Below are 56,962 nucleotides of genomic sequence, written 5' to 3'. Positions count from 1 at the left end.
TTACCTTGCTTATGCTGAACTGGCGGCGGCAGTATCGAATGCAGGAGGACTTGGACAAATTACTGCCGCAACGCTGCGTACACCTGAAAAACTTAGGAATGAAATTCGAAAAGTACGTACACTTACCAATAAGCCATTCGCCGTAAACTTTGCTATTGCAAGGCACGACGGACGATATCAGGAATTGCTTGAAGTTGCCATTGAGGAAAAGGTACCTGCGATTTCTATAACAGGAGCTAATCCTCAACCTATTTTTGAACGCATCAAAGGGGAAAATATTCGAACGCTTGTCCTCGTAGCGGGTGTTAGACAGGCACAGAAAGCCGAACAACTCGGCGCTGACGCTGTGATGGCGGTCGGACAAGAAGGCGGAGGACATTTAGGGCGGGATGATATTGGTACAATGGTACTTATTCCTCGTGTTGTAGATTCCGTGTCGATTCCAGTCTTAGCTAGTGGCGGGATTGGCGATGGACGCGGTTTATTGGCGGCTTTTGCACTTGGGGCGGAAGGAATTGAAATGGGTACTCGCTTTATTGCTACTCAAGAGTGCATTCATGCAAACGAGAAATATAAGCAGGCAATCCTTGATGCAAAAGAGACGGATACAGTGATTATTAAAAGAACATTAGGTTCGCCAGGGCGAGTCCTGAGATCTGGATATACTTTGGACATTATCGAACGTGAACAAAAAGGGGAAACCTATGAAGACCTGCAAGATGTGATTAGCGGAAAAGCGAATTGCAGATACATTTACGATGGGAAAGAAACGGAAGGTTTCGGATGGGCTGGACAGGTAATCGGTCTTATCAGCGACATTCCTACGGTTCAGGAGTTATTTAATGAGATAGTTCTAACGGCAGAAAAAGGATGGAGCCGTATGAGTAATATTATCGGAGAGCGAACCCATAAATAATTTTTCACTATATTTATTGACATTATTCCAAATGTTAAGGGTTTCTGGGCACCCCTTTTTTATTAAAAAATATAAGATTATGAAATAATGTGCTTAAACAGGGGTGTTAGTGAAAAAAGGAACAAACGCTGGGACCAAAGAATGGTCCTTTTTCTTTTGATCAACTATCAACACGATCGTTTAATAGAGCCTTACATTTAATTAAATGGAGTTTATGAGGTGAACTGATCGTTTAATAAACTTTACTTACATTTTTATTTATACTTTAAATTCTTTTCTACATTGATTTGTTAAAAGAAACAATGAATAAGAATAAAAGGATGGAGGTAAATTAACATTGACGTGAAACCAAAAGGTGTTATATTATAAAATACGAAACCAAAAGGTGTTATTTTATGCATAGAGAAAAGGAGAAATCACATGGAAACATTACAAGATATAAAGCAAACGATTATTTTTAATGCACCTATTCAAAAAGTATGGGATAAAGTATCAACTTCAGAAGGGATTGCGGCATGGTTCATGCCAAATGATTTCGAACCTAAAGTGGGACATGAGTTTCATTTACAATCTCCTTTCGGGCCATCTCCTTGCAAGGTATTAGAAATTGATGAACCAAACCGACTTTCTTTTTTATGGGATACAGACGGGTGGATTGTTTCATTTATTTTGAAAGAATTAGGTGACAAAACGGAGTTTACTCTTATTCATGGCGGGTGGAAAGAAACGGACACGATTCTTCCAAAAGCGAACGAGAAAAGTTCCGTTATTCGCGATAGAATGGAAAATGGCTGGGCAGGCATTGTGAATGAACGACTGCGAAAGGTTGTTGAGGGATAAGTGGGGGCAGTAAAGCATGATGTATTTCAAGCTATTGCCGACCCAACTCGTAGAGAAGTTCTACGGTTGCTTGCTCATAATGAATTACCCATTTCGGAAATCACCTCACATTTTTCGATAAGTCGTACAGCCATTGCAAAACATCTTCATATCCTGTCCGAAGCCAAATTAGTCAGCGGACGGAAGGCAGGGAGGGAAAAGCTTTATCGGCTGCAGCCAGAGCCCTTAACAGAGTTGCAGCAGTGGCTTTCTTATTATGAGCAGTTTTGGAATAACAAATTATCGATGCTTAAACATGTTGTAGAAAATGATGAGGAAAACTAAAAAAGAGCCGGAATTGAACTGAACTGCGTCCCGGCTCTTTTTTCATTTTGTATGAATGTATAAGGGAATGTGGATCACGCGTTCAAATTCAAATCTTTTGTTTGAATCGCGATGACTTTTCCGCCGATTTTAATATGGGCAACATTACCGAAAACCGCAGTAACAAGTCCATTGAGCGATACTTTTGCGCCAACATTTACGTCTTTTTTATCCATTTGATTATTTGACATGATCAGCACCATCCCATTCATTTTTTAATTTATCCCGCATTAACAGACAGTCAGATTCCTGCTTCGACATTGAGAGTCCTCAGAGAGTGTTAGCAGGGGGAACTGCCCGTAAAGACCGAGCGAAGGAATACAGACTAACACCGCCGCGTTCTGCAGCAAAGTCTGTGTAACCCGCATCGTGCAGGCCTCCACTGATGGAAGTTTCCTTTATTATATATCTTTTTTTCCCGTATGAGAATCTTTATGTTAACCAATATGCAGGAATTTACAGAAAATATTTAAGTATGCAACTTCCCATTATTTACATCGCCCTATATGTGGAGGAGATTTCATGAAAAAAGCAGGAAAATGATTAGTGAGTACCTCGCTGCTTCAAAAAGGTTCATGAGACGAGGCAATAGAGAAGAGGAATGACATGAGAATTAATAAATATATAAGTGAAACCGGGTTTTGTTCGCGCCGTGAAACCGACCGGCTCATTAAAGCGAAACGAATTACCATCAATGGGCATATTTGTGAGGAAGGTGACACGGTTTATCCGGGAGATGTGGTATTGATCGACGGCCAGCCGATTCCAGATAAAGCAGATCCTATTTATATCGCGTTGAATAAACCGCCGGGAATTACATGTACGGCCGGAAAGCATATAGAAGGAAATATTATCGACTTCGTTAACCATCCCAATCGAATTTTTCCGGTCGGCAGGCTCGATAAAGCGTCAGAAGGGTTGATTTTACTGACAAATGACGGAGATATCGTCAATAAGATTTTGCGTTCAGAAAACAATCACGAAAAAGAGTATGTCGTGACAGTAGATAAGCCTTTTACAGATACTTTTTTGCAAGGAATGGCCGGAGGAGTCGAAATTACTGGCGGAAAAACGAATCCCTGTCAGATTTATCGCATTAGCGATGATGTCTTCCGAATTATTTTGACACAGGGGCTTAACCGCCAAATACGCAGAATGTGCCGGTTTTTTGGCTATACTGTGACACGCCTTGAACGGATCCGAATCATGAATATCGAGCTTGACGGTTTGAAGTCGGGACAGTGGCGCGATTTGACAGAGGAGGAACTCGAAAGACTGCTGACATCTTTATAAGGTTTCAAAAGGGCTGTAACCACTCTTCGGTTACAGCCCTTTTGTATTCAAGAAATTACCCGATTATACACCTGTACGCTTACGTTGGTTATTGCGTTTTTTCGTTTGTTGGCTTTTCATGCTTTGAGTCATTTTAACAGGATTAGACTCATTTCTTCCTGTCGCCTGGTTTTGCTTTTTGCTCGCCAGCTTTTGCTTAATCGCTTCCTCCAAATTCACTTTCTTTTTTTCGGGAGCTTTAAGTTCTTGTTCTTTATCTAAATTAGACATATGACGAATCTCCTTTTCTACTGCACTTATCCATAATACTCGTATCTATATTGCTTAATCATTATAATCGAACTCCAGTGATAAAAACAGCTTCACTTGATGGAGAGACATTCACAATCGGTTTTTTAGGCCGCCTGAATTTGCCTTCAAAGGTTCACCTATGCGGATGGCGCCAACCCAGCAAAGGGAGGGACAGCAGCTTAGGTCTAGAAAATATGACATGGCTGGCCTTTGGTCATGTCATATTTTCTAAATTGATCTATATAGTTCAAAAAAATTTCTTGTAATCGATGAAAGATAATGTTATATTTACATAGCGATGAGCTAATTTGTGTAAGTCGACAGACAAGCCTTCGGGCTAAACGTATGGATGTGGCCGTACGGTCTCTCGCCTCAAAACGCATCAAAGACGCCTGTTTTTACAGGCGTCTTTTTATTTTGTCCGTCCCTATTTTCGGATTTCTCGATTCATATGATCCAGTTCATACAGAAATCGGTTTTTCTCATCAAAAAACTGAACCTTCATGTCCCAATACTGCTTCGTATCCTCCGGAAAGGTTTTGGCAAACTGAAAGTATCCATCCGCCGCTATGTTTACGCTTTCCTCTTCGTCTGGCAGCCAGCGTACTTTTACTTTTTTCGCTTTTGGGTCATTTGAATATCCATAAATAGAATAGAAGGGCTGGTCATCGATTGTGGACATTCCCCAAGAGTAAAAGCTAAGTATGTCTTCTTTTCTCTCATTTCCGTAAGAGCCTCCAAGTGGCATCCAAAATAAACCGAAAGGCTTTTTGAAATCGATTTGGTGAAATAAGGCATATTCTTTATCAGCGAACAATACGGAATATAAATGCTGATCTTCAACGATTGAAATAACATTTCCTTTGGAAGGCATTTCCATCACCCGCAGCTGTTGTTGGACTGTTTTCTCTAAATTGAATGGATGAGGGGAAAATCTGTACAGCATGAACCCGAAAAAAAGGAGGATGATTCCCCAGCGAACGAGACGATATATCATGCTTTTACTCAACGTTTTCACCCCCGCCGACTACATACGTAAAAGAGAACGATTCGCCGTACCGATCGGAGGAAAGAGTGATTCGTTCGATATTTTTCGGTAGATTCTCATAATGGTAGTATCCTGTCGTTTGAAAAAGACCCGATGAACTGCCGCCGCCTTTTGAGAACACTGCCGTTTTTCCCGCAGCTGTTTTCACCGTCAAATTCGGATTGCTCGGAATAAAATCGCGGCCTGCCAATAAAATGATGGCTTCGTTCTTTTGCTTGTCATAAATTAGCCCTTTAGAAGACAATTTCTGACCAAAATACATTTGCTCAGGCTGCCGGGGCTCATAGTATGACCCGTTTTGCTTTGCTTCCTTTATAGCGTCAGGATAGTCATACAGCCTATCAATCGGGAGCAGCAGGACAAGCATTGTATAGGCGATGAAGGCAAGCAGTAAATATTCCACGATCGTCAAGAAAATCTTCAGTCCTTTTTTCATGATGACACTTCCTTTTATTTCCTCTTCAACTATATAGTGTAACATACCGGGGAAACCAAAAATAGAAGAAATGTCCGTTTGAATGTGAATAAGCGCCCTGATTCTTCGTCTTGGGAAGAATCAGGGCGCTTACGGGTGTTTACCACCAGTTACGCATGGCGGTGGCCACGATTATGACTCATTTTTCCTAAAATAAAGCTTACGACTAAAACTAAAAGGATGGCACCGATAATGGCTGGGATAATGGCGAATCCGCCCATTTCAGGTCCGAAATCTCCAAAAATCCATGTTCCGACCCATGCTCCGATAAAACCGGCAATAATGTTTCCGATAACGCCTCCTGGGATATCACGCTTTGTAATCACACCTGCAAGCCATCCGATGAGACCTCCAATAATTAAACTCCATAATAGCCCCATAGTTGACAACCTCCTTTTTGATGTAATATGTTTTGTTTACTTGTTTTTACCCGGAATTAGGAAAGATATGCGCCGATTTTAAAAAAAAATGTTGAATGTTAGTGTTAATTTCCCCCATGTTGAACTGAAATGGAGGAAAACGTCACGATGATCTTTTCGCTTCTAAGCTTGCTCTAACAGGATCCGCAAAATGGGGCCTAATCCCATTTATGGATTTTTGGGCTTATTTACAAACTGCTCAATGAGACGGTTCACTTCCATGGCTGCCTTTGTGGGAAGTTGATGTTTGACGTTTTTTATAAATATCAATTCATTGATAGGAAGTTTTTGATTTAATAAATGGGCATAGTGATGAAACGATGTATCTTTTTCTCCGTAGAGCAATAAAACAGGAATTTTGATTTTATTTAATTGAGCCGTGCAATTATAGGACAAGCTGTATTGATAATATTGTTCAATGTTTTTTGCCTTACCTTTTTTGGCATTAATATATAAATCCTTAAATAGCTTGTTTGTATTTGAATTCCTGAAGCAAATCGATAATGCAAGGGTGTCGATTGCGTTCGATTTGGCTAGCATTACTCCCAGCGAAATTTTATTTTTTAGTGCCCAATCTCCCACTTCCGACATGGCTCCTAAAAGGATGCCTCCGCTAGAACGCTCCGGATATGTCAGCAAAAAATCAAGAACGATGGATCCGCCGGTTGAATATCCGCATAGGAAAGCTTTGTCTATTTCCAGATGGTCTAATAGTAGCTTTATATCATGTGAAATTAAAGGGTAAGTTAATGTTTCTTTTGAAAAAGAACTATTCCCATGACCGCGAATATCAAAAATAATAGTTTGAACATTTCTTGATAGCTCATTCATCTGGTATGTAAAGTTGGTACTTGTAAGCAATGGAGGATGAATAAAAATAATGGGTATTCCTTTACCATGAACCTGATAATAAAGATTGACGCCATCTATATTTATGGTTGGCAACGAATGACACCTCCGAAATATGGTTAGTTATACTCAGCTCTATAGAAATGAATTCTATTTTATATAGATTTCTTTCTAACATGTCCTCTAAATCTTTCCTTATTTTTTACCTATAAGAAGAGAATTATAAATCATTAAAAAGAAAGCCCTGATTTTCAACTAAGGAAAAAATCAGGGCTTTCTTTTTCAGTATAACATCCACATTTTTTCATAAAATATCCAAATAGAAGACTAGGAAGGTCATATCGAGTTTTCTAAATTGATTTATGCATGGTGATGATTACGATTATGACCCATTTTTCCTAAAATAAAGCTTACCACTAAAACTAAAAGGATGGCACCGATAATAGCCGGAATGATTGAAAAACCACCGATTTCAGGTCCGAAATCTCCAAAAATCCATGTTCCGACCCATGCTCCGATAAAACCGGCAATAATGTTTCCGATAACGCCTCCTGGGATATCACGCTTTGTAATCATACCTGCAAGCCATCCGATGAGACCTCCAATAATTAAACTCCATAGTAATTCCATAACTTATAACCTCCTGTTTTGTTAAATGTGTTTACTGGTTTTTACCCAAAGGAGGGATAAGATATTCGTCGAATTTCAAAAAATATATCGAATAATCACGGTAATTTTTGGTAGTATCAATTGCATGAGAAAAATGAAAACACCCGTAAGAAATCGGCATGGATTTTTCACGAGTGCTTCCAGTTCGTTATACGGGTGATACGGTGTTCAACATGAACTGCTCAACCACTTTCGCAACACCGTCATTCATGTTCGTGTCTGTTATATAGTCCGCTTTTGCTTTAATATCATCAGGCGCATTGCCCATTGCGACGCCAAGGCCGGCAAATTCAATCATCGCAAGGTCGTTGTAGCTGTCGCCTACGGCAATGACTTCTTCACGCTTGATGCCGAGCTCCCTGATTAAATGGTTCAAGCTTGTCCCTTTTGTTACGCCCACTTCAGTAAACTCCAAAAAGAATGGTTTCGAGCGCATCACACTGAGTTCACCTTCTAACTCATCTTGCAGCTTTTTCTCGACTACTGCTAATCTTTCCGCTTCTTTGAGCATTAACGCCTTCACCACCGGTTCTTTCACGGCTTCAACGAAGCTGTCTACTTCTTTCACTGCCATGCCCGTCAGGCCGCTTTCGATTTCTGCAAATGGAGCGGCTGTTTCGGTGACAATTTCATCGCCCACATACGTTAAAATGCCGACACCTTCGCGCTGACTGATGTCATACAAACGATGAACCGTTTCGGGAGATAACGTACTGCTGAACAGCTCTTCGTTCGTTTGGCAGTTAATGATTTTCGCCCCGTTAAAAGACAGGATAAAGCTTCCGTATTCCTTTAAACGCAAATCTTCGGCAATCTTTCTCATTCCGTACGTCGGGCGGCCGGACGCCAATACCACTTTCATTCCTGCTTCTTGCGCATCCATCAGCGCTTGTTTGGTACGCTGGGAAATCGTCTGATCATCACGCAGCAGCGTATCATCTAAATCTAGCACAATCATTTTATATATCATGGTTACCATTCCTTTCTTTATTAATTCCACTTATATAGTTCGACATATCTTCATTCCATAGAGGAGTATTCACAATCGGTGATCCAGACAACTTGAATCCCCCTCAAAGGTTCACCTATGCGGATGGCGCCAACCCCGCAAGGGGGGTGACAGCCGCTTAGGTCTAGAAAATTTGACATGGCCGTTCTTTGGTCATGTCGAATTTTCTAAATCGATCTATATATTAAATCCATTCTATTATCCTACTATAAACGAGTGAAATTAGATACCTTCAAAGCCTTTTCGCTATAAGCTAAATGTTAACCATTTAGAAAATGTATCAATTTATATAGAAAAGGTTGTGAAATGCGTCGAAATTAGTTGGTATTTGTACTATTATATTCTGTAAGCAGTATTATAAAAAGATTATCCCGCTCTAATAGGAAGCAATATTTTTAAATAGGGGGGCAAATATGCAGCAATCTAATCAGCTTAAATTCATATTAGTGATAGCACTGATAATCGTGTTCACCTTTTTGTTCATTCTTTTTTTTAAAACAAAAGGAATTTTACATAACGCTACCTCCGTTTCCCAAACTAAAAAAACAAGGGTAACGATTATAACTTCAGATGTGATTGAAGATCAAAGCTGGGGAAGCCTTGCTTATAAAGGGAGACTTAAAATAGAGGAACAGTTTCCAGTCTCTGCCGAATTATTTAGTGAGATCGAAACAGAGAAGCAAATGAAAGAGACTGTTGCAACAGCGATAACAAAAGGTTCAGAAGTCATCATCGGCCATGGTCGAGAATTTTCGGAGGTTTTCACAAAAATGGCGCCTGAGCATCCAGATGTTCACTTTGTAACAATCCACGGAACAGCGAAACATTCGAATCAAGCGGTCTACACGTTTAATCAGCAGAAAATCGAATACGTGGCTGCGTTGGCGGCGGTACTGAAAACCAAAAGCAACAAAATCGGTATAATAGATGCATATGAAGCAAGGATTAAGAACCCTGGATTTGAAAAGGGGCTGCATCATTACAAACCGGAAGTCACCTTTTACTACAGTGTGGTAAATAGCCGGGATGATGGAGAAAAAGCCATAGAGTTGCTGAAAGAGATGACTGATCAAGGCGTAGATGTCATTTTCTCCAAAGGGAATGCCTATAATCGCGATGTTATTGATTGTGCAAAAGAGAAAAACGTTTTTGTCATCGGCTATTTGGACGATCAAGCTTATATGGGGGAAAAGCACGTCCTAACGAGTGTACTAAATGATGTGTCACAGGCCTATGTCGCGATTATGAAAGATTTCTTCAGCAAAGACGGAATACCATCAGGAACAGTCATGCTGAATGAACAGGACGGAGTGTACAAGTTGGCCCCATTAGGAACCATGTACACGGAAGAAGAAAAACACTATATTCGTTCAGAGATAAATAAGATTAATAGAAACGATTTATCCTTTGAACAGTAGGGGATAGGAAATGATGTTATGGAGAAAAACTTTTCGAACGTGTCGTTTCGCAGCAAAATATTAATAATCCTCCTTTTGAATACTATATTGCTAAGCGGTTTCTCACTTATCTTTGTGCAATCCATTGAGGAAATCAATCAAGTGAGCATCAAAATTAAAGACCGAAATATTCCTGAGTTTATGTGGATTTCTCATTGGAAAGAAGAGTTAAGTATAAAAAAATATATGATAGAGAGTTATGATTCGAATAACTTTGGTCAGGAATTTATTGAAACATATAAGTCGCTGGAGCCGGATGATTTTCATTCCATGCAAGCAAAAAAACCGCCCGTCCCGAAATCACTCGAACCATTTAAAAGAAAAATGGATTTACTTGATTTTGCCGTTATGAATAATGTGCAGGGACTGATTCAATACGGAGATAAAGAAGGGGCGAAAAACTATATTGCCGAAAAGTATATCCCGGAACTGGAAGTTCTGCAGCAAGAATTGAGAGATTTGGAAAATGAGACTTTTTTATCAATAAATGATCACTCCAATCAGTTTTCCTCGATCATTAAAAAGTCATTATCGTTATTATTTCTCATGACATTTGGGGTCATTTGTCTATCGATTTATGCATCCTATCGCATTAGCGGCAGCTTAACGAAACCGATCGAGGGAATGGTTGACAAAGTGGACGATATCGCTAATGGGCAATATGGGTTAGTGATAAGCGAAACGAGTCAAATTGAGCTGCAGCATTTAACCCATTCGATTAATCAAATGTCGCTCCGCTTAAAAGAGTCATTCAGCACGATTTTGGCAGATAAAATGTATCGGGAGCAAATTTTGAATTCATTGCCCGTGGGAATTATCACCATAGACGACTACACATCTGCCTTTTCCTTCAATACTGCGGCAAAAAATCTATTGCATATGAATGATGAGAAATTAAGAGCGCTTATTGAGAACAAAGGCGGTGCTCCAAATCAATCTTTTTGGGATATTCTATTATCTAAAGAGATTTGTCAAAATGTAAAAGTTCTGCTGAAAATCGATCAAGAGAATCGTCATTTGTTAGTTTCTCAATCGGAGTTATTCAATCAACAAAAAGAAGTCATTGGAAGAATCTTTTATTTCATCGATATTACGAAAACGGAAGAACTCGAAAATAAAATGCACCAATCAGAGAAGTTAGCTCTTGTCGGGGAATTAGCGGCAGGGGCGGCCCATGAAATTCGAAACCCATTAGCGGTTATACACGGTTTTCTATCCTTAATGAATCAGTCTATCTCAGATGCAGAAAAAGAACGATTCTACCTGCCATTAGTAATGAAAGAAATTGAACGAATCAATTCGATCATAGAGGAAATGCTACTTCTATCTAAGCCGGGGGCGCCTATTTCCCAAAAAGTCTACATAGAGGATATCGTCAAAGACATCCTGCCGTTAATTACTCAAACCTCACCGTCACGGCAGGAAAAGCAAATTGAGTTTCTCGTCGATTTAGAGAAAGTGCCTGTATTCGTTGATGCGAATCAAATGAAACAAGTACTGCACAACTTAATCCGCAATAGTATGGAAGCCATCGCCGTACAAGGACATATATCGATTTATTCAAGTGTTAAGGATGATATGTATCAAATCTACATAAAAGATACAGGAACGGGCATTCCATCAGATATGCAGTCATCACTATACCACCCGTTTTCAACTTCTAAAGAAACCGGAACCGGCTTGGGTTTAACCATCGTTCAAAGAATTCTTCAAAACCACGAAGGGAAAATTGAATTAGTTTCCACCTCAAGCGAAGGAACGACATTTTTAATCCATCTTCCTTTACGTGTATAATGTGTCTCTAGTCGCGACCTGAAGTTTGTCATGAATCCGTGAAATTCGGGTCGTGAGGAGGGCACTTTTTTGTGAAATGGCGGGAGTGTACGAGGTAAAAAAAGATGACCTCCAACTTCCGTAGACGATATGACGTAACAATCTTTATCATTTTCCGACAGAAGACTCCCGTATCAAGGAACGTGAAGGGCGTTAAGCGGTAAGTAGTTCAACAAACAATATCAAAAATAACGGAGGGAAATATGTTTACTAAAGAAGAAAAAGAAGCAGTCTATAAAGCTATTTATAGTAGAAGAGATATTCGAAGTTTTTTACCGAATCCCATTCCTGAAGGCATCATCAATAAAATATTGGATGCTGCTCATCATGCCCCTTCAGTAGGGTTTATGCAGCCTTGGAACTTCATTTTAATTTCGTCTCAGGAAATAAAGGAACGCTTAGCATGGGCAGCCAACAAAGAGAGAAGGGCCCTGGCTGTTCATTATGAAGGGGAAAAAGAAGATAAATTTCTTAGCCTGAAAGTCGAGGGGTTGAAAGAAGCGCCTTTAACCATTTGTGTAACATGTGATCCAACTAGAGGAGGCTCACATGTATTAGGGCGCAATTCAATTCCAGAAACAGACATTCTTTCAACGGCTTGTGCCATTCAAAATATGTGGCTGGCAGCTTGTTCGGAAGGATTGGCAATGGGCTGGGTTAGTTTTTACAAGAAAAATGATGTCCGCGATATTTTGCAAATCCCTCCCCATATTGATCCAATCGCCCTTCTTTCTGTTGGCTATACGGATCAATACCCTGAAAAACCTATTTTAGAATTAGCGAATTGGGAAAAAAGAAGAGAATTAAACAATTTGATTTTTGAAAATAAATGGGGAAACCACTTTTAAAAAGATTCATTCTAGAAGAATGTAAAAGAGTTCAATGCTAAGCTGCTCAATTAATTGGTCCAAGCTATATATTCCACTTAATAACTCGACACATCTCCGTTTAATCAAGAGGCATCATAATCGGTGACCCGGACAACTTGAATTTGCTCTCAAGGTCTTCAAAAATTTGGTATATTCGTCCTTTGGTTATGTGAAATTTTGCAAATCGATCTATATAGTTCAGATGGTGACAAGCAATTTTGTTTGATAGAATATTCCATAACGAAGCTTGAAAGGAGATTCCCATGTTCGAACTCATGCTGACAATGATTGAACGTTTAGGAATTCTTGTCACAATCGCATTCGTGTTGACCCGCTTTCGATTTTTCCGTCAGCTTATCCATTATGGAGAGCTGGGCCAAAAACAGCAATATATGGCGATTTTATTTTTTGGATTTTTTGGCATTATCGGAACCTATTCGGGCTTGACCTTCCATCCCGATTCGTTTCAGTTTAATCGCTGGGCGGTCGATCTCGCCCAAGACGAGGCCATCGCTAATTCGCGAGTGATTGGCATTATTATCGCTGGTTTACTTGGAGGATACAAGGTGGGAGTCGGCGCCGGACTGATTGCAGGTATCCATCGCTTTTCGCTCGGCGGATTTACAGCTTTGGCATGCGGATTATCAGCAGTTGTTGCGGGAATCATCGCCGGGACTTTTCATTTTAAAAATAAACATATCGGGCTGTCTTCCGCCTTGATGATCGGAGCGCTTGCCGAGTCTGTTCAAATGATGATGATCCTTCTGATTTCAAAGCCGTTTGAGCAAGCGTTGGCACTTGTTGAGGGCATTGGAGTACCAATGATTATCGCGAATGGAATCGGTTCGGCGTTATTTCTGGTTATTATTCGAAATGTCTTAAGTGAAGAAGAAAAAATTGGCGCCATGCAAGCGCAAAAAGCTTTGCGGATTGCGGAACTGACCCTTTCTTATTTACGAAAAGGATTGAACAGCGATTCGGCGAGAGGGGCGTGTCTCATTTTATTTCGCGAAGTCGAGGCAAGTGCCATCGCCATTACGGATCATGAGAAAATTCTTGCCCATGTCGGAATTGCGGCCGATCATCATCATGCAAACAATCCCATTCAAACGGACTTAACCCGAAAGGTGCTGCAAAAAGGGCAGCTGATTGTAACATCACGTGAAGGGATTCAATGCATTCATAAGGATTGTCCTTTAAACGCAGTCGTTATTGCCCCGCTCAAACAGCGGGATAAAACGATCGGGACGCTCAAATTTTATTTCCGTTCCGAAAAAGACATCACAAACGTCGTCATCCAATTAGTAAAGGGACTCAGCTCGCTTTTAAGCAACCAGCTCGATGTCGCGGAAGCCGATAAGGCCTATCAGCTCGCAAAAGAAGCGGAAATCAAGGCATTGCAGGCCCAAATAAGCCCTCATTTTTTGTTTAACTCCTTAAATATTATCGTTTCCTTAATTCGGACGGACCCGAATCAAGCTCGAAAACTGCTGATTTCCCTTTCCCATTTTTTACGCCAAAATTTAACGGGAACAACCGCGAAATGGACGTCACTGGAAGAAGAATTAAAGCATGTGAGAGCGTATTTATCGATCGAAGAAGCTCGTTTTGTCGATAAGCTTGAAGTGTTGTTTCACATTGATGAAACGGTGCTGCAACAGCAGGTGCCTCCGCTCATCCTGCAGCCAATTGTGGAAAATGCGGTTAAGCACGGGATTAAGGATAAAGAAAAAAACTGCGAAATTGCTATCTCCATTCAGCGGGAAGGAGATAGCGTCATCGTATCCGTCAAAGACAATGGGATGGGAATGGAAGCGCAGAGACTGGAAAAAGCGGGAAAAGAAATTCTTTCTTCGGAAAACGGGACCGGAATGGGACTGTATAATGTGAATCGCCGTCTCGTCATGATGTTTGGCGAACAATCGGCTTTGGTCATTCAAAGTGAACCGGAGAAGGGGACATGCGTTTCGTTTACATTATCATCTTGGAATGGAAAATAACCCGTTCATGATGTTTCAGCAGGGCGGCGCCGTCCCTCCAATCAAATTTCTACAGAAAGAGTGAGATACAATGAAACGTACAATTAAAGTGCTGATTGTGGATGATGAGCGCTACAGTCGAGACGAGATGAAGCATTTACTAAATGAATACGAACATATTGAAGTGGCAGGGGAGGCGGATTCCGGAGAAAGCTGTGTGACAAAGGCACTGCAGCTTCAGCCTGATGTCGTTTTTCTTGATATTGAAATGCCGAAAATGAACGGCATGGAGGTTGCCGTTATGCTAAAAGAGCTGAAAAAAGTGCCTTTGCTTGTATTTGCGACCGCTTACCCGAATTTTGCGGCGGAAGCCTTTCGTCATGAAGCAGTTGACTATTTAGTCAAGCCGTTCGATGAGGATCAACTAAGAGAAACGGTGTCCCGGCTCGAGAAATTGCTGCTGGCCAGCCAGAGAGAAGAGGAGAGCGTGTCTCCTTCCAAGCTGGCAATCGAAGGAGACGAAGAAATCATTTATATTGAACCGAAGGATGTTTTATACGTTTATCGGGATGAGCGGGTTACCCGGGTTGTATTAAAAGACAAGGAGTATGAAACGAAAACGGCATTAAAGGATTTTGAAGCGAGATTAAAAGAATTTTCTTTTTTCCGGATTCATAAAAGCTATCTTGTCAACTTAGACTATGTAAAAAGGCTCGTTCCTTGGTTCAATGGCGCATACCATCTCGAAATGGAAGGGAAAACGGAAATGCTTTCTGTGAGCCGAAACTATGTCAAAGGACTTAGGACTCGATTGGAACTATAACATGATAGAGTGAGTTTTATGCATGTTATTCACTATATTCAACATGTTAAACATTACAACCTCTTTTTGAAAAGGCTTTCATTTATAATGTGTGTAAGCGAATTCAAAAAAGAGGAGGTTGCCTTATGTTTACATTTATTGGAGGGATCATTCTATTAATCATAGGTTACTTTACGTACGGAAAATTTGTAGAAAAGGTATTTGGAGTCAATAACGGTCGCCAAACACCTGCTTATACTCATAGCGACGGTGTCGATTACTTGCCGATGAATCAAAAGAAAAATTCATTGATTCAGTTATTGAACATAGCAGGAGTCGGCCCAATTTTTGGCCCAATCATGGGAGCTTTATATGGCCCTGTTGCTTTCATTTGGATTGTCATCGGCTGTATTTTTGCCGGAGCGGTTCATGATTATTTGACAGGTATGATTTCAATTCGTAATCGCGGTGCCCATCTTCCTGAACTGGCAGGCCGATTTTTAGGGAAATTCATGAAGCATGTCGTAAACGGATTTGCAATCCTTTTATTGCTGCTGGTCGGTACCGTATTCGTAACCGCGCCTGCTGGGCTATTGAAGGGCATATTAGGTGACTGGGCAACGATGGGAATGATTATTGGAGCGATTTTCGTTTACTATATTTTAGCTACACTATTACCGATTGATAAAATCATTGGCCGTTTTTATCCGATTTTTGGAGCATTGCTATTAATTTCTGCAATTGGCGTCGGGGGAGCTTTAATTTTCACAGGAGCACCGATTCCAGAATTGACGCTTGAAAACATGCATCCGGATAAAGCGCCGATTTTCCCCTTGTTATTCTTGACGATTTCTTGCGGTGCGCTTTCCGGGTTCCATGCCACGCAAACTCCGATTATTTCTCGTACGACTGAGAATGAACGTCAAGGACGCTTCATTTTTTACGGAATGATGATTGCAGAAGGAATCATCGCCATGATTTGGGCGGCAGCAGCGATGAGCTTGTTTGATGGATATGAAGGATTAAGTCAAGTTCTTGCAAACGGCGGACCTGGTGCTGTTGTAAGCGAAGTGTCTACAGCGATGCTTGGAGCAATCGGCGGTACGTTAGCTGTTCTTGGGGTTATTGTTCTTCCAATTACATCAGGTGATACGGCATTCCGCAGTGCCCGTATGATTATTGCGGATTACTTGAACATTTCTCAAAAGAAAATGGCAAGCCGTTTATGGATTGCGGTCCCATTATTCGTGATTTCATTCGCCTTAACGAAAATCGACTTCACATTATTATGGCGTTACTTCTCATGGGCGAACCAATCCACAGCTGTTATCGCGCTTTGGGTGGCAGCGATGTACTTGTTCATCGCCAAGAAAAACTACTGGATCGCGATGATTCCAGGGGTATTCATGACGATGGCGACATTTACGTACATCTTAAATGCTCAAATCGGCTTTGGTTTATCCATGAATGTGTCATATGTAGCTGCAGCTGTCATCACAGCAGCCATCATTGTCATCTTCTTCATGGCAGCAACGAAGTCTCGACAAAACGGTGTACAGCTTGACGAAGATATTTCCTCAAAGGTTGCCTGATCATGGGATGCTGCAACCCAAAATATCGGGAAGTAGTCAATCAGCAGGAAGAAGAAATCAACGCAAAAGGGAAAACGGACATCCCTCTATCTATTAAACTGCTATTGACTATGATCGTCTTGTTCACCATCGCCATTCTAGTATTCGTTTAGCAGTTCATATGTCTTGATAAAAGCGGTTGGCCAGAACCTTGAAAGGGGATTGCCGGCTGCTTTTGCATGAATACATTTTAGAAAAAAAGGCGTTTGCCAGAGACAAGCTTGTAACGAATTCCATAGAATAGAGTATGGATGATGTAATCCGCCGTCCCCTTTCTTGTATACAGCGGCCGGATTTTCCTCTAAGAAAGCAATGCCTTTGTGATGGGGGGCATTGCTTTCTTATGCAAGCAAATGGAGGCCGTTGGCTCTCTATCTTGCTCTTTTGTTTTATTCATGATAAACTTACCTAGGTAATTATTTTTTCGTTATGTACTTACCTAGGTAACTAATAGGAGGAATTCAGCTTGCAGAACCACCAGTTATTTCATTCCATTCATCAGCTGTCCCGCCAATTGACAAAGCACATCAATGAAGCGCTGCAGCCACTCGGATTATACAGTGCACAGTGGTCTGTCATTTACGTCTTGAAAACGAGAGGCTCACTGACACAAACGGAACTATGCGAGTATTTGGCGGTTGAAGCGCCGCCCATGACAAGATCGATTCAACGGCTTGTCAAACAGGGATATGTAAGAAAGGTATCCGGCGAAGACAAACGAACAAAGCTCATTCAATTAACGGATGAAGCATTGACGGAATATCCAAAATGGGAAGAGGCCATCGTGAACATGCATGACAACTTGTTGAAAGGATTCTCCCAGTCTTCACAAAATGCATTGTACATACTGGTTTCCGATTGGCTTCACCAGCTTCATCCTCAAACTTCAATGAGAGAGGAGAAAGACATAAATGAATAAACCGGTATTATGGTCGAAAAATTTTATTAATCTGTCCGTAAGCAGTTTTTTTCTATTTGTCACGTTTTATTTCTTATTGGCCACATTGCCCATCTATGCATTAGAGGATTTACATGCACATGAGTCGCAAGCGGGGCTGATTGTGACTGTTTTTTTAATTTCCGCTATCATTATCCGTCCATTGGCTGGTAAATGGATAGAGACGTTTGGTAGGCAAATCATATTAATCAGTTCACTTCTTATTTTCTTTATCGCATCCATTTTCTATATGATGGCCGATTCCACGATGAGTTTATTAATTCTTCGTTTTTTTCATGGAATTGGATTTGGGATGGCGACAACAGCTGCGGGTGCAATTGTGGCCGACATTATTCCGGATTCCCGCAGGGGTGAGGGAATGGGCTATTATGCAATGGCTATGAATCTCGCGATGGTCATCGGTCCTTTTGTAGGGTTAACGGCCATGCATCAATGGGGAATGAACACGGCACTCATCATCAGCGCACTTTGTGCCTTTATTGCCTTTTCTATAGGAGCCTTCGTTAAGCTGCCGAAAAGTGAACAAATGGAAAAACAAGCAATGCCGCAGCATCAAGCAAGAAATGGTTTGAAGGGTATAGTTGAAGTGTCCGCTATTCGTATTTCACTTGTGGGAGCCTTTTTTGCATTAGCGTATTCAGCGATTCTTTCTTTTATATCCGTATATGCACAAGAGCTTGGTCTTGTGGAAACAGCAAGCTATTTCTTTGTCGTGTATGCCGCTGCATTATTGATGTCCAGACCTTTTACAGGAAAATGGTTTGATTTATATGGGGCCAATAAAATCATCTACCCTTCCATTTTGCTTTTTGCGTCAGGTCTGTTTATTTTGAGCCAGGCAGAAACAGCTATTGTCTTTCTATTCTCCGCTGTCCTTACTGGTATCGGTTGGGGAACGCTTTTTTCCAGCTTCCAAACCATTGTCATACAGGAAGCGCCGGCGAAGCGAAGAGGACTGGCGACGGCTACCTTTTTATCCATCTTTGATACAGGCATAGGAATCGGATCATTTGTGGTCGGTGTCGTCGGGGCCCAGGTCGGATTTAGTTCTTTATATTTCTACAGTTCGATTCTGGTGATGATTGGAATCGCTCTATATTATCTGTTGCATGGAAGAGGATCTGCCCTTCTTATGGGTGAGCAAAAACAGAAGCATGCTTAAACTGTATAGAGTAAACATCTGAACGTTTATTAGAAGGCTGTATGAAAAGCATGTATGTTACGCTTTTCATATAGCCTCTTTTATTTTGACACTGTCTATTTGATTATTATCTCCCATCTTTGCATGCGTGATATAATGAGAAAAAATGAGAAGGTGAACCATGTGAAAAAAGAAACGGAGCATGCGAAGAACTGTCCGATTTGCGGGAAAGACAATACTTGCGGCAATGCAGCGGGTATGCCTCACGGAACGTGCTGGTGCAGCAACGAATTCTTCCCGAAAGAAATCTTTGACCTTATAGCGCCGGAACAGCGGGGAAAGTCATGCATATGTAAAGACTGCCTAAAGGGATTCGTTGGTGGCGAAAATAAATATATAAATGGAAAAGGATGAAAACGATGAAAACGATTTGGTGAAGAAAGGTGTTATTTCGCTCGGAGAAGTGTTTGTCGATTTAATTGCAATAGATAAAGGAAACTTCTATAAGTAGGGTCTTACTCCCATGAAAATAACCATTTTCATCATCATAGTTGGTGAAGGCTGGCATTATGATTGGCTGTCCGTTAATGCAGGATAAATCTTACATATATAACTCAATTATTTCCGAAATTGGAAGGTTGTAGTCTGACAAAGTTAAACTTCATTCAGTTAGGGGGACTTATGGGAGATAAATGAGGGATAAATGCAACATACCCTTTTCTTAGACAAGAGAAAGGGTATGTTTCTATATGTATATGAATCCGATTTTATTTCGCTAATCTTAATTAGACAAAAAGGTCCTCGACAATCCATCAGCTAAACAGGCTCCATTTTGTATGGATTGGCACTAATTCTTGTTCATCTTCGTCCTCTTCATAAAATCCGCGTTCCTTCAAATATTCTTTGAAGTATAAATCCGCTTCCTTGCGCTCATCATACGGTTTGACTGATAACACGAAGCCTAATTTATGTTGGTCTGAACATTCAACACCTGATATGTAGGCTTTCACATGATGCTGCAAAAACAATTCTTTGGCAGGGATGACAAGTTCTTTTACGAATTTGCTGATTAATTTCATTTCAAATTCAAATGTGAATCGTTCAATCTTTTCAAGATCTGCAAATACGACTCCGATAAATCCGGTATTATGGATTTCGTATTCTTTCGTTTTTTCTTCCCAGTCAATATGTCCGATTTCTTTTAAATAATTGATGAAATATCCGATTCCTTCTCGTTGTCTAAAAGAACGGGTAGACAATACAAGGCCCATCTTTTTGTATTTTGGAAGGTACACACAAGAAAGATAGGCAGGAACACCATGTTCTTCAAATACACAATTGACGCCTTGCAGAAGTCCGTCAAGCACATGGTGGGTAATCTGCATGCTCTTTCGGGAAAAATAATATTCATGCTTCATCAATTCATCTTGATCGGCAAAGGTTGCACCGATGAATCCTGTATTTGAAATCGCTATAGGCAATTTTGCCTTACTTTGTCTCTTTCTTGCAGCCATTCCCCAAAACACTCCTTCAAGTCCAGTTTTGCTCTTTTTACCACTTTACGAACATTCGTTCTACTTCTTATATCATACAAAATATGACACGAAAAGTAAATAGGAGCGGATGATAAAAAATATTTTAGGACTCATTGGAAATATTTCTTCAAAAATTTTCCGAAAATGGGTTTAACTATTTTCAATATAGGGGAAAAGATAAATGTGCAACAAACTCCCCTTTTTCTTTATAGAATAGCTTCAGCATGGCTCCCGGTTCCCTTGACCGGGAGCGTTTTTTGGATGTAGAGCCAAAAAATGGCCATTGAAGACACGTTTCGAGAACCTGCTATCCATTCATATTGAATAAAACCATTGGCTGTTCAAAATTCGTCTTTAACTTTTTCCTTGGTAAACAAAAAGAAAAAGATGTTTATTGGTCTATCGTCCAAGAAATGGTTCAAAACGGACAGCTTTCAACCAATAACTGGAAACGGCGTTAAGCGATGAGTAGTTCAACTGTTATTATTTCCTGAAAATAAATTTTCGAATTTTTAGTCAATAATAGTTGTTACATTATTCTATCTAGTTATAAAATAGAGTTAGAGATTTTTATTAAATCGCTCAAACCATAATCGACAAGGAGATATCAAACATGAAAGACCAGACTATCAATGTTACGTTAAGCACAGAGAAAAAACAAAAACCTCAATCCGATCAACTTGGATTTGGACGGATCTTCACAGACCATATGTTCATTATGGATTATACAGAAGGACAAGGATGGCATGATCCTCGAATCGTTCCATATCAACCAATTATATTGGATCCGGCTTGTATGGTCTTTCACTATGGCCAAACCGTGTTTGAAGGATTAAAAGCCTATTTGACAAAAGATGAGAAAGTTCTATTATTTAGACCGGATAAAAATATGCAACGATTGAACAAGTCGAATGAGCGACTATGCATTCCGCAAATTGACGAGGAATTCGCAGTGGAAGCGTTAAAGCAACTGATCACGGTAGATAAAGAGTGGATTCCATCGGCAGAAGGAACGTCCCTTTATATTCGTCCGTTTATCATCGCAACTGAACCGTTTTTAGGCGTAGCTCCTGCGAAAAACTATCAATTTATCATTATCTTATCACCGGTTGGCTCTTACTATAAAGAAGGTATCAGCCCTGTTAAAATTGCCGTGGAAAATGAATTCGCTCGTACGGTAAAAGGCGGAACGGGAACAGCCAAGACTGGAGGAAATTATGCAGCCAGCTTAAAAGCACAGGAAGTTGCAACGGCTAAAGGATATTCTCAAGTTTTATGGCTGGATGGGGTCGAAAAGAAATACATTGAAGAAGTAGGCAGCATGAACGTTTTCTTCAAAATCAACGGTGAAGTTCATACACCTTCCTTGAACGGAAGCATTTTAGAAGGCGTAACGCGCAATTCCATCATCCAATTATTGAAGCATTGGGATATTCCGGTTGTGGAACGCAGAATGACAATGGAAGAAATTTATCAGGCTTATTCTGATGGATTATTGGAAGAAGCATTTGGAACGGGAACAGCCGCTGTCATTTCGCCGATCGGAGAATTTTTCTGGCGAGATGAAAAGGTGGTCATCAATAACGGTGAAACCGGACCATTGGCAAAAAAACTGTATGACACATTAACGGGCATTCAAAACGGATTAGTGTCAGATCCATTCGGTTGGGTTGTTGAAGTGAAATAATGAAGAAAAAGAACCGCAGCTTACGGGTGCTTCACTCAGGTTGCGGCTTTTTTTCCGAGAACTTTCAGCCCTTCACACTGCATACGGCTGAATGAATGCAGTATATTCGGTAAACATAAAAACAGCCAAACCAAACAGGAGGGACCAAGATGTGTCTCATTTTATTCGCTTATCAGGTTCATCCGGATTACCCGCTCATTATGGCCGCTAACCGCGATGAATTTTACGGGCGCGCTACAGCACATGCGGCATTTTGGGGAAATGGGCCTCATGTGCTGGCAGGGCGCGATTTAGAAAAAGGCGGAACATGGATGGGGGTGACCCGCAACGGACGTTTCGCAGCTATCACTAATTACCGGGCTCCCGGACAAAATCGAGTGAATATGAAATCTCGCGGATTTCTCGTCAGTGATTATTTAACAGGGACGGAGGAACCGAAAGTCTATCTCCAAGCAGTACAGCAGGAACGGGAAGCCTATAATGGCTTTAATTTATTGGTAGGGGACACAAAGTCACTTTATTATTACAGTCCGATTCTTGATGAAATACAAAAAGTTCCCCCGGGTATTCATGGGCTCAGCAATGCTGTGCTGGATACGCCGTGGCCAAAAGTGAGAAAAGGCGCTGAGAGACTGGCGCAAGCTCTTACCCGCGAAATGATAGATGAAGCAACGTTGTTGTCGGTTTTGTCCGATTCAGAAGAGGCCCCTGAAGAAGAGCTGCCGGAAACGGGGGTAGGAAAGGAGTGGGAGAAATTATTATCCCCTTTATTCATCCAAAGCGACACATACGGGACAAGGTCATCTACCGTTTTGACCATTAATCGCGATCGTGATGTGATATTTACGGAGAAATTTCTTCTGCCAGACCTAAAGGAATGGAAACAATCCCATTTTACTTTTGCCGTTGAAGAGAAGCAGCAGTAAGGCCCTCGTTATAAGCGAAGGCTTACTGCTCATATAAAGGATATTCGGTTACTGCAATGAGGATGTAAGTCTAAAATGATTTCGCCAGCTCTTGTGCCTGAGCAATGGCTTTTTCTTTGATTTCTTGAGCTTTGTCCGGGAACTGATTATGTCCTTCGACAAACAGCCCTTCAAACGAAGGAATGCCGAAAAATTGCATGATGATGCCCAAATAGCGATGGCCCATTTCCATGCCGGCGGCAGGCCCTTCCGAATAGACGCCGCCGCGTGCTTGAATGTGCAGCGCTTTTTTGTCCGTCAACAGACCGACTGGCCCTTGTTCCGTATATTTGAACGTTTTTCCGGCCGTACAGATGGAATCGATGTACGCTTTCATAACAGGGGGGAACGAGAAATTCCACATCGGTGTCACGAATACATATTTGTCAGCTGCCACAAATTGATCGGTTAACTCAGCAAGACGGCCGACCTTTGCTTTTTCTTCTGCAGACAGTTGCTCGAACGCCGTGCCCGAGCGGAGTTTGCCCCAGCCGCTGAACACATCAACATCAATATGGGGAACATCGACCTTATACAAGTCGAGATTAATGACTTCGTCGTTTGGATGGGCTTCACGATAGGCTTCGATAAAAGCCTTTCCCACGGCCATACTGTACGATTGCGTTTCATCATGCGGGTGCGCTGTAATATAAAGAACGGTTGCCATATGCTAGATACTTCCTTTCTTTCTCCATAGGATTAAACTACTTTCTTATGTTGCATTTCTTTCTCGCTGTTATTCACACAGAAGGGAAAAAGGATGTAAAATTGGCAGCACAGACAAAAAGCGTGAGGGGACACCCCTCACGCTTTTTTGCTTGTATCCATGATTAAATTGGCAATAGGGCCACCGCATCTTTTGCTTCCAATTCTTCAATCATCGTCTGCCAGGATGCTGGTTTGTTTACCAACACAGAATAATAACGTCTTAAAAAGGCGACAATCAATTCTGTGCTCAGTTCAGTAATGCCTTCTGCCATTGGAAGGAAACAAAGGTCGAGTCCCGTCACAGCCTCGGCATCATTGTTCCATGATGGATGAACATACGGGAAATCCAAACGTTTATAGCCGAGATGAGCCAATACTTCACGGCGGACAAATGGATCCATCGGCTTCACTCCGCCAAATTCATGGTAATCAATCCGGTACGGGTCATAAATTTCAGCGAACATTCCGTACAGTTGTTTACCGTTTGCAGAGGCCATCGCTTTTAAATCTTCGGCTCTTTTTTCAGCTAAAAACGGTCCAATGCCGAGACCCGCTTGGCCAATGATTGTAAAATCCGTCATAGCCACATTAAAATCCTCATAATAACGGTACTCTGTTGCACCTACTACATCTTCGTTATGAACGGCTACATACACATGAATGCCTGGGTCTTCCAGAGGATCTGCCCAAAGCGCGAATTCCAGCACTTCTTCGGGCGGGAATACGTCCTGCATTAGTTGATGCATCTTTTGAAATAGAGGGTCTTGTATATTGGTGATACGGCAATATTCCATTTTCTCATTCTCCTTTTTTAGATGTTTTTGGGCCAAAGGGGTTTTTCCACTCCATGAGTGTCCCGTAATGGCATGATTCTTCATCTTCTAAGTAGTTGGGCACGACTTTGACCGGGGTACGGCCGCAGCGCAGCAAAAAGGTGATGACCGGATCTTTCAGGTCTCCTTTGATGACCTCTTCCAGGTATTCTTCTGCTGTCATGTCACCAGCTTTTTGATAATAGCCGGGCATTCTGCCTCCGCCTAACAATCGCGTCAATCCTAGATGAACGACAACGTCATACATGGAGGTCATGAGCCATTTTCCCAACCCTAATTTTCTGTGGGAGGGACGTACACTAATGTCAACAACATATAAGGTATCTCCATTCGCATTATGGTTTCCGATATACCCGTTATCCGTGATTTCTTCCCACATATGTTCAGGGTGTTGAAGGTCGAAATCAACAAGCAGTCCAGTCATCGAACCTGCGAGCTCTCCGTCTACCTCAATGCATAACGCACCCTCCGGAAACAAGGTAACATGATTGCGCAGTTGCTCTTCATTCCACCATAAGTCAGACGGAAACGGCGGTGGAAAACATTCCTGTTGAATGCGGATTAACCCTGAAAAATCATTTTCGCCATAATTTCGGATGACCGCCGGAACAGGGCGGTCCCCGTCAAACACGTAAAATTCTTTTCGATACATCTATCCGCCTCCTTAATGTGTTCTTACCAATCCGGGTAAAGATCTGTGCGTCGGTCGCGCCATGTCGTGACGGAACCGCTTTTGCGCACCTTGTATAACAGTTCTAAATCCAAGTCTGCTGTTACAATCATATCATGATTGATTTCCCCTTCAACTAAAATGCCTTTTGGAGGGAAGGGAATATCATTTGGCGTAATGACTGCAGCCTGGCCGAAGTTTGCCCGCATAAAGTCAATGGTAGGAAGGGAACCGACCGTTCCTGTGCCGACGACATATACTTGATTTTCTACGGCTCTCGCATGACTCGTGTAACGAACGCGATGAAACCCATGGCGATCATCGGTACAAGAAGGGCAGAAAATCACATCGGCTCCTTTAGCCTTCGCCATACGAACGATTTCAGGAAACTCGATGTCATAGCATGTCAACATGGCAATCGTTCCTTTATCCGTCTCGAACACTTCTAGACCTTCCCCGGGACTCATGTTCCATTCTTCCACTTCTGTCGGAGTCATATGAAGCTTTGCCTGTTCGGCCACTCGTCCATCCGGATAGAATAAATGAGCAACGTTATATAATTTATCTTCTTTCCGGATGACATGTGTTCCTCCAACAATATGCAAATTTGTTTGTTTCGCCAACTTTATAAATAAAGACCGGTACTGTTCTGTAAAATCAGGCAGATCTTCTATGGTTAAAGGTTGTCCTTGTTCATTGCCGATCGATAGGAGCTGTGTCGTGAAAAATTCCGGGAATAGGACAAAATCCGCATTAAATTCCTGGGCTGTTTTTAAATAATGTTCGACTTGGCTGGCAAATTCATCGAAGGACCGTATCGTATGAAGATGATATTGAACCGCTGATACTCTTAATTTCATAGATGCCTCCTTTTTCTTTCGTCATTAAGCTAAAAATTCCGCCTCATATCCTTTATGGATGAGTCTATAGTCATTATTAAAAATACAACCGACTTTCACAAGTACGCACTTTCATCACACATAGTGTTGAAAAGTATACTGTTTTAGTATACTTTTCAACACTATGCAAAAAAAAGTGCGTACTTTTACATGGGTGTCATACATAGTACACTGAGTTCCAAGCAAGGGCTGAACATCATTGCTTGCCCAGATTATGGACGTGCAGCGCTAATTAAACGGCATTGCCGCATATACTAAATTTTTATTAGAAGTGAAAAATTCATGCAATTACAATTAGCATTAGATCTTGTCAACATTCCCGAAGCGAAAGCACTCGTAAAGGAAGTTGAAGAATATATTGATATCGTTGAAGTCGGTACACCGGTTGTGATTGATGAGGGACTTAAAGCTGTCAAAGAAATCAAGGAAGCATTCCCTAATTTAACGGTATTGGCAGACTTAAAAATCATGGATGCCGCTGGATATGAAGTAATGGCAGCAAGTGAAGAAAAGACCGCAAATGCTTGTTCATGAAGCATTTGCGGTCTTTTCTTGGCCAAAATAGCGTGAAAGTAGATTCTCATCATTAGAAACCCTCCATTTTGGGTAACTATAAGTTATCAATAATAATAAACAACAAGCCTTATTCGATGAAAGATAAGGAGAAAATGCTCTTTTTAGAAAATATATTTCGCTTTCTAAAAGGAAGTAAAGATGTTTAGGAGGCAAGAAACATGAAAATCGGATTAATTGGTTTAGGAAAAATGGGATTAAACTTGGGACAAAACTTAATGGATCACCACCATGAAGTGACAGCCTTCGATCTGAACGGACAGGCAGTGGAAAAGATGAAAGCATATGGCGCTAAGGGTGTATCGAGTTTAAAAGAACTCGTTAAATCATTGGAAACACCGAGAATTCTTTGGCTCATGGTTCCACATGCCGTTGTCGATTCGGTGATTAACGAGATGAAACCATTGTTAAGCGAGGGGGATATTGTAATCGAAGCGGGGAACTCTCACTATAAGGAATCGATTCGCCGTTATAACGAGCTGAAGGGAATAGGAGTATGCTTTATGGATGTCGGGACTTCCGGCGGAATGGAAGGAGCCCGCAACGGCGCTTGTTATATGATTGGCGGAGATGCTGAAGCATGGAGCTTTGTTGAGCCTATTTTCCGCGATACGGCTGTCGAAAACGGATATTTTTATGCAGGGAAAGCAGGGAGCGGCCACTTTTTGAAAATGGTCCACAACGGAATTGAATACGGGATGATGGCAGCTATAGGTGAAGGGTTTGAAGTGTTGGAAAAAAGCGAGTTCAATTATGACTATGAAAAAGTCGCAAGAGTGTGGAATAACGGTTCTGTCATTCGCTCATGGTTAATGGAATTAACGGAAAATGCTTTTTCGAAAGATGCCAAATTGGATGAAATTAAAGGAATTATGCATTCTTCCGGCGAGGGGAAATGGACGGTCGAAACGGCCCTTGATTTGCAGACGGCCACCCCGGTCATCGCCATGTCTTTATTGATGCGCTACCGTTCACTAGAAAGCGACACATTTACAGGAAAAGTGGTCGCCGCTTTACGCAATGAATTCGGAGGACATGCGGTAGAGAAAAGCGAAAAGAGATAAAGGAAACTTCCATAAGTGGAGGTTTTACTGTTCGTTAATGCGGGACAAACAGAAGGCCGAACGGGTAACGGGTGATTTCCCTTATCAAGTCGGCCTTCTCTAAATGGGTCATCTATTTCTCATAAATCGATTCTTTAATTTCCACTTTATCTTGAATGACATTTTCAATGTAGTTCTTGCCCCACTCGTACATCGAGTCCAAAATCGGCATGAGGCTTTTTCCTTGTTCTGTTAACGAATATTCAACTTTCGGCGGAACAACCGGATACACTTCGCGATGGACAATTTGATCTTCTTCCAGCTCTCGTAATTGATTGACAAGCATTCTTTGCGTAATGCCGGGAATGAGCGATTTTAATTCCCCAAAGCGCTTTGTCCCTCCTTTTCCAAGGTGCCACAATACAAGCATCTTCCACTTGCCCCCAATGACCGAAAGGGTTAATTCCTTTTCACAATTAAAGACTTTATCATCCATACGTCCCATTCATTTTCCTCCAGATTTATAAATGCTTATAGTATATTTTTTGACACTATGATATGTTTAACTACTTACTATTTCAAATGTATTATACATAGAGTGTTCACATTTGTAAAAGATAGAAGAAATGTCATTTCCTGCTCCCTTCCTTACAGTCGCCATTGTTTTCACCTGATTTCTTGATTTCTAGACCTATCCCAGATTTCTCCTCTTTAAATGATCAAATACTGTCGAAAAAAATTAAATTTTCAATTTTCAGTAACCGTTTACATCGTTGTTCTCATGCCCAATGAAAGGGGAAAGATTGGCAATTGCCGTCCTTGACATAAAAAACCAGCATGTTACCATAAATAACGTTATAAAAAAACGAACAAAAATACGAACAACCTGGGAGGAATTTGATGTTAAAAAATAAAACGATTGCTTTTTTAGGCGCGGGATCCATGGCAGAAGCGATGATTTCCGGCATTGTACACGCGGGAAAAATTCCTTGCGATCAAATTATGGTAACGAATCGAAACAACAAGGAGCGCCTTATTGAGCTTCGAAAGAAATACGGAGTAACAGTGGCAGCACGAGATGCTTTGCAGCTGGATGAAATTGATATTTTAGTGTTGGCAATGAAACCAAAAGATGCCGAACAGGCACTATCCTCAATCAAACATAAATTAACCCCCCGTCAGCTCGTTCTTTCAGTACTGGCTGGAATTACCACTTCTTTTATGGAAGAGCACCTGCATGAAAACCAGCCCGTCATTCGTGTGATGCCCAATACATCAAGCATGATGAGAGAGTCAGCAACCGCAATCTCTCCAGGTAGGCATGCCTCCAATGAACATATTTCAATAGCAAAACAACTATTAGCCTCTATCGGTGAAGTATACATGATCTCAGAAGACAAAATGGACATTTTCACGGGTATTGCCGGAAGCGGTCCAGCCTATTTCTATTATTTGATGGAACATATCGAAAAAGCGGGAAAAGCAGAAGGACTGGATCCTGAACTGGCACGCCAAATCGGAGCCCAAACGATTTTGGGAGCAGCCAAGATGATCATGGGACAAGAAGAAACGCCTGCAGAGCTGCGAGAAAATGTGACATCTCCGAACGGAACCACTGCAGCCGGGCTGGCAGCACTTGAAAAACATGGCGGTGGAGAAGCGATGATTCAAGCCATAAAAGGTGCATCCAAACGCTCCAAGGAGTTAAGCAAGCAATTCCGGCAAAAACCATTGACCGTATAGCGTAAAGTCACCTTTACTTTCTTCGTTATACCCTCTATTACAAAATCAGCCAAAAAAGATAAATGATAAAAAAGAAATCAACAGGAGTGGTTCGATGAGTCCCGACAACGGGAAAAAAAGGATTGTCATTAAAATTGGAAGCAGCTCGCTAACGAGCATGCATGGTGAAATCAGCCGCAGAAAGCTGGAACGTCTGGTCGATGAGGTCGTTCAATTGAAGGATGAAGGACTTGAAGTGTTGCTTGTGTCATCAGGAGCCGTTGCAGCCGGCTATCGAAAACTAGGTTGCCTCGAACGCCCGAGTTCTTTACCGGAAAAACAAGCGGCCGCATCCATCGGGCAAGGGCTATTGATGGAAGCTTACTCCGAATTGTTTTTGTCACATGGTTACGTGGCCTCCCAAATTTTAATTACAAGGGATGATTTTTCCGATGAAAACCGATATAACAATGCTCGAAACACAATTAATGTGCTGCTTGAGCGCGGAATCGTCCCGATTGTGAACGAAAATGACACAGTGACGATCGACCGGTTGAAATTTGGTGACAATGATACCCTTTCAGCCAAAGTGGCCGGACTTGTGGATGCAGATTTGCTCATCATTCTCTCGGATATTGACGGCCTTTATAATGCAGATCCAAGAAAAAATCCTGACGCCAAGCTGCTGGAGCACGTACATGCCATTACCCATGAGATTGAACAAGCGGCAGGAGAATCAGGCAGCTCTGTCGGAACGGGCGGCATGAAATCAAAAATCGATGCCGTTAAAATCGCGATGGCCTCAGGCATTCCGGCTTTTTTAGGAAGAGCAGGCGTACAGAATATATTGCGGGATGCAGTGAAGCAAACGGCCAAAGGAACCTATTTTGAATCAAAAGACGACACGGTTAACTTAAACCAAAAAAAGCAGTGGATTGCCTTCAATTCCGGACCAAAAGGAGAAATCATCGTCGATAACGATGCCAAAACGGCCATCGTCGAACGAAAAGAAAACTTGCTTCCGTCAAATGTGAAACACGTAAGCGGCTATTTCGAGAAAGGTTCGGTTGTGCGCATCATGGACATGGAGAAAAAAGAAGTGGGTCTTGGTATCGTGAACTATTCTTCACAGGAGTTGACAAAGCTGACGCATCGTTCAAATGAAAGCGGCGGGAAACCGGTCGTGGAGAGCGAAGGGCTCGTTTGTCATATCGAAGTACCCATTCCGGTCAGCCTGTAAAATATGAGGACAATTGCTTAAAGAAGCTGATAGCAAGTTCCCGTGATACGTAAGTAAATACCGAGAAAACAGAGGAGGCATTTGATGAGTTTAACAAAAGAAATTCTTATGACAGTCGAGGAACAAGCCATTCAAGCAAAGAAAGCGGCAAAAACGTTAAGTTTGCTGACAACAGAGGAGAAAAACAGCGCTCTGCATGTGGTCGCAGATACACTTGAATTGTATGCTGATGCGATTTTACAAGCAAATGAAACTGATTTGCAAAACGGAAGGGAACAAGGGTTCACGGATGCTTTTATGGACCGTTTGGCGCTAACGAAGGAACGAATCGCCGAATTTGCCGAGGGTCTTCGCGAAGTGGTGAAACTGGATGATCCGATTGGCGATGTTTTATCCCATTGGACACTCGATAACGGTCTTCTTGTCGAACAAGTGAGGGTTCCGCTCGGTGTCATCGGCATGATTTACGAAGCACGGCCGAACGTAACGGTCGATGCGACAGGCCTTGCGTTAAAATCAGGCAATGCCATTATCTTAAAAGGAGGCTCATCGGCTGTTTCGTCGAATAAAGCTATTGTCGATGTGATCCATCAGGCGCTTGAAAAGACGAAAATCCCAAAAGAAGCCGTGCAATTTATCGCCAGTACGGACAGGGAAACAGCACAACAACTATTTACGATGAAAGAACATATTGATGTATTGATTCCGCGTGGAGGCGCATCATTGATCAACGCGGTCGTGAACAATGCCACTGTTCCGGTATTGGAAACAGGTGTTGGAAACTGTCATCTTTATATCGATCGTGAAGCAGATGTGAAAAAAGCGATTGATATCCTCGTCAACGCAAAGACTGACCGGCCAGCTGTTTGTAATGCGGCGGAAACGTTAATTGTGCACGAAAATTGGCTTAAGGAACATAAAGATACGCTTATTCAAGCTTTAAAGGAACATCACATTACAGTGCACGGCGACACGAAAATTGTTGATATCATTCCAGGCGCGGTACCGGCAGATGAAAATGACTGGGCCAATGAATATTTGAGTCTCGATATTGCGATGAAGGTTGTCGGGCATGTCGATGAAGCCATCGAGCATATTGAACGATATGGGACAAAACATTCGGAAGCCATTATCACCGAAAATAAAGAAACAGCTAGAAAGTTTATGAGTCTGGTCGATGCGGCGGCCCTTTATCATAATGCCTCCACAAGATTTACAGATGGAGGAGCCCTCGGATTTGGCGCCGAAATCGGCATTTCCACCCAAAAGCTCCATGCAAGAGGGCCAATGGGACTTCCTGCCTTAACAACCGTAAAGTACATGATGAGCGGAAACGGGCAAGTACGTTAAAAAATAAAAAAAACGATATTCCTGCGTGCAGGAATATCGGTTTTTTCATGTGTCAAAGTTAGAATGAAGTCGCAGCTGAAGCAGCTTTTTTCAATCCTTCTTTAATGATTTCTTCCGCTTTGTCAGGAAACTGGTTATGTCCTTCTACAATGACGGTTGTGACGTCTTTGACACCCCAGAAGTTTAAGATGGTTTGGACGTAGTTAACCGCCATTTCTGCGGACTGCGCAGGACCTTCTGAGTAAACCCCGCCTCTTGCATTTAAAAGAGCCACTTTTTTCTCAGGAAGCAAGCCTACAGGACCTTCTGCTGTATAACGGAATGTTTTGCCTGCTTGACCTAAGTAGTCCAGGTAAGTGTGCAGCACGGCAGGAACCGTGAAGTTCCAAAGTGGAAAAGCAAATACCACTTTATCGGCAGAAAGAAATTGGTCTAAGTATTGATTAACTAAATCTGTTGCTCCTTTTTCATTTGAAGTTAATTCCATGCCTCTAGATAATTTAAACATTCCGTTAATCTTATCTGTATCATAATAAGGCAGGTTCTCTTTGAATAAATCGAGCTCGATAATGTGATCCTCTGGATGAGACTCTTTATAGCTGTCAAGAAACGCCTGATAAAGCTTTACGCTGACCGCTTGTTCAATAGGACGAGAGTTTGCCTTAATAAATAAAACATTTGCCATTATAATTCCCCCAATTTACTTTTTAATAAAGAAGTTGCTATAGCAACTTTTAGTGATGCGTAATATTGAAATCTCATTCATCTTACCACAGACATAGTTGCTACAGCAACTATTTAGCATGATGATAATGCACGGGGCCTACCGGACATTATCACGCATTTTAGAAAGGATTCTTCTTAATTCTTTTAATTCCTCATCCGTAATCCCATTGCATACTTGCCGATTGAATTCTTCTCCAATGGGGGTAACGCTGTGGCCAAGCTCTTTTCCTTTATCGGTCAGATATAGCTTCAATGAGCGACGGTCTTCTTTACTGGGAACTCTTTGAATGAAACCCTTGCTTTCAAGATTGGAAGCCATCCGGGCAATGTTGGTTTTATCCTTATACAACTTTTCGGCAATTTCATTTTGAGTCCTTCCATCTTTTTCCCAAAGAAGCATCATAATTAAATTTTGTTCGGGAGCGATATTAAGGGGGGCTAATTTCGTCTTTACGTAACTGGTCAAAGTCAGGTCAGTCTGATGAATGACAATGCTAATATAATCATTTAAAGATGATCTCATCTAAATACCTCGTAAATAGTAGTTGTACGAATTATATTGAAAAGACAGGCTATTGTCAATTTAATCCATTGAAATTTCTAATTGCATATTTTCTGCACGGATAACCCCTTCCTGAAAGAAGTTTCCTTTATTAATCCTTCGGGGAATGATAAAATCTAAAGATAAAGAAATTTTACGATGTGAACAAGTGAAAAAGGGGACCGTATGAGATGAGTGAAACGATCAATTTACATAGAGATGCAAAAGCGATGTTGAAGGCGACAAGCCGAACGTTCTTTATTCCCATTACTTATTTATCGTCAGGACTGCAAGAAGCGGTCATGTCCGCGTATTTGTGCATGAGAGCGATCGACGAGATCGAAGATCATCCTGAACTTCCCAACAAAGTAAAAGCCGATTTATTATATGCGATTAGTATGCTCTTGAAGAAACCTTTTCATGACAGTGAGTTAATGGACATTTTACGACCATATGAATCCCATTTGCCTGAAGTTACATTAAGACTTGCCGATTGGATTAAAGTCTGTCCGCCGGCCATTGCAGAGAACATTTTGGATGCAACATCCACGATGGCAAGAGGAATGGCCGATTGGACGTTAAAAGAATGGAACATCCAAACGGAAGAAGACTTGAATGACTACACTTTTTACGTGGCAGGTTTAGTAGGTGTGATGCTGACAGATATTTGGAAATGGCATGATGGTGTCGAGCCGGATGAATCCCTCGCCATCGCCTTTGGCCGCGGACTGCAGTCGGTCAATATTTTACGGAATCGCACGGAGGACCAGGAACGCGGCGTGAGTTTCTTTCCGGATGGATGGGAATTAGACGATATGTTTGCATACGCACGCCGTAACCTGGAACTGGCTGATGCTTACTTGAAAGATATTAAGCCTGGGCCTATCATGCATTTCCGCAAAATTCCGCTCGCCCTTGCCCATGGAACACTCGATGCCTTAATAAAAGGGAAAGAAAAGATGAGCCGAACGGATGTCATCAAAATTGTCGGCCGGGTTGTAACAGAGTGATCATTATATCGTCTTGTTTTAAGAAAGCCTCGGTTTTTAAAGCCAAGGCTTTTTTCACTGGACGAACGGTTTCAATGAGCATGAGTGCCGCCTAAAAAGGAATTCATCCTTATAAATGCGGAACAGGTAGACAGCATTTCCACTATGATGATAAGATTTTTTTAATGAATAAATGAGGAGGAAGACTATAATGAAAAAGCGAGTGGTCATTACAGGAATCGGTGCTGTGACACCTTTAGGCTTAACGGCTGAAAGCACGTGGGACAACATTAAAGCGGGTGTAAGCGGGATCGGTCCATTTACACGGGTAGATTCGAGCATCTACAATGTAAAGGCAGCGGCAGAAGTAAAAGACTTTAAACCAGAAGAGTACATGGATTTAAAGGAAGCAAGAAGAATGGGCAGATTTACGCAGTTTGCTGTCGCTGCAAGCAAAATGGCTGTCAAAGATGCCGATCTTGTCATCGATGATTCTAACGCTGAACGAGTGGGTGTTTGGATCGGTTCAGGCATCGGCGGTTTAGGCGAATTTGAAGAACAGCACATCAATTTCTTAAATAAAGGAGTTAGACGGGTCAGTCCATTCATTATCCCGATGCTAATTCCAGACTTGGCTTCAGGGAGAGTTTCCATTGAATTGGGGGCAAAAGGAATCAATTCCTGTACCGTGACCGCTTGTGCGAGCGGAGCCAATTCCATCGGGGATGCCTTCAAAGTCATTCAACGGGGGGAAGCCGATGTCATGATTACAGGAGGAACGGAAGCATCGATTACTCCTATGACAATTGCCGGCTTCCAAAACATGACAGCGCTCTCTACCAACCCAGATCCAAAAACCGCGTCAAGACCATTTGATAAAAACCGTGACGGCTTTGTCATCGGAGAAGGAGCCGGCGTTTTAGTATTGGAAGATTTGGACCATGCTTTAGCTCGGGGTGTCAAAATCTACGGTGAAATCGTCGGGTACGGTGCAACAGGCGATGCGCATCATATTACGACACCGGCTCCAAATGGGGAAGGCGGACAGCGCTCCATGCTCATGGCATTAAGAGATGCTGGCTTGAACACAACGGATGTCGATTACATTAACGCGCATGGGACGAGCACTTATTATAATGATTTATACGAAACTCAAGCCATTAAAGCGGTATTCGGAGAACATGCCTATAAGCTGGCAATATCATCTACTAAATCAATGACCGGCCATTTATTGGGCGGGGCAGGTGCCATAGAAGCCATTTTTTCTGTATTGGCGATCCGTGATAACGTTATGCCTCCAACGATCAATTATGAAGCACCGGATGAGGAACTTGATCTTGATTATGTTCCAAACGAGGCACGACAACAAGAAGTGAATGTCGTGCTAAGCAATTCATTGGGATTTGGCGGACACAACGCAACGCTTATTTTCAAACAATATTAAAATCTCATTCAGAATCCCTTTACCTATCGTGTAAAGGGATTTTCTTATGGTCACACATATGTATATCTCCTCTTTCATACGATAGAAGAATGACAATGAAACTGTTCACCCATTTTAGGCAAGAGGAATAGAAAACTTCCGCATTTCACTGTATAATAATATGGGTACTCTTATTTGGAGGGGAATAAATGGACATAGACCTCGAATTACAGGAAAAGGAAGTATTTCGGGAAATTGTGTGGGAAGGAAATTTTGACCGGATTGCCATCTGGCTGGATGGAGAATGGTCTGTATTTGCTTCCGTTCATTATGAACAAAAAAAGAAAGACGAAGAACCAGTATATATATTACAGCAGCAACAAGTGATGGATGCTTATTCTTCAGATGAAACGCTTGATTTTCTCATACAAGAAATCGAAGATATGTTAAATGCCCGCATGAGAAACAGCACGTATGAACAGGCATAGACATATGGTGTCATGAATTCCTGTCTTAATGAAATGAAGGTAAAAAAGGAGTTGATATTTTGGACAGCTGCGGTTCTCTTGAACCTGAACCAATGAATATTTCGGAGGAAGTCAACATTGCATTTTACAGGACGAAATACAAGCTATCGCGAAATATTCAACTCCTTAAAAAGTAATGAGTCTTCCTCAATCTACATGAGGAGGGGAAACAATGCTAGAAATATATTTATCAGATGAAGCCGGAAAGCTTCAAGAAATAAACGAAATTTCTAAAGGGTGCTGGATTAACCTTACGAATCCTACCGCAGAAGAAATTGATTATGTTGTCACACACTTAAACATCCCCGTTGAGTTTATGAAAGACGCTCTCGATGATGAAGAAAGATCCCGTATTGAAAAAGAGGATAACGATATATTGATTATTATCGATTATCCTTACATAACACACGATGAAGCCGGCTTTCCCATTTACGAAACCATTCCGATTGGCATGATTATAGCGGATAACTGCTTTGTGACGGTTTCGTTAAAGGAAACCCCGATTTTAGAAAGCTTTAAAAGAAATAAAATCAAGGGGTTTTATTCTTTTAAACGAACAAGGTTTTCCCTGCAAATCCTTTATGCCATTTCCACTTACTTTTTGAGATATTTAAAGCAAATCAACAGAAAAACGGATGAAATTGAAAAAGAACTGCATCAATCGATGAAAAACAAGGAAATTTATGCTTTTCTTGCTTTACAAAAAAGTTTGGTTTATTTCAGTACCTCTTTAAAATCCAATAAGGCCGTTCTGGAAAAAATTCTTCGCTTAAATTATTTAAAAATGTACGAAGAAGATAAGGACTTGCTGGAAGACGTCATCATCGAAAATACACAGGCAATCGAAATGGCCGATACGTATACGGTCATTTTAAACAGTATGATGGACGTGTTTGCCTCGATCATTTCAAATAATTTAAATAGCGTCATGAAATTTCTCGCTTCGATTACCGTGATTTTAGCTTTTCCCACAATCGTTGCCAGCATTTATGGAATGAATGTCGAATTGCCTTTTCAACATGAACCCCATACTTTTTTCTTCATAATTCTTACGGCCATCTTGTTATCGAGCGCAACCGCCATTGTTTTCTGGAAGAAAAGGTTTTTCTAGAAGGTCATATTTCCACCAGTTATTGAAAAAAGCTGGATTACCATATGAAATATGTACGATTAAAGGCTGAAACCTATAGGCGATGGAGTTCGCCGTCATTGCCATCGTGCTGATGACTCCTGCTCATTGATTCAATGGGTAGGAGTCTATTTTTTTGCCTACATTAATGAAAGAGGTGAGATTGCTGTGAATTATTTATTGGTAGGAATAGGCGGAGTAATCGGCAGCCTGCTCAGATATTACTTGGGAGAGTTCACCCATTCCTGGTGGGAGTATCATTTTCCTTTAGGGACGCTGCTGATTAACTTGATCGGTTGCTTTGTGCTGGGGTGGTTTACGAACAGAGTCGTCAAACTGAAATTGTTCCACCCCCATGTCCTGGCAGGTCTCGGTACTGGATTAGTCGGGTCTTTTACGACGTTTTCGACATTTAGCGTCGAAACGGTCCATTTAATCCAAAGCAATTCGTGGGCATCCGCTTTTCTATATGTCCTGCTTAGTTTGTTTGGGGGGCTTTTAATGTCGTGGTTAGGCTATGAATTGGGCCATCGTTCTTTTAAACGAATACATAAGAATGGGGGAGAAGCATTATGACGGCATTATGGATTGCCATTGGCGGCTTTTTAGGAGCCATCTCCCGATTTACGCTAAGTACATGGATACATAAAAAATTCAGTTCGAATTTTCCGCTCGGGACATTGTTCGTCAATTTATTGGGCTCTTTTTTGCTGGGCTGGATCGTTGGAAAAGGGCTGTCCTCAGGTTTTTATTCTTTTTGGGGAATTGGGTTCATGGGGGCATTTACGACGTTCTCCACATTTAAATTGGAAAATGTTCAACTAAGGGAAAAAAGAAATCATCCCGTCCTCTTTTATTATTTGGCTTCCAGTTATGCCGGGGGGATTGTATTGGCGTTTATCGGCATATTTATAGGATCTCATTAAGGGGGATAAAACAGAGCAAGGGATATGCTTAAAATAAGCAGCCTTTTCTCCTGTTATTTATTAGGGGTTCAGTTAACTCCAGTATAAGGTTCTTCCATCTCAAATCGACTTATATAAAGAAAGGGCCATGGATGTCAATCCATGGCCCTTTCTTTATATAACCAAAAATGTTATAGTTCATTCTTATACTGTTTCAGTTGCTGACTTAGTTCGTCTCTCATTTTCAAAAATTCTTCTTCTTGCATAGGTGAAGGGCGGTCTTCCGCATTAAAACCGAGAGCCTCAAAAAATTTCTGCTTCACTTTCGTAAAGATATAAAGGGCATCATCGGATGGAACACTGAGCTTATGTTCAATATCCTGCACCGCTTTTTCCTCGATCAGCCAATAAGGCAATTTTTCTTTGGAATTTCGATACCGCGACACTAAATAAAGCAGGAGGTCTTGTTCTTTTTGCTCCTCATCACCAGCCGCAGCTTGAAGGGAACCATCTGTCGATTCCCGAAGCATGAAGGTTATGTATCCAATCGGATTTTTAACATTCGGTTTGTTGATCGTTTCCTCGATGACTTGGACCACACGAACTTCCCCGTATGTTTCTACCCATTTTTGATACGTTTCCATGCTCAAATTTACGCCAAGAGAAAGCGCCATCCCCCGTAATTTTTCATATGAAGAAGAGGGAGCAGGGGCTTGAGGAGCTTCAAAAGTATCGTCGAAAAGATTTAATTGTTTCGCCGCTTTTCTCTTTGAGCGGATGACGAACTTCACTTTATCAACGCGCCGTCCGCTTTTCATCTCTTCCAATTCAAACGTAATATCCGTCTTTTTTTCCAGCTCCTTTTGAGCGGGAATGAGTACACGCTGTTTAAAATTTCCATAGGCTGGATACAAGTCCTCAGCACCCAATAAGCGACGCAAGTGTTCCAAACTGAACGTTCTTTCTTGGACTCTTTCATATTGTTTGAGCAGCTCATAAATACGGATGGCATACGAGCTCTTGAGCTTTACGACATTATCGAGCTTATAGCTGGTAAATTCTTTCTTTAGCTGTAACAGGTAGGGACGGAGGAACGGGTCAAAGCGGATGTCGATCGTTCCTTCCGTCACATTATAGGCAACATAGGAGAGCCACGCCACTTGAATCACTTTATTTTCAATTCGGATTTCGAATACTTTTTGCATGAGATCTTTCGTAATTTTTCGAAGTTCCGTATATTTAGGGGTTCCCTTTAATCCTAATAATTTATTAAATTCTTTAATGGGTAAAGTATACGTCTTAAAATCCGAGTCATCTGGCTGAATTTTACTTGCAATGCAAAGAATGATTTTTTGCTCAGTCACACCTAGCTTGTAATTGGCTTCAATCAATAGATTTGATTTCGTAACTAGGTTATTCGTATTCGCTTCTACGACTTCTGTCTTATACAACGGTAACTCCTCCTTAATCGCTACCATCATTATGACAAAATTCCAACTATAGCGAAAGGAATTTGTTGTTATAGATAAATAGTCGAATTAGTTTGAAAATACATAATTCAATGGATATGGAAATAGAGCACCTATATCGATTGAATTACACTTAAGCGGAGAACCTTCGCAAGGCAATTCAAGAAGGAAGAACAGAAAGGAGTAAACAAGATAAAAACCATGACTATATTAAACGATTAAAATGGATTAATTCATTTAAAGAAATGAGTTGAGATAAATAACAACCATGTAGCTGCTTAGGTCTAGAAAATTTGACATAGCCGTTCTTTGGTTATGTCAAATTTTCTAAATCGATCTATATAATAGACACCAAAAGTGTTATAGTTCGCATCGTTTTTGTTATGGTTCAGACACCAAAAATGTTATGTTCACACCATTTTTGTTATGGTTCAGACAGCAAAAATGTTATGTCCGCACCATTTTTGTTATCTTTTGCACACCAAAGATGTTATAGTAGCACCTAAAATGTTATAGTTCGCACCATTTTTGTTATGGATTAAGCACCAAAAGCGTTATAATTGACACCAATTTTGTTATATCAACACAAAAGATGTTATCAGTCACACCAATTTTGTTATAATTTAGGCACCAAAAGCGTTATAATTAGCACCATTTCCGTTATTTTTCGCACCAAAAACGCTATTTCCCACACCAATTTTGTTATTTTTTACTCACCATAAACGTTATAATTAGCACCAGAGATGTTATAGTTCACACCAAACATGTTATAATTAACACCAACTTTGTTATAATTCATCATTAAAACCCCAGTTATATCAAGGCTTAAAGCAATTCGAAAACAATTAAAACAAATAAAAACAATTAAAACAAGTTATGTAAAACACACAAAACAGGGAATAAACTATATTTATAAAGGATAAAGACAAGTATTAGCACCAGGTACTAGTAACGAACACCAACGTTAGTAGCAGATATTAGAATCAGGTACTAAAAAGAGTTGACTGACATTTAAATGAACGAAAACTATTTTTTACTAAATCATAAAAAAATAAGGTTTTAAAAAGAGCTTAAAGAGGAATAAGAAGAAGGATTGATTCATGAAATAATCATATAAAAAAGCTAAAACGTAGGAATATTCAACTTCCTGTTTTAGCCTTTTTGATAGGTAAACGAGTTATCTACTGATTTAGTTGCTGCATAACACGATGAATAATCACGATTCCTTGCGCCCGGGTAGCATAGGCATACGGCCTAAATGTTCCATCTTCATATCCTAATATAATGCCGGCAGAAGCGGCTTGAGAGATAGAAGGGTAAGCCCAATAATCATCCGATACGTCTTTGAAAGAGCGGGCAAGACTGCTAGACATATGATCATTCGATTGCAAAGAAGCTACTCGAGCAATCATAGTTGCCATTTGATCACGTTTAATTTTATCGTTTGGTTTGAAAGACCCATTGCTGCCAGTCGTAATGCCTAAGCTTGCCGCTATGTCAACATATGGAGCAAACCAGTCTGATTTCTGAACATCTATAAAGGAAGATGCTTGTCCATTCTTTTCAAGCTGTAAAGCATTGACTAAAATTTTGACAAACTGTGCACGTGTAATCGAATCATTCGGATTCATGAGCGTTTGTCCTAATTTGTTTTTAACACCGTTAATAATCTGTAAATCTAGAAATTCAATAATCTCTTTTTCTGCCCAGTAACCTTTGTTTAAATCGACCGGGTAGGAATCAGGGAAGGCACTGACTTGTTCTAACGGTGCAGAGATTGAAATAGGCATACGGCTCATTTCTTCATAAATTGAAAGGATTTCCTCCCCGTAGTTTCCGCTGGACTGCATCGCCCATCGTTTATGCAAATCAGGCCAAGTAGGAGCAATTCCTCTTGTAACATACTTAAAACGAGGATCAACTAAAGGTGTATTCAACGGTTTCGTGGACGCATATGCTTTTAAATGTTGAATTTGAGCATATACGCCTTTTTCCGCTGTCGGGAAAGAATTCCCCCGGGCACCTCCTCCGGTCGCTCCGATTCCCGCATAATTGTGCTGCTCAGGGCGTACATCGCCTCCGAATTTAAAATAGCCGGTTTCTTTAATGGCTTGTGCAAAGGCGACATCTCCGCGTACACCTTCTTCAGCACCGATTTTAAGATATAATTCTGCCAATCTATCAACAGAAATACCATGCAATCGAATATTTTCCGGATTTTTTTCCTTTACAAAAGCCGTCATTTGCCGGACGCCCAAACTCGATTCTCCCATAATCAATTTATTTACACCCTCTGCTTGAGTTTGACTGACAGAGTAGGGGAATAGAAAGCTTCCGACAATAAAGGAGAATAATAAAACGATACTTATTCTCTTCAATGCTGCAACTCCTTTCTGCCTATGTCTATTGGAATCATTTAATTGATTCATCTTCAGGCACCCTTACTTGTATAAATTTGGGTCTCACAAAATAGAATAATAGCATATTCGTAACAAATTTTACTATTTTTCTACAAATTTCATATATTTTCCACAAAAAATATGACATGAACAAAAAACGTCCATGTCTCATTTTTTTACATAGGTAGGAAGAGAACAATTGAATCGGTTAATATTAAAAAGTTAAGCTCCGTTGAACAATATTATGCTTATAGAACTAACAAGAAGAATGATTAAATTATTATTAAAGAAAAAAAATAAAAAACAGAACATATGTTTGTATTTTTGTTTTATTAATGGTAAAATATAGGGAGCGGAGAAGGAGGTGGGAGGCGTATCTTAAGCGTTACTATTAGGCAAAAACCATTCCTGAAGTATCTTGGTATCAGTTCAGAACCATGTTGGAGTACAAAGCAAAATGGTACGGCACCTAGAATACTAGAAACAAAACACTCCGAAGGTAGCTTTTATACCAATTCTTCAATTGTTAAACTATTAATAACATCACGAGTTGGCTTCAATTTAATCCTATAGGAGGGAATAAAAATGGAGCGAAAAGTACGTGTGATACCGTTTCAAGTGATTGAACAGGCTGAAAAGGTCAATGAAATTCCCAGAGGAGTAGAAATGATTCAGGCCCCAAAAATTTGGGATCGAACAAAAGGGAAGGGAATAACGGTTGCCATCTTGGATACAGGCTGTGACATTGCCCATCCTGACTTAAAAAAGCGGATTATCGGCGGAAGAAATTTCACGGGAGATGATAGCGGGAATCTTGATTTATACAAAGATTACAATGGTCATGGTACCCATGTCGCGGGGACGATTGCTGCCATACAAAACAATACTGGTGTTGTCGGCGTGGCCCCTGAAGCAAATCTGCTCATTATTAAGGTTCTGGACAAAAATGGTTCGGGCCAATATGAATGGATTATTAATGGAATTTATTACGCAATTGAGCAAAAAGTTGATATTATCTCCATGTCGCTTGGCGGGCCAGAGGATGTTCCTGAACTACATGAAGCGATTCAAAAGGCTGTTGCCAACAATATTTTGGTTATTTGTGCGGCAGGAAATGAGGGGGACGGCAATGATTCAACAGATGAATTCGGCTATCCGGCTTCTTATAATGAAGTGATAAGCATAGGGGCCATTGATTTGGAAAGACGCTCTTCGAATTTTTCCAATTCCAATAATGAAGTAGATTTAGTGGCTCCCGGGGAGAAAATTCTATCAACTTATCTAAATGGAACGTATGCTACATTGAGCGGAACCTCTATGGCTACGCCTCATGTTTCCGGAGCAATGGCCTTGATAAAAGTTCTCGCCAATGAAAGTTTCGAACGGAATCTCACCGGACCTGAACTTTATGCCCAATTAATCAAAAGAACGGTGCCGTTAGGAAATTCTCCAAAAATGGAGGGCAATGGACTAGTCTATTTAACGGTAATGGATCAATTGTCAGAAATATTTGATCAACAATTTGCCGCTAAAGTGTTGAGCGTATGATAGGAAGTCTAAAAGTACTGGAAGAAGAACGGAAGAACTCAAAGGCAGCCTATTTGGAATACCGCAGCAACCGAAGTTATTATGATGAGCAAAGAGATAAAGAAATGAAGCAAACGTATTATCAACATACTCCTCTCAAGGCAAACAGCATTCATAATTTGTTAGAAAAAACACATGAGAATAAGCTGGATTATTCTCCTCATCGCTATGTTTATCCATGGGTAGATCTTCAGGAGAATGGGAAACTGAAAAGCTTATATTCCGGCAAAGGTATGAACCCGCTTGCTGTCATTGAGGAGGATATTCGTATTCTTGAAAACATGGCAAGAGGGAACATGACTGGTTTATCTGGTGAAATGACGTTAAATTGTGAGCATGTGGTACCTCAATCATGGTTCCGTAAGCAAGAACCAATGAGGGGAGACTTGCATCATTTATTTGCCTGTGAACCTGCATGTAACAGCCGTCGCGGAAATCATCCTTATTATGATTTTCCTGAATACGTTCCGGAAATCCATATATTAGGAATTGAGAAAGGCTGTGGAAAGGTAGATAAAGGAAAGTTTGAACCTGAATACGGAAAGGGAATTGTAGCGAGGGCCACTTTGTATTTTTTAATTCGCTACCCGGGGATCATCGACAACGATTTCGTTAACCTGCAGCTCTTATTGAAGTGGCATCAGCAGTTTCCCGTGTCTCTCTATGAAAAACATCGGAACCTGGCCATCTTTGAATTGCAAGGGAACCGGAATCCATTTATTGACTTTCCGGAAATGGCATTCAAATTAATAAATGAATATTAATTTGAATGCAAAAAAGGAATGGAGGTTATTCTCCATTCCTCTTGCGATATCATATATAGCGTTTATTAGCTTCCTTGACCTGATCTATAAAATTCTCCAGTAAAGCTTGAGTCTCGTTACGCATCTCTTGTTGCTGCTGAATAGCTGCTTTTAATGTGTATTCCACTTGATCCAAATATTTTTCTATCAGGTTGCTGGCAGCCTTGCCAGGTGTTCCGTACAATTGTTGCAGATGCTTCGCTACTTCTTCAACTAGCTTACTCCATTCTTCAACGTTATTAGAAATGGATACTAGATTCAAACTTTTAAGACTTTCGAGGAAATAAGATTTAGTACCAATCATAGATTGATTGATTTCATTTTCTATTTTTCCTAGATTTTCATTTGCTTGTACCCATAGATCATTTTGACCTACAATTACTTCAAGAGCGAAATTTTCCATTTTACGTTGATAAGCTTGTGCTAATTTAGCACTGTTTAGCCAACTATCCAATAAAATGTTGAACATATTCATGGAATCATCCATTCGAAATGCTTTAGCAACTGGATTGTCCACTTTGTTTACTTCAGATTTTTTAGCGGTTTGATTGACTGCTTTGTTCACTCCAGATTTTTTAGCAACTTGTGTAGCCATTTTTTATATCCTCCCTCTACTATGGTCTTTTTATATAAAACAGCTGTTGTTTCAGCTAGTAATATATATTTTTGTCTTTTTGTTCCAATTTTCCCCGATTTATATCGACTGAAAAGAAGATAAATAACTGAGTGTACATGGTGAAGAATAACCCAATATTTTCTGATATTGCTTTAACACAATAGCCTGTAGGTTGATTTTGTATTCGAAGACATAATAGAAACTTTTCCCTTTTTCTTATATATGTAATTTACACCTATATGCGATGTGTTGTCAACTATCGTTTTGCATGTATGGAAAAAATCAAATTGTATAAAATTCAGGGGCTTTTGAATGAAGCAAGCATAGAAGGGTACAAGTCCCGAACCATGAAGAGGTGTGGAATAAACTCAACGATCACAGGATTCATTGAAGCAGAAAGCTAAAGTGAACGTCCTTTAATGATAACCAAATGTTGATTAACACATTGATAACACTCCATATGTTAACAAGTCGTTAGAAGAATGCTCAAGAATGATTGATCGGAAGAATATTATGGAGCGCGAAGTTAATGTGGAAACACCGAAATGAAATAAGCCGCTTTTGCAGATATAAACGGTTTTTATACTGCAAAAGTGGCTTATTCGTTGTTAATATCAAAATCAATGACAGATCCTAATAAAAGGATATCTTCATAAATAGCTTTCTTTAATTTTCCTTCTTCACATTTTTGATATTGATCTAATAAATGACCAAATTCCTTAATAAATAACGCCATTTCTTCATCACAAATCATTCAGACACCTCCATTAAGTAATATGAACTACTCCTAATTATAGTTCATATTACCCTATATATACAATTATTAAACGCGTTGATTTTTCTTGAATATTGTGATGGCTGCCCAACGATTCCTCATATATTGGTCATAAAAAAGCCTTCCAAACATATTCAACTCGAAAGCTTTTTATGTAAAGAGTGAATATATGAATCTATGTTAACTCTTTAATATTATTATAACTTTTGATACTGATTTATGACTTTCCATTCTTCCAGCTTGAATCGATTTACAAATGATTTCATATAAGCAGGAGGGAAGAACTTATAAAGAAGCTTTCCTCTTGCTTATGCGTAAATAAAGGGAGATGTATAGAAAACATACATCTCCCTTTATTTATGTGGATTTCTATATCCAGGTTTGCGACCATTTTTCAAGCTCTCTGATAACAGGCTCTAAGGCCATTCCTTTATCTGTTAAAGAATATTCGACACGAATGGGAACTTCGGGATACACATGGCGGTTGACAATTCCTTCTTCCTCAAGTTCCTTCAGTCTTTCTGATAACAGTCTTCCGCTTACAGGAAGAGCGGATTGAATGGCACAAAATCGCTGCTGCCCGGATAGTAATTGATAAATGATTAATCCAGTCCAACGCTTGCTGATTAACTGCATGCCTTTTTCAAATCTTGGACAAAGTGACGCTTGCTCCATAATAACACCTCACTATGCTGATATTATATCAAAAAGTTACAATTGAATGTAATTTATGTTTGATTAATTATTAACTTGACGATATTAATTTATTATAATAAACTAAGTTACGAAAAGTAAGTAATAAAGAAATTGACTAAAGGAGGTAGTAAAAAATGATGCCATCTTTGTTTTTAGCTCATGGAGGATGCAAAAGTCATTCATCGCACGTATGAGTATGGGATATTAAGCTATCTTTGTTTACAATTTTAATAAAAAGGAGAAATCAAATATGAATATGAAGTATGAGGGAAGCTCCCTCCTGTTACGTTTAATCTTAGGTATTACGTTTTTCTTGCACGGCCTTTCTAAGTTCCAGGGCGGTATCAACAATGCTGCTGGGTGGTTCGATAGTATCGGTATTCCAGGTTTCCTTGCATATGTAGTAGCAATTATTGAATTGGCTGGTGGTATAGCCATGATTTTAGGACTTGGAACACGAATTGTTGCTGTTTTATTTGCAATCGTCATGCTTGGTGCCATATTCACAGTTAAACTATCTGCCGGATTTATGGGGAATGGTCAAGCAGCAGGATATGAATTGGATTTAGTGCTCCTTGCAGTGTCCATTTACTTTGCCGTCAACGGAAGCCGATTATGGTCTTTTGATTCTGTATTAAGGAAAAAAACAGAAGATGAAAAATATATTAACGGATGAAAAAGTAAAGAAGAAACAATCTGTTTAAATACAAACAGCCCTTCTCTCATGAGTGGGGCTGTTTACGTTGTTGGCTTCCTTTATTTAGATGTGATATAAGGATTGCCGCTTAAATTTTTCCGCATCTCTGGTGTGATGACGAATTGCTTTGGACGATTTAACGTATTTTTTTCTTCTTTCGGATACAAGGAACCACTTCCGTCATAGTATGGTGGTTTTTGTAACGGTTTCTCCATGGTACATGCCCCCTTTTAGTGGTAATAAATAACTATAAAACTACTAGTTATTTTATCACATATATTTTATAAAATATGTATAATTATGTGATTTATAGAAAAAAATTACGAACTTTATCCTGTATTAAGGGCAGTAAGACCCGCAATAATGGAAGTTTCCTTTATCACGCTTTCAACCTCGTGCCTTCTTTATTGACTCTGCATTTTGCATTCCGATAAGGTAAAACAGGAAGTGCCGCTTGCCGTTCCTAAAGTGGATGGTAGAAATATGGTGAAATTGGATGGTCCTTTTTTCTCGATGTTCCTTATGATAGAAAGAAAAGGCATGATTATAAGAATGTTTTGGTGATGATCGAACCGCTGGAAGGCGGGAGGGATTTACGATAAATTTAATAAATGTGTGGAGGTTTTTCGTTGAAATGGTTGGCGTTTACACTTCAAGTTGGAGTGTTATATGTATTTAGCTGGATAGGAGAAGTGCTTCAGAAGGCCCTTCATTTATCCATTCCAGGCAGTTTAATAGGAATGCTGCTTCTGTTTATTCTCCTTTACTCCGGTGTTGTACCGGTGAGATGGTTTGAGTTAAGTGCGGAAAAATTATTGGTTTTTCTCCCGTTATTTGTGATTCCATCTACGACAGGGGTCATGGATTATGGTTCTTTTCTGTTTGGAAAAGGAAGTGTCATACTTGTGACCGTTATTTTAAGTACCTTCATCACGCTCGTCGTTGCATCCTATGTAAGCCATCGCTTTGCTTCGGCGAAAGAAAAGCGTGTACGATTGGACGGGAAGTAAAGATGGTTTGGATTGTGATTACCATTGTTTTGTATTTATTAGCAGTAAAGGTATACAGCAGGTTTCCTTTTCCCTTTACGTTACCGGTATTGACCGCTACAGCAAGTATGATTTGTTTACTTATTATTTTTGGCATGTCTCATGATGATTACATAAACAATGGAGGGAAATGGATTTCGGAGCTTCTCGGTCCGGCCATCGTTGCTTTAGCGATCCCATTGTTTAAACAAAGACATATTCTAATGAATAATTTCGCCTCGATCGTCATGGGAGCGGCAGCAGGCATCATCATCTTAATGATCGTGAACATATCCATCGGAAATATGCTTAGTATGGATAAGGAACTGATATTAACTTCCATTCCCCAGTTGACTACCATGCCGATTGCGGTGTCATTGGCTGATCAAATCGGCGGCATTCCGTCGTTGACAGCTGTTTTTGTGATGGTTGCCGGAATAGTGGGCGGCGCCTTAGGGCCGATTTTGTTAAAGCTTTTTCGCATTACAAGCATGGTAGGAAAGGGTGTAGGGCTTGGGTGTGCCTCCCATATCATCGGGGTTACACAAATGATGAAAGAAAGCGAAGAAGGGACGACGATTGCGTCAGTGACGATGATTGTAACAGGATTACTGGCTAGTATCTTGGTGCCGTATATCTTATCTTTGTTCTTTTGAATAAAAAATTAGTTTGCTAGGGAGAGAAGACGTATGAAAATTGCACTTATATTAGTCATTATGATTGGCATGATTTCACTTATTGGTACGATTTTCGTGGCAAGAAACGTGGAGGCGAACTACGGTAAGTCGACGAAGCGGAATACCATCAATTTAACGGCTATTTATGCGGTCGTTCTTTTAGGTTCACTTATCGCGCTTGCCTGGTATGCCATTGCCGTTTTATAGCCTTTTTATCATTTCTCGACAGAAGACTCCCACCTCAAGGAATGGGGAGGACGAAGCCCAATGAGTAGGCGGGAGATGAATGTCGGTTGGCGGTATCCAAAAATTTCCTCATGATGGTATAATGGGAATGAATGTTCTTGTCGGAGTGAGATGAATGTCATGCTTGTCAACAAAGCCTATAAATTCCGTATCACCCAAAACAAAGACGTTAAGAATCTGAATCTTCGTGAATGGGATTGTCCTTCTTGCGGCACACATCATGATCGAGAACTTAACGCAGGACGAAATCTAAAAAATGAAGCGATAAGGCTTCTAACCGTAGGAACTACGGGGATAGCCGTGCGAAGCGTTTCCTTATAAGTGTATAATCACGAAATAGGAGGATTACTCTCAAAAGTAATCATAACTGATTAACCGAAACTCGGAATGAAAGTCGTCATGTTGAGCTGAAACGAGTTACCTAAGACTCCTACATGCGATTACAGATAGTAGTCTATAATTGTATGAAGCTAGGTGAAGTCGGCTGAAGTAAACCTAAGTTCGCTAGAATATGGTTTATGATAGGTCGGGGGGCTACAAAATATCTATGGTGAGAATGATGGTTAAATCTGACGAACTTGCGAAGGTACGGGTCTAAACCCCGATTATGCTCGAAAGACATAAACTGCTACTGCAGGGTCAAATACCGAAAAGTACGATTGGCTAAGAGGAAATTCGGTATATCCAACAATGAGGATATAACTTTGACAGGCTCAAAGCAAGCACCTACGGATATATGCAGAGCTAGGTTAATTGGAACGCTGTAAGCAAGAAACATTTAAATATAAACGACTACTATCGGGATGGTGTCTATAAGGCTATAAGCCGAAGTGACTTTATTCTTGTGAAAGCAGGGACACAGTACCAATGAAGCATGTAATGAACGTGGAGGGATAGTCCCAAGTCTTGTTCTTTGAAAACTAAATCAACCAAATGGAACTCACAGGGTCGAGTAAGATGATGGGACTTTTCTTTGAAAGGGGAAACAATCCATCGGTGAGTACAACCTTACGCCATGCGGAATATTATAATATGCAAAATTTATTTGATGACCTTTATGATAGAAGTAAAAACAACGCTACCAAAGGCCAAAATTTATATGAACATATCATATCAAAAGATAATATTCTTCTAGCATACAGAAACATCAAAGCCAACACGGGTTCAAAAACAGCAGGAACAGACGGTATCACAATAGATCAATATAAAATGGAAAACGTTGATGAATTTATCGAAGAAATAAGAGCAACATTAGTAAATTACAAACCTCAGACAGTTAGAAGGGTCGAAATACCAAAGCCAAATGGAAAGAAGCGTCCACTAGGTATTCCGACCATGAGGGATAGACTCATTCAACAGATGTTTAAACAAGTATTGGAACCTATCTGTGAAGCCAAATTCTATAATCATTCATATGGGTTCAGACCCAACAGAAGCACTCATCATGCAATGGCTAGATGTCAATTCCTAGTGAATCATACGGAATGTCACCATGTTGTAGATATTGATATACAGGGTTTCTTTGATAATGTAAATCACACAAAATTATTAAAGCAGATATACAATATCGGAATAAAGGACAAAAGAGTAATAGCAATAATTTCAAAAATACTCAAAGCACCTGTTCAGGGAATAGGAATTCCAACAAAGGGAACACCACAGGGAGGAATCCTATCTCCACTGCTTTCGAATATTGTACTTAATGACTTAGACTGGTGGATTTCAAATCAATGGGAAAACTTTAAAACAAAATACCAATATTACAGGCAGGACCACAAAGTCAAAAGAATGAAACAAACTGACCTAAAACAGATGTATATTGTTAGATATGCAGATGATTTTAAAGTTTTCACAGATTCACATAAATCTGCCATAAAGATTTACCACGCTGTCAAAGGATACTTGAAGAATCAATTAAGCCTTGATATATCACCTGAGAAATCAAACATCACTAATCTAAGAAAAAGACAATCGGATTTTCTAGGGTTCTCTCTTAAAGCAGTAAAAAAGCGAAATAAATTTGTAGCCAATACTCATGTAATGGATAAAAAGAAAAAATCCATTCATGAACAAGCTAGAAATTTGATTTCTAATATCCAAAGGAATCCAACTGTTCAGGCTATTAATCATTATAACGCATTTATTCTCGGGGTCAAAAACTATTACAGAATCGCAACGCATGTAAACATAGATTTTACCGACATTGCCTATCGTCTTTCTAAAACCCTGCACAATCGTCTTAAATCAATTGGGAAATACGGGATACCAATTAAACCAAGCGAAACATATAAACGACTTCACAAGAATAACTTTAAAACCTTTGAGATTAGTGGTATCCACTTATTTCCTTTAGCAGACATCGAAACAAGAAATGCCATAAACTTTAGTCAGGACATATGTGACTATACAAAAGAAGGAAGGCTGAAACTTCACCAGAAACTCAAAGTTGAGATTGCAGTTGAAATCAATAAGATGTTACGTGGAACTCATGAAACAAACAATTTAGAATACGCAGACAACAGAATTTCAAGATATTCAATGCAATTAGGAAAATGTGCAGTGACAGGAAAATTTCTATCCTCAGAAGAATCACACTGTCACCACAAAGTACCACGTCACATGGGAGGAACGGATGAATTCAGTAATCTTGTAATAGTTCACAAAAATGCTCATAAATTAATCCATGCTACAGATGAAGAGACGATTGACCGATATAGGAAGATCCTTCAATTGGACGGAAAACAATTGAAGAAACTAAACCATTTTCGTAAAGTTTGTAATTTGGTTGCTTTAGTCTAAAAGAATAAGATGGAACGCCTAATGCGGTGAAAGTCGCACGTTGGGTGTGGAGCAGGGGAAAAGATGGCGATTACATCAAAATCTTACCTATTGCTATTACTAAATATCTGTTCGATCGAATGGAGTTTGTAGGAATCCTCCACTTCAGCGAGTAAGTGGTGGGTAGTTCAAAAGAAAGGGTTGTTACTTGCCCACGGGCAGCATAAGCCTTTCGTTCAATAATTCATGGCAAGGATGAATGACAATGGAATGGAAACCGGATCGTACGGATAAAAAGCCTATTTACAAGCAAATTGCGGATTATATTGAGCAAGGAATATCTTCAGGGATTTTTTTGCCCGACAGCATGCTGCCTTCTGAGCGTGCTTTGGCAAGGGAGCTGCAAGTGAATCGCAGCACGGTCGTAGCCGCCTATGAGGAGTTGCTGTCGCTAGGGATTGTAGAAAGGAAGAAGGGGAGTGGAACACGCATCAGTACAGATATATGGGGAATCTCCCATAAACGTATCCCAAACTGGGGCCGTTACGTCGAAGACGGCTCGTTTTTGCCTAATCTGCCTTTAGTTCAGCGAATTCGCACAGAAACGCAGAAGCGCGAGTTGATTAATTTGGCGAGCGGTGAATTGGCGCCAGATTTGTTTCCGCTCGATCCGTTCCGTTCGATTCTTTCAGAGGAATTGTTTACTGGCCACCTTGGCTATGACCACCCGCAAGGAAATGAGCTTTTACGAGAAAAGATCTCGTCGCATGTGAAGGAATATAAAAAAATTGATACGGGTCATTCTTCTATTCTTATCACATCTGGTGCCCAACAGGCTCTCCATCTCATCGTTCAGTGTTTGCTAAAACCGGGTGATGCGGTGGCAATTGAAGATCCGTCTTATTGTTTTTCCTTGCCGATTTTTCAGTCAGCAGGGCTGAAAACCTTTCTTTTGCCTGTTGATCAACACGGCATCAATCCGGATGATTTGATCGCTTTACATAAAAAGCATCGGATTCGTATGATCTTTTTGAATCCTGACCATCAAAATCCATCAGGAACGATTCTTCACCTGGAACGTCGTAAGCGAATTCTCGAATTATCGTCGGAGTTTGGCATTCCGATTGTAGAAGATGATCCTTATAGTTTGATCTCCTTCAATGGAATCGTCAATCCAACGTTAAAATCAATGGATCAAAACGGCAATGTTTTATACATTAGCTCCCTATCTAAAATCGTCGCATCAGGGCTTCGAATCGGGTGGGTCATTGGTCCGGCGCAGGTCATTGAACGATTGGCGGATGCCAAGCAGCAAGTCGATTTTGGGCATAGTGTGTTTCCTCAATGGGTGGCCCATCAATTTTTGGATTCCGACTATTTTCACACACATATCGGGATGCTTCGAAAACAGCTCAAACAGCGAAGGGACGAACTAACGTCAAGTCTTCATGAAGTGTTGGCTGACGAAATTGAGTTTCTTGTTCCAGAAGGTGGAATTCATATGTGGTGCAAACTAAAAGCTTCCGTTAATGAGTTTCGTTTGCTTGAAGAATCGATGAAAAAAGGAGTCGCTTTCGTTCCGGGAAGCGTGTTCGGCTCGAAAAAAGGGTATGTCCGCTTTACATTCGGCAGGGGAGAAGCCGGTTTAATCGGGGAAGGCATTTTACGATTTGCCGATGCATTAAAAAGCCTGCAAACTGATTAGTGAACAAGCATTCCTTTAGAAAAGAAAGAATCATAATAAAAGAACAGTTGAAACGAGAGGATGGATCAAAAGGGGAGAAAGAAACCCTTTTGACTCATTCTCCTGAAAGGCCCCGTCATGAAAATCCAGTAAAACCAAGGGATTATGTGGCGGGGCCTTTCAGTAAAAATCGGTTTTTGTGTTTGATTAGAGACTTATGGGACAGCCTCATTGTTTTTTCTATTTCGTTACCTCAGCGACAATTTCAAAGGAACGAAGGCGCGCTTGATGATTGAAAATTTGGGCGTTGACCATCATTTCGTTTGCTTGAGTCTCATCCAAAAATGCTTGCAGCTTTTGTTTTACTGTCTCTGGGCCGCCGATGATAGAGGAGCCGAGCTGGCGGTCTACAACGGCTTTTTCATAGTCGCTCCAAAGTTTGTCCATGTTATCTACAGGCGGCTTGAGCGGTCCTGGGGTATTGCGGATCAAGTTCAGGAATTGCTGCTGCATGGAAGTGGCGAGCCGCTGCGCTTCTTCGTCCGTATCGGCGGCGATCACGTTCAAGCCGACCATTGCATACGGTTCATCCAGCACTTCGGAAGGGCGGAAATGGCGGCGATATACGTCTAAAGCCGGCAGCGTATTTTCAGGTGAAAAATGGCTCGCAAAGGCAAATGGCAAACCGAGCTGGCCAGCGAGCTGGGCGCTGAAACTGCTTGAGCCCAACAGCCAAATCGGAATGTTCAGTCCTTCGCCTGGAATGGCTCTTACACGCATGTTTCCTGATTCTGAAGCAGGCTTAAAGTAAGCACGCAGTTCAGCCAGCTGTTCCGGAAAGTCATGGCCGTCGCTTCTGCGATCACGTCTCAAAGCATGTGCCGTAATTTGGTCAGTTCCAGGTGCACGGCCGAGTCCAAGGTCGATACGGCCAGGGAACAGCGATTCAAGCGTTCCGAACTGTTCGGCAATAACAAGCGGGGCGTGATTCGGCAGCATAATTCCGCCGGAGCCTACACGAATTGTCGATGTACCGGCTGCCACATGGCCGATGACGACAGATGTCGCTGAGCTTGCGATACCTGGCATATTATGATGTTCAGCCAGCCAATAACGGTTGTATCCCCATTTTTCGGCATGGCGTGCAAGGTCAAGCGTGTTGCGCAAAGAATCAGACGGAGTTCCGCCGACGATGATCGGCGCAAGGTCTAGGACGGAAAACGAAATGTCACTTAGTCGTTTTTCATGTGTATTTACAGACATATGTTCATCTTCTTTCTTTATCATGATCCATACGGGCGTTTTATTCTTAATCTGTCATCCCGTATTCATACACCTGTATTTTATCAACTTTTTTTGATGATTAAAAATATAATGCTTGAGAGGGACTGAAAGGGCTATTGCCCTTTCAGTCCCTCTCAAGAAATGCCCCGTCGCAGATATCCAGTAAAATTGGGATTTGGTGACGGGGCATTTCATTAAATCAGTTTTTTAATTTAGTAGACACTTCTTTGCCTATAGAATCTTTCTTTTCATAACAATGAATGAATACATAATCTTTTTTCTTAGTGAAAGAGGAAGAGGCCAAATCTGCCTTATTCTATAAAAAATTTCCTTTGACATTATGAAAGAAAATGGGTAAATTCTTAATTTCTATATTCAAATATTCAAATATATTGATGTTATGAAATGGAAAAATAAACTATATGTAACCCGAATCTTTTTTCTCCGACTCGGTTAAAAAATATGATGGCAAGCTGCGCAGAGGCTTTTGTGGTACAGTGCTGGTTTTTCACTTCATAGCGGGGTAACAGGAAAATTCCTTTTTACATACTTCATTGAGAAACATAATGATCCCGATTTTATAATTGAATTAAATAATGAATTAGACCGCTATTTAACAAGGCTTTCTATATACATTGACTTTGAAACGATAGAAGAGGCGAGAAAAGAAATCGCAATATTAACAAAGGATTTTTATTCCTTTCAGTTCGCTCTTCACGATTACAGAAGCCGCTCATTAACATAACTACATTGTATGAACTGATATTTTTCCTATTCACTAAGATAGGTTTAATGTTAAAGATGGAAAGAGGGATAGAAGTGAAATCAACAGGTATCGTTCGAAAAATGGATGAATTAGGCCGGGTTGTGCTTCCAAAGGAGCTTCGCCGCATATTAGACATTGAGAAGAAAGATCCATTAGAAATTTTTGTTGATGAGGAGCTCATTATTTTGAAAAAGTACAAGCCTTATAGAGTCTGTCAAGTAACCGGAGAAGTATCCGAACGAAATCTGTCTTTCGTCAATGGGAAGGTGATCTTAAGTCCGGAAGGCGCTGGAAAATTGGTTGAAGAGATACAACAAACATTAATGATGAAGTAAGGAGTGCTTAATGGCTATTCTTGCGAAGCTGTACAAAGGAAATGGAAAGTCATTTTTATATGTTAGAATGAACCATAACGAATGGAGGAAATGACATTATGTCTAATTTGCCAAATTGCCCAAAATGTAATTCAGAATACACTTATGAGGACGGGAATCTTTTCGTTTGTCCGGAATGCGCTCATGAATGGAATTTAGAATCAGAAGCTGAAAATAGTGAGGATAAAAAGATAGTGAGAGATGCAAACGGAAACGTCTTAAACGATGGTGATTCCGTAACAGTCATCAAAGATTTAAAAGTAAAAGGAAGCTCATCCGTTGTAAAAATCGGTACGAAAGTCAAAAATATACGTTTGGTTGAAGGAGACCATGATATTGATTGCAAAATTGACGGCTTTGGAGCTATGCAATTAAAATCTGAATTTGTTAAAAAGATATAAATACGGTTAAAGTTAGTTAATCCCCAATTCATTATGAGCTGCATATACTTTCTATTAGGCATAAAACACCTTATAGGGAGGAATTGTTTTGCAGAATGCTCAAACTAATCGGCTTAGTTTACCTTTTCCAACGCGCTGGGGGCTTAGTACTGAGATTGCAGGAAGACCGATTGTAAGGGGGGTACTTACGATCGACTCGGTTTCAGGTAACAGAGTAATAGGTACTGCCAATTTTCGGGGCACACCCATTCCCATGAATGGATACTGGGATGAAAATACGAAACAATTAAGGTTTGAAACACCTTATGCATCATTTGCTGGCCAATTACAAATTTTTGATGATGCAGGCATTAGAGTTCGCCATTTAAATTTAAG

The 56,962-nt window shown here is 40.6% G+C and carries 63 protein-coding genes and 1 riboswitch (2 of these 64 only partly in view); of the genes, 40 read left to right on the top strand and 23 right to left on the bottom strand.

Annotation, left to right across the window (positions count from 1 at the left end; genetic code table 11):
* The 3 genes from BK575_RS16295 to BK575_RS16285 all read left to right on the top strand — a co-directional run.
* Window positions 1-916, top strand: the 3' portion of a protein-coding gene (locus tag BK575_RS16295) for an NAD(P)H-dependent flavin oxidoreductase (protein ID WP_078411639.1). 62 nt of this gene lie to the left of the window's left edge; the window shows 916 of its 978 coding nt (coding positions 63-978); its start codon lies off the left edge, out of view; the stop codon is at window positions 914-916.
* Between the two features lie 420 nt (window positions 917-1,336).
* Entirely contained in the window at window positions 1,337-1,756 is a 420-nt protein-coding gene (locus BK575_RS16290; protein WP_078411637.1) for an SRPBCC family protein, read from the top strand.
* Window positions 1,757-2,080, top strand: coding sequence for an ArsR/SmtB family transcription factor (locus BK575_RS16285; protein WP_078411635.1), 324 nt, complete (start codon window positions 1,757-1,759; stop codon window positions 2,078-2,080).
* A 74-nt stretch (window positions 2,081-2,154) separates the two neighbouring features.
* Here the strand turns inward: BK575_RS16285 and BK575_RS28710 are convergent, their stop codons facing one another.
* On the bottom strand, window positions 2,155-2,310 hold the full coding sequence (locus BK575_RS28710; RefSeq protein ID WP_169907855.1) for a hypothetical protein: 156 nt from the start codon (window positions 2,308-2,310) through the stop codon (window positions 2,155-2,157).
* A gap of 415 nt (window positions 2,311-2,725) precedes the next feature.
* On the opposite strand from BK575_RS28710, the gene rluF reads away from it, so the two are divergent.
* Window positions 2,726-3,412: a 23S rRNA pseudouridine(2604) synthase RluF gene (gene rluF, locus BK575_RS16280; RefSeq protein ID WP_078411633.1), complete on the top strand. Its 687-nt coding sequence runs from the start codon at window positions 2,726-2,728 to the stop codon at window positions 3,410-3,412.
* 63 nt (window positions 3,413-3,475) lie between these two features.
* Here rluF and BK575_RS16275 read toward each other — a convergent pair whose 3' ends face one another.
* The 7 genes from BK575_RS16275 to BK575_RS16245 form a co-directional block, all read right to left on the bottom strand.
* Complete coding sequence (locus BK575_RS16275; RefSeq protein ID WP_078411631.1) at window positions 3,476-3,682, bottom strand: hypothetical protein; 207 nt, start codon at window positions 3,680-3,682, stop codon at window positions 3,476-3,478.
* 448 nt (window positions 3,683-4,130) lie between these two features.
* A complete protein-coding gene (locus BK575_RS16270) occupies window positions 4,131-4,712 on the bottom strand; it encodes a hypothetical protein (RefSeq protein ID WP_078411629.1) in 582 nt (193 codons plus the stop codon).
* On the bottom strand, window positions 4,705-5,187 hold the full coding sequence (locus BK575_RS16265; RefSeq protein WP_078411627.1) for a hypothetical protein: 483 nt from the start codon (window positions 5,185-5,187) through the stop codon (window positions 4,705-4,707). The genes BK575_RS16270 and BK575_RS16265 overlap by 8 nt, the downstream gene beginning before the upstream one ends.
* Before the next feature lie 149 nt (window positions 5,188-5,336).
* Complete coding sequence (locus tag BK575_RS16260; protein ID WP_078411625.1) at window positions 5,337-5,606, bottom strand: GlsB/YeaQ/YmgE family stress response membrane protein; 270 nt, start codon at window positions 5,604-5,606, stop codon at window positions 5,337-5,339.
* Window positions 5,607-5,813: 207 nt separating this feature from the next.
* Window positions 5,814-6,590, bottom strand: a complete 777-nt coding sequence (locus BK575_RS16255) for an alpha/beta fold hydrolase (RefSeq protein ID WP_078411620.1) — start codon at window positions 6,588-6,590, stop codon at window positions 5,814-5,816.
* Window positions 6,591-6,854: 264 nt separating this feature from the next.
* Complete coding sequence (locus BK575_RS16250; RefSeq protein ID WP_078411618.1) at window positions 6,855-7,124, bottom strand: GlsB/YeaQ/YmgE family stress response membrane protein; 270 nt, start codon at window positions 7,122-7,124, stop codon at window positions 6,855-6,857.
* Between the two features lie 187 nt (window positions 7,125-7,311).
* Window positions 7,312-8,133 carry a Cof-type HAD-IIB family hydrolase gene (locus BK575_RS16245; protein WP_078411616.1) on the bottom strand — a complete coding sequence of 274 codons (822 nt, stop codon included), beginning with the start codon at window positions 8,131-8,133 and terminating at the stop codon, window positions 7,312-7,314.
* 452 nt (window positions 8,134-8,585) lie between these two features.
* On the opposite strand from BK575_RS16245, the gene BK575_RS16240 reads away from it, so the two are divergent.
* From BK575_RS16240 to BK575_RS16200, 10 genes are all read left to right on the top strand, one after another.
* Window positions 8,586-9,590, top strand: a complete 1,005-nt coding sequence (locus BK575_RS16240) for a BMP family ABC transporter substrate-binding protein (protein ID WP_078411614.1) — start codon at window positions 8,586-8,588, stop codon at window positions 9,588-9,590.
* An 18-nt stretch (window positions 9,591-9,608) separates the two neighbouring features.
* The gene (locus tag BK575_RS16235) at window positions 9,609-11,423 is read left to right on the top strand and encodes a sensor histidine kinase (protein WP_078411612.1); all 1,815 of its coding nucleotides are present in this window, start codon (window positions 9,609-9,611) and stop codon (window positions 11,421-11,423) included.
* Between the two features lie 242 nt (window positions 11,424-11,665).
* Window positions 11,666-12,310 (top strand): 5,6-dimethylbenzimidazole synthase, encoded by a 645-nt coding sequence (gene bluB / locus BK575_RS16230; protein WP_078411610.1) that lies wholly within the window; start codon window positions 11,666-11,668, stop codon window positions 12,308-12,310.
* A gap of 284 nt (window positions 12,311-12,594) precedes the next feature.
* Window positions 12,595-14,331 (top strand): sensor histidine kinase, encoded by a 1,737-nt coding sequence (locus tag BK575_RS16225; protein ID WP_078411608.1) that lies wholly within the window; start codon window positions 12,595-12,597, stop codon window positions 14,329-14,331.
* 70 nt (window positions 14,332-14,401) lie between these two features.
* Window positions 14,402-15,133 carry a LytR/AlgR family response regulator transcription factor gene (locus BK575_RS16220; RefSeq protein WP_078411606.1) on the top strand — a complete coding sequence of 244 codons (732 nt, stop codon included), beginning with the start codon at window positions 14,402-14,404 and terminating at the stop codon, window positions 15,131-15,133.
* A gap of 125 nt (window positions 15,134-15,258) precedes the next feature.
* Entirely contained in the window at window positions 15,259-16,704 is a 1,446-nt protein-coding gene (locus BK575_RS16215) for a carbon starvation CstA family protein (RefSeq protein ID WP_078411604.1), read from the top strand.
* Window positions 16,705-16,706: 2 nt separating this feature from the next.
* Window positions 16,707-16,856 carry a hypothetical protein gene (locus tag BK575_RS28705; protein ID WP_169907853.1) on the top strand — a complete coding sequence of 50 codons (150 nt, stop codon included), beginning with the start codon at window positions 16,707-16,709 and terminating at the stop codon, window positions 16,854-16,856.
* A gap of 353 nt (window positions 16,857-17,209) precedes the next feature.
* Window positions 17,210-17,662 carry a MarR family winged helix-turn-helix transcriptional regulator gene (locus BK575_RS16210; protein ID WP_078411602.1) on the top strand — a complete coding sequence of 151 codons (453 nt, stop codon included), beginning with the start codon at window positions 17,210-17,212 and terminating at the stop codon, window positions 17,660-17,662.
* On the top strand, window positions 17,655-18,863 hold the full coding sequence (locus BK575_RS16205) for an MFS transporter (protein WP_078411600.1): 1,209 nt from the start codon (window positions 17,655-17,657) through the stop codon (window positions 18,861-18,863). Before BK575_RS16210 ends, BK575_RS16205 begins: the two co-directional genes overlap by 8 nt.
* 162 nt (window positions 18,864-19,025) lie before the next feature.
* On the top strand, window positions 19,026-19,256 hold the full coding sequence (locus tag BK575_RS16200) for a cysteine-rich CWC family protein (protein WP_235867397.1): 231 nt from the start codon (window positions 19,026-19,028) through the stop codon (window positions 19,254-19,256).
* Window positions 19,257-19,654: 398 nt separating this feature from the next.
* Here the strand turns inward: BK575_RS16200 and BK575_RS16195 are convergent, their stop codons facing one another.
* On the bottom strand, window positions 19,655-20,356 hold the full coding sequence (locus BK575_RS16195) for a hypothetical protein (protein WP_078411598.1): 702 nt from the start codon (window positions 20,354-20,356) through the stop codon (window positions 19,655-19,657).
* Window positions 20,357-20,697: 341 nt separating this feature from the next.
* Here BK575_RS16195 and BK575_RS29620 point away from each other — a divergent pair, with 341 nt between their 5' ends.
* The 3 genes from BK575_RS29620 to BK575_RS16180 all read left to right on the top strand — a co-directional run bounded on the left by BK575_RS29620 (window position 20,698) and on the right by BK575_RS16180 (window position 22,990).
* Window positions 20,698-20,838, top strand: a complete 141-nt coding sequence (locus tag BK575_RS29620) for a hypothetical protein (protein ID WP_407984351.1) — start codon at window positions 20,698-20,700, stop codon at window positions 20,836-20,838.
* Between the two features lie 152 nt (window positions 20,839-20,990).
* The gene (locus BK575_RS16185) at window positions 20,991-22,064 is read left to right on the top strand and encodes a branched-chain amino acid aminotransferase (protein ID WP_078411596.1); all 1,074 of its coding nucleotides are present in this window, start codon (window positions 20,991-20,993) and stop codon (window positions 22,062-22,064) included.
* A 149-nt stretch (window positions 22,065-22,213) separates the two neighbouring features.
* Entirely contained in the window at window positions 22,214-22,990 is a 777-nt protein-coding gene (locus BK575_RS16180; RefSeq protein ID WP_078411594.1) for an NRDE family protein, read from the top strand.
* Window positions 22,991-23,060: 70 nt separating this feature from the next.
* Here BK575_RS16180 and BK575_RS16175 read toward each other — a convergent pair whose 3' ends face one another.
* The 4 genes from BK575_RS16175 to BK575_RS16160 form a co-directional block, all read right to left on the bottom strand.
* Entirely contained in the window at window positions 23,061-23,696 is a 636-nt protein-coding gene (locus tag BK575_RS16175) for an FMN-dependent NADH-azoreductase (RefSeq protein ID WP_078411592.1), read from the bottom strand.
* Window positions 23,697-23,859: 163 nt separating this feature from the next.
* A complete protein-coding gene (locus tag BK575_RS16170; RefSeq protein WP_078411590.1) occupies window positions 23,860-24,531 on the bottom strand; it encodes a GNAT family acetyltransferase in 672 nt (223 codons plus the stop codon).
* A gap of 4 nt (window positions 24,532-24,535) precedes the next feature.
* Window positions 24,536-25,222 (bottom strand): GNAT family N-acetyltransferase, encoded by a 687-nt coding sequence (locus tag BK575_RS16165; RefSeq protein WP_078411588.1) that lies wholly within the window; start codon window positions 25,220-25,222, stop codon window positions 24,536-24,538.
* A 23-nt stretch (window positions 25,223-25,245) separates the two neighbouring features.
* Entirely contained in the window at window positions 25,246-26,100 is an 855-nt protein-coding gene (locus BK575_RS16160) for a carbon-nitrogen hydrolase family protein (protein WP_078411586.1), read from the bottom strand.
* Window positions 26,101-26,421: 321 nt separating this feature from the next.
* On the opposite strand from BK575_RS16160, the gene BK575_RS16155 reads away from it, so the two are divergent.
* On the top strand, window positions 26,422-26,673 hold the full coding sequence (locus tag BK575_RS16155; RefSeq protein ID WP_078411584.1) for an orotidine 5'-phosphate decarboxylase / HUMPS family protein: 252 nt from the start codon (window positions 26,422-26,424) through the stop codon (window positions 26,671-26,673).
* Between the two features lie 200 nt (window positions 26,674-26,873).
* Complete coding sequence (gene gnd / locus BK575_RS16150; RefSeq protein ID WP_078411582.1) at window positions 26,874-27,776, top strand: phosphogluconate dehydrogenase (NAD(+)-dependent, decarboxylating); 903 nt, start codon at window positions 26,874-26,876, stop codon at window positions 27,774-27,776.
* Window positions 27,777-27,888: 112 nt separating this feature from the next.
* Here the strand turns inward: gnd and BK575_RS16145 are convergent, their stop codons facing one another.
* Window positions 27,889-28,260 (bottom strand): winged helix-turn-helix transcriptional regulator, encoded by a 372-nt coding sequence (locus BK575_RS16145; protein ID WP_078411580.1) that lies wholly within the window; start codon window positions 28,258-28,260, stop codon window positions 27,889-27,891.
* A 395-nt stretch (window positions 28,261-28,655) separates the two neighbouring features.
* Here BK575_RS16145 and proC point away from each other — a divergent pair, with 395 nt between their 5' ends.
* From proC to BK575_RS16130, 3 genes are all read left to right on the top strand, one after another.
* On the top strand, window positions 28,656-29,498 hold the full coding sequence (proC, locus tag BK575_RS16140; RefSeq protein ID WP_078411578.1) for a pyrroline-5-carboxylate reductase: 843 nt from the start codon (window positions 28,656-28,658) through the stop codon (window positions 29,496-29,498).
* Window positions 29,499-29,592: 94 nt separating this feature from the next.
* Entirely contained in the window at window positions 29,593-30,717 is a 1,125-nt protein-coding gene (proB, locus tag BK575_RS16135) for a glutamate 5-kinase (RefSeq protein ID WP_078411576.1), read from the top strand.
* Window positions 30,718-30,801: 84 nt separating this feature from the next.
* The gene (locus BK575_RS16130; protein ID WP_078411574.1) at window positions 30,802-32,067 is read left to right on the top strand and encodes a glutamate-5-semialdehyde dehydrogenase; all 1,266 of its coding nucleotides are present in this window, start codon (window positions 30,802-30,804) and stop codon (window positions 32,065-32,067) included.
* A 58-nt stretch (window positions 32,068-32,125) separates the two neighbouring features.
* On the opposite strand, the gene BK575_RS16125 is transcribed toward BK575_RS16130, so the two are convergent.
* Complete coding sequence (locus BK575_RS16125; RefSeq protein ID WP_078411572.1) at window positions 32,126-32,752, bottom strand: FMN-dependent NADH-azoreductase; 627 nt, start codon at window positions 32,750-32,752, stop codon at window positions 32,126-32,128.
* A 138-nt stretch (window positions 32,753-32,890) separates the two neighbouring features.
* Entirely contained in the window at window positions 32,891-33,316 is a 426-nt protein-coding gene (locus tag BK575_RS16120; protein WP_078411570.1) for a MarR family winged helix-turn-helix transcriptional regulator, read from the bottom strand.
* 209 nt (window positions 33,317-33,525) lie between these two features.
* On the opposite strand from BK575_RS16120, the gene BK575_RS16115 reads away from it, so the two are divergent.
* The 6 genes from BK575_RS16115 to crcB (BK575_RS16090) all read left to right on the top strand — a co-directional run bounded on the left by BK575_RS16115 (window position 33,526) and on the right by crcB (BK575_RS16090) (window position 38,328).
* Window positions 33,526-34,344, top strand: coding sequence for a squalene/phytoene synthase family protein (locus BK575_RS16115; protein WP_078411567.1), 819 nt, complete (start codon window positions 33,526-33,528; stop codon window positions 34,342-34,344).
* Between the two features lie 187 nt (window positions 34,345-34,531).
* The gene (gene fabF, locus BK575_RS16110; protein WP_078414828.1) at window positions 34,532-35,767 is read left to right on the top strand and encodes a beta-ketoacyl-ACP synthase II; all 1,236 of its coding nucleotides are present in this window, start codon (window positions 34,532-34,534) and stop codon (window positions 35,765-35,767) included.
* A gap of 188 nt (window positions 35,768-35,955) precedes the next feature.
* On the top strand, window positions 35,956-36,234 hold the full coding sequence (locus tag BK575_RS16105; RefSeq protein WP_078411565.1) for a hypothetical protein: 279 nt from the start codon (window positions 35,956-35,958) through the stop codon (window positions 36,232-36,234).
* 211 nt (window positions 36,235-36,445) lie between these two features.
* Window positions 36,446-37,384 (top strand): magnesium transporter CorA family protein, encoded by a 939-nt coding sequence (locus BK575_RS16100; protein ID WP_078411563.1) that lies wholly within the window; start codon window positions 36,446-36,448, stop codon window positions 37,382-37,384.
* Between the two features lie 69 nt (window positions 37,385-37,453).
* Window positions 37,454-37,513: riboswitch (Fluoride riboswitch) on the top strand.
* A gap of 57 nt (window positions 37,514-37,570) precedes the next feature.
* Complete coding sequence (gene crcB, locus BK575_RS16095; protein ID WP_078411561.1) at window positions 37,571-37,978, top strand: fluoride efflux transporter CrcB; 408 nt, start codon at window positions 37,571-37,573, stop codon at window positions 37,976-37,978.
* Window positions 37,975-38,328: a fluoride efflux transporter CrcB gene (gene crcB, locus BK575_RS16090; protein WP_078411559.1), complete on the top strand. Its 354-nt coding sequence runs from the start codon at window positions 37,975-37,977 to the stop codon at window positions 38,326-38,328. Before crcB (BK575_RS16095) ends, crcB (BK575_RS16090) begins: the two co-directional genes overlap by 4 nt.
* A 170-nt stretch (window positions 38,329-38,498) precedes the next feature.
* On the opposite strand, the gene BK575_RS16085 is transcribed toward crcB (BK575_RS16090), so the two are convergent.
* Both BK575_RS16085 and BK575_RS16080 read right to left on the bottom strand, forming a co-directional pair.
* Window positions 38,499-39,758 carry a replication initiation protein gene (locus tag BK575_RS16085; RefSeq protein WP_139368057.1) on the bottom strand — a complete coding sequence of 420 codons (1,260 nt, stop codon included), beginning with the start codon at window positions 39,756-39,758 and terminating at the stop codon, window positions 38,499-38,501.
* 1,199 nt (window positions 39,759-40,957) lie between these two features.
* Window positions 40,958-42,205 (bottom strand): S-layer homology domain-containing protein, encoded by a 1,248-nt coding sequence (locus BK575_RS16080; protein WP_078411557.1) that lies wholly within the window; start codon window positions 42,203-42,205, stop codon window positions 40,958-40,960.
* Window positions 42,206-42,760: 555 nt separating this feature from the next.
* Between BK575_RS16080 and BK575_RS16075 the strand changes: the two genes are divergently transcribed.
* Together BK575_RS16075 and BK575_RS16070 are read left to right on the top strand one after the other, a co-directional pair.
* Window positions 42,761-43,723: a S8 family peptidase gene (locus BK575_RS16075; RefSeq protein WP_078411555.1), complete on the top strand. Its 963-nt coding sequence runs from the start codon at window positions 42,761-42,763 to the stop codon at window positions 43,721-43,723.
* Entirely contained in the window at window positions 43,720-44,526 is an 807-nt protein-coding gene (locus BK575_RS16070; protein WP_078411553.1) for an endonuclease I family protein, read from the top strand. The genes BK575_RS16075 and BK575_RS16070 overlap by 4 nt, the downstream gene beginning before the upstream one ends.
* Before the next feature lie 49 nt (window positions 44,527-44,575).
* Here BK575_RS16070 and BK575_RS16065 read toward each other — a convergent pair whose 3' ends face one another.
* From BK575_RS16065 to BK575_RS16060, 3 genes are all read right to left on the bottom strand, one after another.
* Window positions 44,576-45,160: a hypothetical protein gene (locus BK575_RS16065; protein ID WP_078411551.1), complete on the bottom strand. Its 585-nt coding sequence runs from the start codon at window positions 45,158-45,160 to the stop codon at window positions 44,576-44,578.
* A gap of 619 nt (window positions 45,161-45,779) precedes the next feature.
* Complete coding sequence (locus BK575_RS28700; RefSeq protein ID WP_169907851.1) at window positions 45,780-45,935, bottom strand: hypothetical protein; 156 nt, start codon at window positions 45,933-45,935, stop codon at window positions 45,780-45,782.
* 390 nt (window positions 45,936-46,325) lie between these two features.
* Window positions 46,326-46,631 carry a winged helix-turn-helix transcriptional regulator gene (locus BK575_RS16060; protein WP_078411549.1) on the bottom strand — a complete coding sequence of 102 codons (306 nt, stop codon included), beginning with the start codon at window positions 46,629-46,631 and terminating at the stop codon, window positions 46,326-46,328.
* Window positions 46,632-46,902: 271 nt separating this feature from the next.
* On the opposite strand from BK575_RS16060, the gene BK575_RS16055 reads away from it, so the two are divergent.
* Window positions 46,903-47,328, top strand: a complete 426-nt coding sequence (locus tag BK575_RS16055; RefSeq protein WP_078411547.1) for a DoxX family protein — start codon at window positions 46,903-46,905, stop codon at window positions 47,326-47,328.
* Window positions 47,329-47,408: 80 nt separating this feature from the next.
* Here BK575_RS16055 and BK575_RS28695 read toward each other — a convergent pair whose 3' ends face one another.
* A complete protein-coding gene (locus BK575_RS28695) occupies window positions 47,409-47,564 on the bottom strand; it encodes a hypothetical protein (RefSeq protein ID WP_169907849.1) in 156 nt (51 codons plus the stop codon).
* Between the two features lie 414 nt (window positions 47,565-47,978).
* Here BK575_RS28695 and BK575_RS16050 point away from each other — a divergent pair, with 414 nt between their 5' ends.
* From BK575_RS16050 to pdxR, 6 genes are all read left to right on the top strand, one after another.
* Entirely contained in the window at window positions 47,979-48,359 is a 381-nt protein-coding gene (locus BK575_RS16050) for a CidA/LrgA family holin-like protein (RefSeq protein WP_078411545.1), read from the top strand.
* Window positions 48,360-48,361: 2 nt separating this feature from the next.
* Window positions 48,362-49,033, top strand: coding sequence for an LrgB family protein (locus BK575_RS16045; protein ID WP_078411543.1), 672 nt, complete (start codon window positions 48,362-48,364; stop codon window positions 49,031-49,033).
* A gap of 33 nt (window positions 49,034-49,066) precedes the next feature.
* Window positions 49,067-49,261, top strand: coding sequence for a hypothetical protein (locus tag BK575_RS16040; RefSeq protein ID WP_078411541.1), 195 nt, complete (start codon window positions 49,067-49,069; stop codon window positions 49,259-49,261).
* Window positions 49,262-49,411: 150 nt separating this feature from the next.
* On the top strand, window positions 49,412-49,621 hold the full coding sequence (locus tag BK575_RS29120) for a zinc ribbon domain-containing protein (protein ID WP_456238399.1): 210 nt from the start codon (window positions 49,412-49,414) through the stop codon (window positions 49,619-49,621).
* A gap of 675 nt (window positions 49,622-50,296) precedes the next feature.
* Window positions 50,297-52,099, top strand: coding sequence for a group II intron reverse transcriptase/maturase (ltrA, locus tag BK575_RS16030; protein WP_078414826.1), 1,803 nt, complete (start codon window positions 50,297-50,299; stop codon window positions 52,097-52,099).
* 244 nt (window positions 52,100-52,343) lie between these two features.
* Entirely contained in the window at window positions 52,344-53,783 is a 1,440-nt protein-coding gene (gene pdxR / locus BK575_RS16025; protein WP_078411537.1) for a MocR-like pyridoxine biosynthesis transcription factor PdxR, read from the top strand.
* Between the two features lie 219 nt (window positions 53,784-54,002).
* Here the strand turns inward: pdxR and BK575_RS16020 are convergent, their stop codons facing one another.
* Window positions 54,003-55,025 carry an LLM class flavin-dependent oxidoreductase gene (locus BK575_RS16020; protein ID WP_078411535.1) on the bottom strand — a complete coding sequence of 341 codons (1,023 nt, stop codon included), beginning with the start codon at window positions 55,023-55,025 and terminating at the stop codon, window positions 54,003-54,005.
* Between the two features lie 840 nt (window positions 55,026-55,865).
* On the opposite strand from BK575_RS16020, the gene BK575_RS16010 reads away from it, so the two are divergent.
* The 3 genes from BK575_RS16010 to BK575_RS16000 form a co-directional block, all read left to right on the top strand.
* Window positions 55,866-56,147 (top strand): AbrB/MazE/SpoVT family DNA-binding domain-containing protein, encoded by a 282-nt coding sequence (locus tag BK575_RS16010; protein WP_078411531.1) that lies wholly within the window; start codon window positions 55,866-55,868, stop codon window positions 56,145-56,147.
* Window positions 56,148-56,245: 98 nt separating this feature from the next.
* Window positions 56,246-56,587: a zinc ribbon domain-containing protein YjdM gene (locus tag BK575_RS16005; protein WP_078411528.1), complete on the top strand. Its 342-nt coding sequence runs from the start codon at window positions 56,246-56,248 to the stop codon at window positions 56,585-56,587.
* An 88-nt stretch (window positions 56,588-56,675) separates the two neighbouring features.
* On the top strand, window positions 56,676-56,962 hold the 5' portion of the coding sequence (locus tag BK575_RS16000; protein WP_078411526.1) for a hypothetical protein. The gene runs 175 nt beyond the window's last position; only the first 287 of its 462 coding nucleotides appear in the window; it begins with the start codon at window positions 56,676-56,678; the stop codon falls past the right edge of the window.

The organism is Priestia abyssalis (assembly GCF_002019595.1).
GTDB classification, from domain to species: Bacteria; Bacillota; Bacilli; order Bacillales; family Bacillaceae_H; genus Bacillus_BA; species Bacillus_BA abyssalis.
The sequence above is the reverse complement of the archived record's forward strand: the minus strand, read 5'-3'. Positions and strand labels throughout refer to the sequence as shown.

Bases quoted from the DNA above. Each gene is read 5' to 3' on its own strand.
- BK575_RS16290 (WP_078411637.1), top strand. From the start codon at position 1,337: ATGGAAACATTACAAGATATAAAGCAAACGATTATTTTTAATGCACCT.
- BK575_RS28710 (WP_169907855.1), bottom strand. From the start codon at position 2,310: ATGTCAAATAATCAAATGGATAAAAAAGACGTAAATGTTGGCGCAAAA.
- rluF (WP_078411633.1), top strand. From the start codon at position 2,726: ATGAGAATTAATAAATATATAAGTGAAACCGGGTTTTGTTCGCGCCGT.
- BK575_RS16275 (WP_078411631.1), bottom strand. From the start codon at position 3,682: ATGTCTAATTTAGATAAAGAACAAGAACTTAAAGCTCCCGAAAAAAAG.
- BK575_RS16265 (WP_078411627.1), bottom strand. From the start codon at position 5,187: ATGAAAAAAGGACTGAAGATTTTCTTGACGATCGTGGAATATTTACTG.
- BK575_RS16260 (WP_078411625.1), bottom strand. From the start codon at position 5,606: ATGGGGCTATTATGGAGTTTAATTATTGGAGGTCTCATCGGATGGCTT.
- BK575_RS16250 (WP_078411618.1), bottom strand. From the start codon at position 7,124: ATGGAATTACTATGGAGTTTAATTATTGGAGGTCTCATCGGATGGCTT.
- BK575_RS16245 (WP_078411616.1), bottom strand. From the start codon at position 8,133: ATGATATATAAAATGATTGTGCTAGATTTAGATGATACGCTGCTGCGT.
- BK575_RS16240 (WP_078411614.1), top strand. From the start codon at position 8,586: ATGCAGCAATCTAATCAGCTTAAATTCATATTAGTGATAGCACTGATA.
- BK575_RS16235 (WP_078411612.1), top strand. From the start codon at position 9,609: ATGGAGAAAAACTTTTCGAACGTGTCGTTTCGCAGCAAAATATTAATA.
- bluB (WP_078411610.1), top strand. From the start codon at position 11,666: ATGTTTACTAAAGAAGAAAAAGAAGCAGTCTATAAAGCTATTTATAGT.
- BK575_RS16225 (WP_078411608.1), top strand. From the start codon at position 12,595: ATGTTCGAACTCATGCTGACAATGATTGAACGTTTAGGAATTCTTGTC.
- BK575_RS16220 (WP_078411606.1), top strand. From the start codon at position 14,402: ATGAAACGTACAATTAAAGTGCTGATTGTGGATGATGAGCGCTACAGT.
- BK575_RS16215 (WP_078411604.1), top strand. From the start codon at position 15,259: ATGTTTACATTTATTGGAGGGATCATTCTATTAATCATAGGTTACTTT.
- BK575_RS28705 (WP_169907853.1), top strand. From the start codon at position 16,707: ATGGGATGCTGCAACCCAAAATATCGGGAAGTAGTCAATCAGCAGGAA.
- BK575_RS16205 (WP_078411600.1), top strand. From the start codon at position 17,655: ATGAATAAACCGGTATTATGGTCGAAAAATTTTATTAATCTGTCCGTA.
- BK575_RS16195 (WP_078411598.1), bottom strand. From the start codon at position 20,356: ATGGCTGCAAGAAAGAGACAAAGTAAGGCAAAATTGCCTATAGCGATT.
- BK575_RS16185 (WP_078411596.1), top strand. From the start codon at position 20,991: ATGAAAGACCAGACTATCAATGTTACGTTAAGCACAGAGAAAAAACAA.
- BK575_RS16180 (WP_078411594.1), top strand. From the start codon at position 22,214: ATGTGTCTCATTTTATTCGCTTATCAGGTTCATCCGGATTACCCGCTC.
- BK575_RS16175 (WP_078411592.1), bottom strand. From the start codon at position 23,696: ATGGCAACCGTTCTTTATATTACAGCGCACCCGCATGATGAAACGCAA.
- BK575_RS16170 (WP_078411590.1), bottom strand. From the start codon at position 24,531: ATGGAATATTGCCGTATCACCAATATACAAGACCCTCTATTTCAAAAG.
- BK575_RS16165 (WP_078411588.1), bottom strand. From the start codon at position 25,222: ATGTATCGAAAAGAATTTTACGTGTTTGACGGGGACCGCCCTGTTCCG.
- BK575_RS16160 (WP_078411586.1), bottom strand. From the start codon at position 26,100: ATGAAATTAAGAGTATCAGCGGTTCAATATCATCTTCATACGATACGG.
- BK575_RS16155 (WP_078411584.1), top strand. From the start codon at position 26,422: ATGCAATTACAATTAGCATTAGATCTTGTCAACATTCCCGAAGCGAAA.
- gnd (WP_078411582.1), top strand. From the start codon at position 26,874: ATGAAAATCGGATTAATTGGTTTAGGAAAAATGGGATTAAACTTGGGA.
- BK575_RS16145 (WP_078411580.1), bottom strand. From the start codon at position 28,260: ATGGGACGTATGGATGATAAAGTCTTTAATTGTGAAAAGGAATTAACC.
- proC (WP_078411578.1), top strand. From the start codon at position 28,656: ATGTTAAAAAATAAAACGATTGCTTTTTTAGGCGCGGGATCCATGGCA.
- proB (WP_078411576.1), top strand. From the start codon at position 29,593: ATGAGTCCCGACAACGGGAAAAAAAGGATTGTCATTAAAATTGGAAGC.
- BK575_RS16130 (WP_078411574.1), top strand. From the start codon at position 30,802: ATGAGTTTAACAAAAGAAATTCTTATGACAGTCGAGGAACAAGCCATT.
- BK575_RS16125 (WP_078411572.1), bottom strand. From the start codon at position 32,752: ATGGCAAATGTTTTATTTATTAAGGCAAACTCTCGTCCTATTGAACAA.
- BK575_RS16120 (WP_078411570.1), bottom strand. From the start codon at position 33,316: ATGAGATCATCTTTAAATGATTATATTAGCATTGTCATTCATCAGACT.
- BK575_RS16115 (WP_078411567.1), top strand. From the start codon at position 33,526: ATGAGTGAAACGATCAATTTACATAGAGATGCAAAAGCGATGTTGAAG.
- BK575_RS16105 (WP_078411565.1), top strand. From the start codon at position 35,956: ATGGACATAGACCTCGAATTACAGGAAAAGGAAGTATTTCGGGAAATT.
- BK575_RS16100 (WP_078411563.1), top strand. From the start codon at position 36,446: ATGCTAGAAATATATTTATCAGATGAAGCCGGAAAGCTTCAAGAAATA.
- crcB (WP_078411559.1), top strand. From the start codon at position 37,975: ATGACGGCATTATGGATTGCCATTGGCGGCTTTTTAGGAGCCATCTCC.
- BK575_RS16080 (WP_078411557.1), bottom strand. From the start codon at position 42,205: ATGAATCAATTAAATGATTCCAATAGACATAGGCAGAAAGGAGTTGCA.
- BK575_RS16075 (WP_078411555.1), top strand. From the start codon at position 42,761: ATGGAGCGAAAAGTACGTGTGATACCGTTTCAAGTGATTGAACAGGCT.
- BK575_RS16070 (WP_078411553.1), top strand. From the start codon at position 43,720: ATGATAGGAAGTCTAAAAGTACTGGAAGAAGAACGGAAGAACTCAAAG.
- BK575_RS16065 (WP_078411551.1), bottom strand. From the start codon at position 45,160: ATGGCTACACAAGTTGCTAAAAAATCTGGAGTGAACAAAGCAGTCAAT.
- BK575_RS28700 (WP_169907851.1), bottom strand. From the start codon at position 45,935: ATGATTTGTGATGAAGAAATGGCGTTATTTATTAAGGAATTTGGTCAT.
- BK575_RS16060 (WP_078411549.1), bottom strand. From the start codon at position 46,631: ATGGAGCAAGCGTCACTTTGTCCAAGATTTGAAAAAGGCATGCAGTTA.
- BK575_RS16055 (WP_078411547.1), top strand. From the start codon at position 46,903: ATGAATATGAAGTATGAGGGAAGCTCCCTCCTGTTACGTTTAATCTTA.
- BK575_RS28695 (WP_169907849.1), bottom strand. From the start codon at position 47,564: ATGGAGAAACCGTTACAAAAACCACCATACTATGACGGAAGTGGTTCC.
- BK575_RS16045 (WP_078411543.1), top strand. From the start codon at position 48,362: ATGGTTTGGATTGTGATTACCATTGTTTTGTATTTATTAGCAGTAAAG.
- BK575_RS16040 (WP_078411541.1), top strand. From the start codon at position 49,067: ATGAAAATTGCACTTATATTAGTCATTATGATTGGCATGATTTCACTT.
- BK575_RS29120 (WP_456238399.1), top strand. From the start codon at position 49,412: ATGAATGTCATGCTTGTCAACAAAGCCTATAAATTCCGTATCACCCAA.
- pdxR (WP_078411537.1), top strand. From the start codon at position 52,344: ATGGAATGGAAACCGGATCGTACGGATAAAAAGCCTATTTACAAGCAA.
- BK575_RS16020 (WP_078411535.1), bottom strand. From the start codon at position 55,025: ATGTCTGTAAATACACATGAAAAACGACTAAGTGACATTTCGTTTTCC.
- BK575_RS16005 (WP_078411528.1), top strand. From the start codon at position 56,246: ATGTCTAATTTGCCAAATTGCCCAAAATGTAATTCAGAATACACTTAT.